Origin of the sequence: Vibrio sp. 1167 (assembly GCF_033340375.1) — a bacterium.
GTDB classification, from domain to species: domain Bacteria; phylum Pseudomonadota; class Gammaproteobacteria; order Enterobacterales; family Vibrionaceae; genus Vibrio; species Vibrio alginolyticus.
Map to the genome: position 1 here is coordinate 529684 of NZ_JAWOWK010000001.1, position 55946 is coordinate 585629.

Annotated in this window: 60 protein-coding genes and 1 pseudogene (1 of these 61 running past the window's edge); 26 read left to right on the plus strand and 35 right to left on the minus strand. The window is 44.3% G+C overall.

Features of this window, described 5'->3' with window-relative positions; genetic code table 11:
• Positions 1-192: the final stretch of an FMN-dependent L-lactate dehydrogenase LldD gene (gene lldD, locus R7Z78_RS02300; protein WP_005383962.1), read on the plus strand. Its footprint begins 948 nt before the window's first position; 192 of the gene's 1140 nt are visible here — the last part of the coding sequence; the start codon falls outside the window, past its left edge; its stop codon occupies positions 190-192.
• A gap of 90 nt (positions 193-282) precedes the next feature.
• On the opposite strand, the gene R7Z78_RS02305 is transcribed toward lldD, so the two are convergent.
• Positions 283-630 (minus strand): helix-turn-helix domain-containing protein, encoded by a 348-nt coding sequence (locus R7Z78_RS02305; RefSeq protein ID WP_005375109.1) that lies wholly within the window; start codon positions 628-630, stop codon positions 283-285.
• A 301-nt stretch (positions 631-931) separates the two neighbouring features.
• Here R7Z78_RS02305 and R7Z78_RS02310 point away from each other — a divergent pair, with 301 nt between their 5' ends.
• Positions 932-2035, plus strand: a complete 1104-nt coding sequence (locus tag R7Z78_RS02310; RefSeq protein WP_005375107.1) for a mechanosensitive ion channel family protein — start codon at positions 932-934, stop codon at positions 2033-2035.
• Positions 2036-2107: 72 nt separating this feature from the next.
• On the opposite strand, the gene R7Z78_RS02315 is transcribed toward R7Z78_RS02310, so the two are convergent.
• The 11 genes and pseudogenes from R7Z78_RS02315 to R7Z78_RS02365 form a co-directional block, all read right to left on the minus strand.
• On the minus strand, positions 2108-2827 hold the full coding sequence (locus R7Z78_RS02315; protein WP_017635489.1) for a carbonic anhydrase: 720 nt from the start codon (positions 2825-2827) through the stop codon (positions 2108-2110).
• Between the two features lie 141 nt (positions 2828-2968).
• On the minus strand, positions 2969-3883 hold the full coding sequence (locus R7Z78_RS02320) for a spore coat U domain-containing protein (protein WP_213895949.1): 915 nt from the start codon (positions 3881-3883) through the stop codon (positions 2969-2971).
• A gap of 50 nt (positions 3884-3933) precedes the next feature.
• Positions 3934-6342, minus strand: a pseudogene (locus R7Z78_RS02325) (fimbria/pilus outer membrane usher protein).
• Between the two features lie 17 nt (positions 6343-6359).
• Entirely contained in the window at positions 6360-7115 is a 756-nt protein-coding gene (locus R7Z78_RS02330) for a molecular chaperone (RefSeq protein ID WP_053303865.1), read from the minus strand.
• A 20-nt stretch (positions 7116-7135) separates the two neighbouring features.
• The gene (locus tag R7Z78_RS02335) at positions 7136-7633 is read right to left on the minus strand and encodes a spore coat U domain-containing protein (protein ID WP_017635493.1); all 498 of its coding nucleotides are present in this window, start codon (positions 7631-7633) and stop codon (positions 7136-7138) included.
• Positions 7634-7672: 39 nt separating this feature from the next.
• Positions 7673-8218 (minus strand): spore coat U domain-containing protein, encoded by a 546-nt coding sequence (locus R7Z78_RS02340; protein ID WP_021035866.1) that lies wholly within the window; start codon positions 8216-8218, stop codon positions 7673-7675.
• 389 nt (positions 8219-8607) lie between these two features.
• Positions 8608-9639 carry an L-threonine 3-dehydrogenase gene (tdh, locus tag R7Z78_RS02345; protein WP_005383983.1) on the minus strand — a complete coding sequence of 344 codons (1032 nt, stop codon included), beginning with the start codon at positions 9637-9639 and terminating at the stop codon, positions 8608-8610.
• A 44-nt stretch (positions 9640-9683) separates the two neighbouring features.
• Complete coding sequence (locus tag R7Z78_RS02350) at positions 9684-10877, minus strand: glycine C-acetyltransferase (RefSeq protein ID WP_005375095.1); 1194 nt, start codon at positions 10875-10877, stop codon at positions 9684-9686.
• Positions 10878-11089: 212 nt separating this feature from the next.
• Positions 11090-13420: a putative bifunctional diguanylate cyclase/phosphodiesterase gene (locus tag R7Z78_RS02355; RefSeq protein ID WP_064354925.1), complete on the minus strand. Its 2331-nt coding sequence runs from the start codon at positions 13418-13420 to the stop codon at positions 11090-11092.
• Entirely contained in the window at positions 13417-14349 is a 933-nt protein-coding gene (locus R7Z78_RS02360; RefSeq protein WP_005375093.1) for a transporter substrate-binding domain-containing protein, read from the minus strand. The genes R7Z78_RS02355 and R7Z78_RS02360 overlap by 4 nt, the downstream gene beginning before the upstream one ends.
• A 62-nt stretch (positions 14350-14411) precedes the next feature.
• Complete coding sequence (locus R7Z78_RS02365) at positions 14412-15821, minus strand: aminotransferase class V-fold PLP-dependent enzyme (protein ID WP_005375092.1); 1410 nt, start codon at positions 15819-15821, stop codon at positions 14412-14414.
• A 541-nt stretch (positions 15822-16362) separates the two neighbouring features.
• On the opposite strand from R7Z78_RS02365, the gene R7Z78_RS02370 reads away from it, so the two are divergent.
• Positions 16363-16878 (plus strand): superoxide dismutase family protein, encoded by a 516-nt coding sequence (locus tag R7Z78_RS02370; RefSeq protein WP_104976434.1) that lies wholly within the window; start codon positions 16363-16365, stop codon positions 16876-16878.
• 27 nt (positions 16879-16905) lie between these two features.
• On the opposite strand, the gene R7Z78_RS02375 is transcribed toward R7Z78_RS02370, so the two are convergent.
• From R7Z78_RS02375 to R7Z78_RS02390, 4 genes are all read right to left on the minus strand, one after another.
• On the minus strand, positions 16906-18279 hold the full coding sequence (locus R7Z78_RS02375; RefSeq protein WP_104976433.1) for a sensor histidine kinase: 1374 nt from the start codon (positions 18277-18279) through the stop codon (positions 16906-16908).
• Between the two features lie 116 nt (positions 18280-18395).
• The gene (locus tag R7Z78_RS02380; RefSeq protein WP_054574909.1) at positions 18396-19127 is read right to left on the minus strand and encodes a response regulator transcription factor; all 732 of its coding nucleotides are present in this window, start codon (positions 19125-19127) and stop codon (positions 18396-18398) included.
• A 146-nt stretch (positions 19128-19273) separates the two neighbouring features.
• Positions 19274-19969 (minus strand): spondin domain-containing protein, encoded by a 696-nt coding sequence (locus R7Z78_RS02385; RefSeq protein WP_033906706.1) that lies wholly within the window; start codon positions 19967-19969, stop codon positions 19274-19276.
• Positions 19970-19978: 9 nt separating this feature from the next.
• The gene (locus R7Z78_RS02390; RefSeq protein WP_104976431.1) at positions 19979-20662 is read right to left on the minus strand and encodes a spondin domain-containing protein; all 684 of its coding nucleotides are present in this window, start codon (positions 20660-20662) and stop codon (positions 19979-19981) included.
• A 288-nt stretch (positions 20663-20950) separates the two neighbouring features.
• On the opposite strand from R7Z78_RS02390, the gene R7Z78_RS02395 reads away from it, so the two are divergent.
• The 3 genes from R7Z78_RS02395 to R7Z78_RS02405 all read left to right on the plus strand — a co-directional run bounded on the left by R7Z78_RS02395 (position 20951) and on the right by R7Z78_RS02405 (position 22845).
• A complete protein-coding gene (locus R7Z78_RS02395) occupies positions 20951-21424 on the plus strand; it encodes a hypothetical protein (RefSeq protein ID WP_033906704.1) in 474 nt (157 codons plus the stop codon).
• A gap of 77 nt (positions 21425-21501) precedes the next feature.
• Positions 21502-22431 (plus strand): LysR family transcriptional regulator, encoded by a 930-nt coding sequence (locus R7Z78_RS02400; protein ID WP_017635503.1) that lies wholly within the window; start codon positions 21502-21504, stop codon positions 22429-22431.
• Between the two features lie 30 nt (positions 22432-22461).
• Positions 22462-22845, plus strand: coding sequence for a VOC family protein (locus R7Z78_RS02405; RefSeq protein WP_009704980.1), 384 nt, complete (start codon positions 22462-22464; stop codon positions 22843-22845).
• 51 nt (positions 22846-22896) lie between these two features.
• On the opposite strand, the gene R7Z78_RS02410 is transcribed toward R7Z78_RS02405, so the two are convergent.
• From R7Z78_RS02410 to R7Z78_RS02435, 6 genes are all read right to left on the minus strand, one after another.
• Entirely contained in the window at positions 22897-24336 is a 1440-nt protein-coding gene (locus R7Z78_RS02410) for a PepSY-associated TM helix domain-containing protein (protein ID WP_104976430.1), read from the minus strand.
• A 415-nt stretch (positions 24337-24751) separates the two neighbouring features.
• The gene (locus R7Z78_RS02415) at positions 24752-25111 is read right to left on the minus strand and encodes a hypothetical protein (protein ID WP_080276971.1); all 360 of its coding nucleotides are present in this window, start codon (positions 25109-25111) and stop codon (positions 24752-24754) included.
• Positions 25112-25329: 218 nt separating this feature from the next.
• Positions 25330-25719, minus strand: a complete 390-nt coding sequence (locus R7Z78_RS02420) for a cytochrome b562 (protein WP_021035869.1) — start codon at positions 25717-25719, stop codon at positions 25330-25332.
• Positions 25720-25875: 156 nt separating this feature from the next.
• Positions 25876-26628 (minus strand): phosphatase, encoded by a 753-nt coding sequence (locus tag R7Z78_RS02425; RefSeq protein ID WP_005375066.1) that lies wholly within the window; start codon positions 26626-26628, stop codon positions 25876-25878.
• 83 nt (positions 26629-26711) lie between these two features.
• On the minus strand, positions 26712-27158 hold the full coding sequence (locus R7Z78_RS02430) for an SRPBCC family protein (protein WP_005375065.1): 447 nt from the start codon (positions 27156-27158) through the stop codon (positions 26712-26714).
• A 99-nt stretch (positions 27159-27257) separates the two neighbouring features.
• Positions 27258-28181 (minus strand): DMT family transporter, encoded by a 924-nt coding sequence (locus R7Z78_RS02435; RefSeq protein ID WP_005375064.1) that lies wholly within the window; start codon positions 28179-28181, stop codon positions 27258-27260.
• A 128-nt stretch (positions 28182-28309) separates the two neighbouring features.
• Between R7Z78_RS02435 and R7Z78_RS02440 the strand changes: the two genes are divergently transcribed.
• Both R7Z78_RS02440 and R7Z78_RS02445 read left to right on the plus strand, forming a co-directional pair.
• Positions 28310-29203, plus strand: a complete 894-nt coding sequence (locus R7Z78_RS02440) for a LysR substrate-binding domain-containing protein (RefSeq protein ID WP_005375063.1) — start codon at positions 28310-28312, stop codon at positions 29201-29203.
• 73 nt (positions 29204-29276) lie between these two features.
• Positions 29277-30335 (plus strand): S1 family peptidase, encoded by a 1059-nt coding sequence (locus tag R7Z78_RS02445; RefSeq protein ID WP_005375061.1) that lies wholly within the window; start codon positions 29277-29279, stop codon positions 30333-30335.
• A gap of 16 nt (positions 30336-30351) precedes the next feature.
• On the opposite strand, the gene fliJ is transcribed toward R7Z78_RS02445, so the two are convergent.
• From fliJ to R7Z78_RS02485, 8 genes are read right to left on the minus strand one after another with little or no spacing between them, the layout of a single operon-like run.
• A complete protein-coding gene (gene fliJ / locus R7Z78_RS02450) occupies positions 30352-30792 on the minus strand; it encodes a flagellar export protein FliJ (protein ID WP_104976429.1) in 441 nt (146 codons plus the stop codon).
• A 24-nt stretch (positions 30793-30816) separates the two neighbouring features.
• Positions 30817-32163 (minus strand): flagellar protein export ATPase FliI, encoded by a 1347-nt coding sequence (fliI, locus tag R7Z78_RS02455; protein ID WP_104976428.1) that lies wholly within the window; start codon positions 32161-32163, stop codon positions 30817-30819.
• Positions 32156-32911, minus strand: a complete 756-nt coding sequence (gene fliH / locus R7Z78_RS02460) for a flagellar assembly protein FliH (RefSeq protein ID WP_017820534.1) — start codon at positions 32909-32911, stop codon at positions 32156-32158. Before fliH ends, fliI begins: the two co-directional genes overlap by 8 nt.
• A gap of 4 nt (positions 32912-32915) precedes the next feature.
• A complete protein-coding gene (locus tag R7Z78_RS02465; protein ID WP_005375048.1) occupies positions 32916-33929 on the minus strand; it encodes a flagellar motor switch protein FliG in 1014 nt (337 codons plus the stop codon).
• Positions 33898-35649, minus strand: a complete 1752-nt coding sequence (gene fliF / locus R7Z78_RS02470; RefSeq protein WP_005384024.1) for a flagellar basal-body MS-ring/collar protein FliF — start codon at positions 35647-35649, stop codon at positions 33898-33900. The genes R7Z78_RS02465 and fliF overlap by 32 nt, the downstream gene beginning before the upstream one ends.
• A gap of 3 nt (positions 35650-35652) precedes the next feature.
• Positions 35653-36009 carry a flagellar hook-basal body complex protein FliE gene (gene fliE, locus R7Z78_RS02475; protein WP_005375045.1) on the minus strand — a complete coding sequence of 119 codons (357 nt, stop codon included), beginning with the start codon at positions 36007-36009 and terminating at the stop codon, positions 35653-35655.
• A gap of 15 nt (positions 36010-36024) precedes the next feature.
• The gene (locus R7Z78_RS02480) at positions 36025-37356 is read right to left on the minus strand and encodes a sigma-54 interaction domain-containing protein (RefSeq protein ID WP_031778880.1); all 1332 of its coding nucleotides are present in this window, start codon (positions 37354-37356) and stop codon (positions 36025-36027) included.
• Positions 37356-38375 carry an OmpA family protein gene (locus tag R7Z78_RS02485; RefSeq protein ID WP_169644581.1) on the minus strand — a complete coding sequence of 340 codons (1020 nt, stop codon included), beginning with the start codon at positions 38373-38375 and terminating at the stop codon, positions 37356-37358. The genes R7Z78_RS02480 and R7Z78_RS02485 overlap by 1 nt, the downstream gene beginning before the upstream one ends.
• A gap of 379 nt (positions 38376-38754) precedes the next feature.
• Here R7Z78_RS02485 and R7Z78_RS02490 point away from each other — a divergent pair, with 379 nt between their 5' ends.
• The 9 genes from R7Z78_RS02490 to lafA all read left to right on the plus strand — a co-directional run bounded on the left by R7Z78_RS02490 (position 38755) and on the right by lafA (position 46964).
• The gene (locus R7Z78_RS02490; protein ID WP_005375039.1) at positions 38755-39573 is read left to right on the plus strand and encodes a FliM/FliN family flagellar motor switch protein; all 819 of its coding nucleotides are present in this window, start codon (positions 38755-38757) and stop codon (positions 39571-39573) included.
• Positions 39570-39941, plus strand: a complete 372-nt coding sequence (gene fliN, locus R7Z78_RS02495) for a flagellar motor switch protein FliN (RefSeq protein WP_005375038.1) — start codon at positions 39570-39572, stop codon at positions 39939-39941. The genes R7Z78_RS02490 and fliN overlap by 4 nt, the downstream gene beginning before the upstream one ends.
• Positions 39942-39959: 18 nt before the next feature.
• Positions 39960-40718, plus strand: coding sequence for a flagellar type III secretion system pore protein FliP (gene fliP / locus R7Z78_RS02500; protein WP_005375037.1), 759 nt, complete (start codon positions 39960-39962; stop codon positions 40716-40718).
• 12 nt (positions 40719-40730) lie between these two features.
• Positions 40731-41000 carry a flagellar biosynthesis protein FliQ gene (gene fliQ, locus R7Z78_RS02505; RefSeq protein ID WP_005375036.1) on the plus strand — a complete coding sequence of 90 codons (270 nt, stop codon included), beginning with the start codon at positions 40731-40733 and terminating at the stop codon, positions 40998-41000.
• Positions 41000-41776, plus strand: coding sequence for a flagellar biosynthetic protein FliR (gene fliR / locus R7Z78_RS02510; protein WP_005375027.1), 777 nt, complete (start codon positions 41000-41002; stop codon positions 41774-41776). Before fliQ ends, fliR begins: the two co-directional genes overlap by 1 nt.
• Complete coding sequence (gene flhB, locus R7Z78_RS02515; protein WP_005375025.1) at positions 41773-42900, plus strand: flagellar biosynthesis protein FlhB; 1128 nt, start codon at positions 41773-41775, stop codon at positions 42898-42900. Before fliR ends, flhB begins: the two co-directional genes overlap by 4 nt.
• 31 nt (positions 42901-42931) lie before the next feature.
• Positions 42932-45022, plus strand: a complete 2091-nt coding sequence (gene flhA, locus R7Z78_RS02520) for a flagellar biosynthesis protein FlhA (RefSeq protein ID WP_005375024.1) — start codon at positions 42932-42934, stop codon at positions 45020-45022.
• A gap of 19 nt (positions 45023-45041) precedes the next feature.
• Entirely contained in the window at positions 45042-45812 is a 771-nt protein-coding gene (locus R7Z78_RS02525) for an EAL domain-containing protein (protein WP_005375023.1), read from the plus strand.
• Positions 45813-46112: 300 nt separating this feature from the next.
• Positions 46113-46964 (plus strand): lateral flagellin LafA, encoded by an 852-nt coding sequence (gene lafA / locus R7Z78_RS02530; RefSeq protein ID WP_005375019.1) that lies wholly within the window; start codon positions 46113-46115, stop codon positions 46962-46964.
• Positions 46965-47034: 70 nt separating this feature from the next.
• On the opposite strand, the gene R7Z78_RS02535 is transcribed toward lafA, so the two are convergent.
• The gene (locus R7Z78_RS02535) at positions 47035-47322 is read right to left on the minus strand and encodes a hypothetical protein (RefSeq protein WP_005375016.1); all 288 of its coding nucleotides are present in this window, start codon (positions 47320-47322) and stop codon (positions 47035-47037) included.
• 416 nt (positions 47323-47738) lie between these two features.
• Between R7Z78_RS02535 and fliD the strand changes: the two genes are divergently transcribed.
• The 9 genes from fliD (at position 47739) to R7Z78_RS02580 (ending at position 54370) form a co-directional block, all read left to right on the plus strand.
• Positions 47739-49085, plus strand: coding sequence for a flagellar filament capping protein FliD (gene fliD, locus R7Z78_RS02540; protein WP_005375015.1), 1347 nt, complete (start codon positions 47739-47741; stop codon positions 49083-49085).
• Positions 49086-49117: 32 nt separating this feature from the next.
• On the plus strand, positions 49118-49504 hold the full coding sequence (fliS, locus tag R7Z78_RS02545; RefSeq protein WP_005375014.1) for a flagellar export chaperone FliS: 387 nt from the start codon (positions 49118-49120) through the stop codon (positions 49502-49504).
• Complete coding sequence (locus tag R7Z78_RS02550) at positions 49488-49808, plus strand: hypothetical protein (RefSeq protein ID WP_005375013.1); 321 nt, start codon at positions 49488-49490, stop codon at positions 49806-49808. The genes fliS and R7Z78_RS02550 overlap by 17 nt, the downstream gene beginning before the upstream one ends.
• Positions 49805-50878: a flagellar hook-length control protein FliK gene (locus R7Z78_RS02555; RefSeq protein ID WP_005375012.1), complete on the plus strand. Its 1074-nt coding sequence runs from the start codon at positions 49805-49807 to the stop codon at positions 50876-50878. The genes R7Z78_RS02550 and R7Z78_RS02555 overlap by 4 nt, the downstream gene beginning before the upstream one ends.
• Positions 50879-50900: 22 nt before the next feature.
• Positions 50901-51401, plus strand: a complete 501-nt coding sequence (fliL, locus tag R7Z78_RS02560; RefSeq protein WP_104976426.1) for a flagellar basal body-associated protein FliL — start codon at positions 50901-50903, stop codon at positions 51399-51401.
• Positions 51402-51413: 12 nt separating this feature from the next.
• Positions 51414-52142, plus strand: a complete 729-nt coding sequence (locus tag R7Z78_RS02565) for a FliA/WhiG family RNA polymerase sigma factor (RefSeq protein ID WP_005375008.1) — start codon at positions 51414-51416, stop codon at positions 52140-52142.
• Between the two features lie 10 nt (positions 52143-52152).
• Positions 52153-53010: a flagellar motor stator protein MotA gene (gene motA, locus R7Z78_RS02570; protein WP_005375006.1), complete on the plus strand. Its 858-nt coding sequence runs from the start codon at positions 52153-52155 to the stop codon at positions 53008-53010.
• Positions 53010-54005, plus strand: coding sequence for a flagellar motor protein MotB (locus tag R7Z78_RS02575; RefSeq protein ID WP_005375003.1), 996 nt, complete (start codon positions 53010-53012; stop codon positions 54003-54005). The genes motA and R7Z78_RS02575 overlap by 1 nt, the downstream gene beginning before the upstream one ends.
• A gap of 77 nt (positions 54006-54082) precedes the next feature.
• A complete protein-coding gene (locus R7Z78_RS02580; RefSeq protein ID WP_005375002.1) occupies positions 54083-54370 on the plus strand; it encodes a hypothetical protein in 288 nt (95 codons plus the stop codon).
• On the opposite strand, the gene R7Z78_RS02585 is transcribed toward R7Z78_RS02580, so the two are convergent.
• The 4 genes from R7Z78_RS02585 to R7Z78_RS02600 all read right to left on the minus strand — a co-directional run bounded on the left by R7Z78_RS02585 (position 54367) and on the right by R7Z78_RS02600 (position 55913).
• Positions 54367-54585, minus strand: a complete 219-nt coding sequence (locus R7Z78_RS02585) for a DUF6500 family protein (protein WP_017634431.1) — start codon at positions 54583-54585, stop codon at positions 54367-54369. The genes R7Z78_RS02580 and R7Z78_RS02585 overlap by 4 nt on opposite strands.
• 10 nt (positions 54586-54595) lie before the next feature.
• On the minus strand, positions 54596-54973 hold the full coding sequence (locus R7Z78_RS02590) for a PH domain-containing protein (protein WP_005386881.1): 378 nt from the start codon (positions 54971-54973) through the stop codon (positions 54596-54598).
• A 112-nt stretch (positions 54974-55085) separates the two neighbouring features.
• Positions 55086-55301 (minus strand): TIGR02450 family Trp-rich protein, encoded by a 216-nt coding sequence (locus tag R7Z78_RS02595; RefSeq protein WP_005374999.1) that lies wholly within the window; start codon positions 55299-55301, stop codon positions 55086-55088.
• A 138-nt stretch (positions 55302-55439) separates the two neighbouring features.
• On the minus strand, positions 55440-55913 hold the full coding sequence (locus R7Z78_RS02600) for an HPP family protein (RefSeq protein WP_064354938.1): 474 nt from the start codon (positions 55911-55913) through the stop codon (positions 55440-55442).
• Positions 55914-55946: the final 33 nt, after the last annotated feature.

The window sequence follows — 55946 nt, forward strand, 5'->3', positions numbered from 1 at the left end:
CGTATGCTCGCACTTGGTGCAGACTGTACGCTTCTTGGCCGTTCATTTGTGTACGCATTGGCAGCACAAGGCGGAGCAGGCGTTGAAAATCTACTGGATCTGTACGATAAAGAAATGCGTGTAGCAATGACGCTGACTGGCGCTAAGTCTATCGCGGATCTTTCACGCGATTCGCTAGTGAAAATCCCATAATCTTTGCAATCGAGCAAAACAGAAACGAAAAAACGAGCCAACAGTGGCTCGTTTTTTATTGCTCTTCAACCCGATAATTTGACGAGCAAGCTAGCTAACTTGGTGAACGTACTCGATCACGACTTGGTTTCCGTCGATAAACACGTTACTGATATCGCCATCCACCGTCACACGATTTTGTAAATAAACGGTACCAGATGCAGATAGGTCACGCTCCGTCAAAGACGGAATCACCTGACCAGGACGTACATGTAGCTGCTCGCATAGCTGTTTTACAAAACCTAGCGTCAGTGGAGAATTACCACGTAACAAGCCAGAAAACTCGTGTAGACTCAAACCAAGGCGCTTCGCCATTTCCATTTGAGTGATGTGCATTTTGGCTTTTTGTGACATCCAGATGTCGTAGAGCGCGTTTCGATCCAGCTCTGTAAATTCCATATCTGCCTCCGCTAATTCAAGAGCCAATACACTCTCACACTTACTTAAGATAAATGTTAGCGATAAGTCAGAGAAGTTATAATTGATCGTCCAAATATCAACCCTCAATCATTGGTAGCGTACCTCTGAACATGCATGAGGCGGTCGCTCAACAGAACATTGAGGTGACTCTCTTGTCATCGGAAGGAAAAGTCCATCTCGGACGGTTTAGACATAAGTAAATGATTTAAAGGAAATCACTGGGGTGAAGGAGTAATATCTGCTACCTTTCCTTCCATGGTTCACTAGAAATAAGTTACATATGCCACAGTGGTTTACCGAATTACAAAGCTACATTGAAACGTCTCATCAAAATTGGAGTGGGAGCGTCCTTTTCATTACGCTCGCTAGCTTTATAGCTTGGATAGCTTGGCGGCTGATTCGCTCTCGCCTCGCTGCGCTCGTAGAGAAAACGCCCTTCCACTGGGATGATATGTTGCTTGATGCGCTAAAAGCGCCAGTCAGTACACTCATTTGGTGTTGGCCAGCAACCGTCTCTATCGGCATCATATTGGAGAGCGAGCTCAACGATAAAATAAACTGGTTAAGTACGCTGAAACTGATTTTAATCATCAGCATCTTCGTATGGACCGTTATGCGGCTCATTACCAATGTTGAAGAGCATGTTCTCGAACAAAAGAACCGAGATGAAACAACAGTACAAGCGATAGCTAAGGTCGCGCGCCTGTTCTTTATTACCGTCGGAATTCTAACCGTAATGCAGGCATTTGGTCTGTCACTATCGGGCCTCCTTACCTTCGGTGGTGTTGGTGGTTTGATCGTCGGTTTAGCGGCGAAGGATTTGCTGTCTAACTTTTTTGGAGGTCTTATGATCTACTTCGATCGTCCATTTAAAGTTGGCGATTGGATCCGTTCTCCAGACCGACAAATAGAGGGGACAGTAGAACGCATTGGCTGGCGCATGACCATTATCCGAACTTTCGATAAGCGTCCACTGTATGTACCAAACTCAGTGTTTAGCAGCATTGTCGTAGAAAACCCATCTCGCATGCTGAACCGACGTATCTACGAAAAAATTGGACTTCGTTACGACGATGCAGAAAAAATGCCGCAAATTATCACCGCGGTAAAAGAAATGCTGAAAAATCACAAAGACATTGATGCACGCCAAACACTTATCGTTAATTTCGATACATTCGGTCCATCATCATTGCACTTCTTTATCTATACCTTTACTAAAACCGTGAATTGGGTGAGATACCATGAGGTTAAGCAGGACATACTGCTTAAGGTAATCAACATCATTAAAGAACACGATGCAGATATCGCGTTCCCTACTCAGACGCTTAAGCTTGATCCTATACAAATGGTAAAAGCGGAAGAGCAAGAAGATCACGGCTTCTAGTTTTCACCAATACCCAAATAATCAAGCCCGCTATGTTTAAGCGGGCTTTTTATTTTTCTTCGCATGAAGTGGTTATTGTTGCGTTAACACCATACGTGCATTCAGCGGTTGGATTGGGCGATTGTTTTTCCCCATTACTTCCGAAAAAGATTTTATCTGCTCAGGAGAAATAGTTTGTGCTTCTTTCATCACCAACCAACGCACACCTTCAGAGCATGGTGGTGTCGTTAGTGAGCCGTTAAAGCGGTAGTAGTCTTTATCACTTGGGATAAGGGCATCCGCATCAAATGGAACCTTGATGGTAACATCTTGATCTTTAGTTGGAATGTTAGCTAGCATCTTAGCTAAATCTGGGTTCGTGTCACCCAGTTTAAAGAACACCGCGACAACAGCTAGATGACCTACTTTGTCGGCATGCACAAAGTGTACTTCTAGTGGGTATTCTTTACCATCCACATGGTTTTCAGATGGCGTATGGAAGTGGAACTGTTTCAACGTAAACTCTTTACCATCAATGGTGAGTGTGTTTTTACCTTCTAAACCAGTCTGTAAAGTGTGACCATTGTTCAGCAGTGAAATTGCCTTTCCTTCGTAGTCGAAATTCAATTTTTCTAGCTTCGCTTCGGTCGCCGATTCAATGTTGATTGGGCTCTGGTTTTGACCTTTCGCGCACTCAGATGCAAACTCACCCCAATGAGCTGGCCCATGGTTTCCCTCGTAGCCCCAGCTTGCTGCATAAGCTGTTCCTGTAAATACCAGTGCCAAACCTAATGTTGTTAGTGACTTCTTCATCATTTTCCTTATTTCTGAAAGTTAAATTCCGTGAGAATAAAGCCATACTAATCTCACAAAATTAAGCAGTGACAGAGTGAAAACTATGATTACAAAAGATTTTTGGAATAGAAGCCTCTAATGATGTAATTGACATGATGCTCAAAATTGAACGTCAACGATTATTGAGTCGGTGTAAGTACCTGCAGGAGGGGTCGTTTGGCTGGTTAGTATCTGCGCGCGATAATTATAATTCTGTGGAGTGATACCATCAGGAATGGAGCCGCCAGTATCGACGTCACTGTGTTCACGACGTTCAGAACTGGTTCCTCCCCAGCGCTCCATCGTTGATGACTTATAGATTTCATACTCCAAATAGTGACCACTAGAAATCATTCGCCGCTGACCGCCGGACGCATTTAGGCCGTCATTCAAGCCAATGGAGAAGGAACTATTCTTGGTACAAGTTAACGATATAACCTGACTGACTGGTTCAAAACCGGCCACTAATGGGGACGAACCAAAATCAATATCTGGCGCTGTGATCATACAATCAGGGGTCACTTCCAACTCAACCGTAATCACGCTTTGAGCGCTGCCATTGGCGCGGCCAATGCATACCCCTAGAACCCCGATACCCTTACAGTAATCCCAAATCCAGGATACGGTGATTTGGTCTTTATAAGTCCCAGCGGAAAGATTACTACCCACTCCCGTCCGAGCATAGAGCGGAAACTCGGCTTGAGTGCCAAACAACCCGAGTAAATCGATTAACCCGATTTCAAAAAAATTGTAAGTTTGGCCGAATACATACTCTTGTGAAAGACCTGGATCGCCAAAAATCTGATAGCTGAGCTCCGAACTCGGATCATCCTCATTTAATAGCAAACCATTATTTATGCTGTTAAACGTTGCTGATACGTAGTCGCCACTTAACAAAGACACAAGTGTAGAAAAGTCACACGTAATCCCCGCATGAGGCTGAGCTGAGCTTTGCTGCTGAGAGCTTGAAACAGTAAACGAAGAAACATTGCCAAACAAGATTAAAGGTGTTGCCGCCGTGAGCTGACAAGCCATTGTCGAGCACGAGAAAAAGAGAAGTAGGCTAGCAAGCCAGCGGCGCAAAATCATAGTGCGGCCTCTTCTTCGGCTTTGATACAAACCTGCTCAGGCAATGTTTGTATTTTTTGACTCTCACGCTGATACAACCCCTCAATAAACACTTTACATGGCGGCTGTCCTTGAGGATAAAACTGAATGTAGCGGCCTGGGTCAACGCCTTCAAAGTAGGTAAAACCATCCCAACCAATTTGGCTTGTTAAGCCCGTTTCTGAGCGGCCATATGTACCAATCGGAAGGAACAAATGATTTTCGTCTACCACCGTCATGCTCAGTGCAACTTGTAGCTCTATTGGGAACTCTAACAGGTAGCCGTAGCCCGAATGTATCGAAGCAAACTGCTCTGTTGCAGAAAACGCAGCATTGGCAGGTAAATTAAGTGGATCGATTTCATATTTGGCGGTGTAATACGCCGTAGCCCAAGGAACAAGTAAGTAACCTTCATCGTCTGTCACTCCGACAATTTGATTTTCATATTTAACCGGAATACCTTCAAAACCACTGGTGCTCACCACTGCGAAGCTGTCATACACTTCATTCGCCGGGAATATTTCTCCATCCAACGTAGAGACCGAACCTGCCATTTCCGCAAAATAATCATAGTCGCCACTGGTGCCATTTAACCCCGCTCTGAACTGCGCCCATGACGCACGGTAGGTCAAATCGGCCTGTTTACGGTTTTCTGGGTGTTCGTTAATATCATGCGCTAAATTGACGCCCCACCCACCTCGTATTGGCGCAAGGCGGCTGTAACCCACTCGCCCTCTAACATCGCCATCATCCTCTCTTTTCAGCGTTAACCCCGAACTTCCCCCCAAAGAACTGAAAGGTAGAGAGAATTGCGCCAGCGTAACACTCTGACCACCAATACTATGGTTGTAAGAAAGGGACATATTGATATTAAAAGGCAGAGCGTAGCTATAAGTAAGATTTAGGGTACGTGAATCTGAGTCGGATTGTTGAATATCAAAGTACCCACCAGAAAGTGAGCCCCAATCTCCCAAACGCACTCCCATATTGATTTGTGATAGATGGCGCGACGCGAGTGAAGCGTCCTTGCCTTCATCGAGCATTTCGTAATTTGGTAAATGAGATAAGGTATAAAAGTCGGCTTGTTCTACTTGAGTTCGAGCAGCGAAGCTAAACAACCGAGACTGATAACTATAACCTAGCGCATATGAGGTAGATTGATCCTGAAAATTACTCACACGAAACGAGGCATCCACCGTACCCAAGTTGAAAGCATTGGTGACAAAGCCCAACCCCGCAACGATCAGGTCATCTTTTGCTTCAGCTTGAGCTTCTAATGTTAACCAATCAGTCATGCCATGACGCAGAGCGGTAACCACGCCACCGTCTCCATAGTCGTTAGATGCATTACCGAAGTTTTCTCTGATCGCACCAATACTCGCACTGTAAGATGTAAATCCGGTCTTGAGTAGATCGGAAGAGAGAAAAAATGGGCTGGTCATGACCGTTTGCTTACCTTGAGCATCCGTTGCAATTACCGTTGCTTCCCCAGCACCAGAGAGCATTGGAATATCGTTAATAATGAAAGGACCGGGCCCAACATTCATTGAGTCAGTTTTAAAGCCATTGATAAACAAATCTAACGTAGTGGGCGCAGTGACCTCACCGTAAAATGCAGGTAACGGCGTCGTCACGACATCCGGACGCATAGAGAAATCATGTGACAACTGAATACCCGCCAGTCTTACTGGTTGGCTCCAAGATAAAGGGCGAACAATATAGTCCCCTACCTCTATACGAATTCGCTTCTCTTGATTGACGTACTCGTAACTCGTATCAAAACGAGTGTACTGGCTGCTTTGCTGGGACTGAACATCGCGATGAAAGTTAGATTTAAATATCCCGGTAGTAGAAAAAACGCCAAACTCAGAAAAGGCTCTGACTTCATGATTTATAGAAACCTCCTTTTGTCGGCTTTCGTTCTCGTACACACCAAATACGTTGTAGTTAAGCAGGCCACCACGCCCAAACTGAGCCGGGGAAAATCGCCCCATATCCTGCGCTGATAAGCTCTGCATCGGTAACCAATTAGGCGGTACGTCAATTGCAAGTTACAATGACGATTGCAAGTAACGCACGTTAACACCTGGGATAGACGTAACCTCAAGTCTCTCTTCGGTTCCAGGCAACGACGTGGCGGTAACCCCAACTGAAATGAGGTCCTCCCGGAGCAAAAAGAACTGATCGCCAACTCGCTCAACTTTCGCAACAAGCCCTGTTGCTCTTTGATTGATCACCAACTCCAGATTGAGGCTAATATTCTCAAACTTTTCTAATGAGAAATTTTCAGGACTCGGTAGCTCAGAGAAGTGGTTTGCTGAATTTGCACAAAGACCAATACTGCTCCACGTTACGCTAAGTAATACCAACCAAAAGAAAGCATTCATTGTATTAAATCTATTCATTATTGCTTCAATGGTATTTGGTAACGTTTACCTCCAATATTCGCGCTCAAACTCAAGGGTCTGACATTACTATGGGGAATAGACCAAACCTTATACTGTTCAGGAAGAATATAGCCAGCTAGTCCATCGGAAATAACGACAGGATCTTTATTTGGTAGATTCAACTGTAAATTCACTAAGCGAACATGGTGTTTTCCTGAATTTTTAATGTGAACAAAACGCTGATTATTTTTCTTAATAAACTGTGCCTGTAAATCACCCCATAATTCACTGTCACGGTTTGGTTTTTGAGTATCAGTCAGCCCTTTCCCGTAAATAAACAAAGGTATCGAGTAACGCATTCGGACTTTTACAGCGAGTTCATTTTCCGTCAATTCTGTTTGAGGGTTTTGAGTTGGCGGTAATTCATCTATGATCACTCGGTATGCATACTCCTTACCCGCAGAGGCCTCATCTTGGTTGATGATGCGGATTAACTGCTTTTCACCTGGTTCAATTTTGACAAACGGAGGAGTTGCAATTAACTGGCTTTGACTTGAATAGCTATCTTCTCCTTCGTTTTGTTCCCACTTAAAAATTCTCACTTGCAAATAAGAATCAGCACTGCCTTTATTCACCATCCAAAGTGACGTTGCATTACTCTCCTCTGATATTTTGGGGTAAATCGGCCAAATTAATAATGAGTTAGCATTGGCATTTGAGAAAAAAACAAAAAGGAAGGTTATTAATAATAGTTTTTTGAGTATGAATTCCATTTCACCCCTCCAAAGTTCACTTACCACTCTAATGTCAGCGTAAGCGTATCCATATAAATTCCAGCCATTTCATTCCCATTTATTGTCGCCTTTGCCCAGATAGGAAACTGAATATTATCTGGGTCTTGGTCGGTATCGACGGAGTATTGCGTGTCAATATCAAGCACCTGCGTATAATTTAGATCTTGAAACAAAAAGTAATCTACCGTTGTCGCTTCTTCACTGTGCTTTAGCTTACGTACACCGTCCAATGCATTCATCCCGCCATTTACGGAAACATTCATCGTAATACCCGGAGTACAACTTAATGTGAGTGATGAACTGTAAGTGATGCTGCCTTGTACTTCCGTCGCGTAAACTGAAGAATGCTCACCAAAATCTAACGTGCCTATTTGCCCGGCTTGGGTTGCGCTTTCTTCTTGTACTGCGCCGTTAATCAAACAACCTGTATCTACGGTGGCAGACACCTGAAAAGTTTGTGTCGCATCAGCCAGCACAGTTAAAGAACACAAACTCATCGCGACAAGTGAAAAGCCCCTAACAACCAGCGTCACGTTTTACCAGCTTAGCGTCACACTGATGGTATCGGAGTATGTGCCGGCAATGCTGCTCGTACCGTAAGCTTTCGCAAAAAGCTCAATAGTTTGCGATGTTGCACTAGTAAATTCAGACAGAGCTACCGTCCCGCCTTGTATAATTTGTGTGCTTCGGTCTGAATCGGTAAACAACGTATAATCAATAAATTGCGCGCCATTTGACATCGCGTAGGTACCAACGGTCGCACTTGCATCATACAATCCGGTGCCCAATGTAAACGTCGGTGTCACACCGTTACTACAAAGCACTTCAATACCCGTCGCACTACCACCATTTACCACACCATCTTGTTCACTGAAGATTGCAGGCACGTCTCCAAAGGCAAGTGAGCCAAAGCCAACGCCAGAAGCTGCATCTACCGCATTATTTCCATTAATCACACAACCTTGTACAAGGTTAATTGAAACATCAATCGTACCGCTCACTGACGCTCCATTCGCTTGCCAACTAAATGAGGTTAAGAGCAGAGGCATCATCAGATAAAATCTTTTCATATAAAGCTCCATTTTTACATTCCACTGTATATCGGTAACCTTTTTATTAGTTATAGCTCAATTATGACAAACCAAATGCATATAAAATGTAAAACAATAAAAAGAAGCAGGATAAGGATAAAGACGAACAGAAAATAAAAACATTAAACTTAAAAATGACGATTTTTAAGCATGTAATGCTAAAAAATAACCACTAAAAACAAATGGTTATTATCTTATTCCAAATACAGAATCGACAATGAGTTAGAAGGTAGGGTGAAGTTGAGTGGAAAAAATCTAAAAAAAGTAGCAGAACGATACGAGAAGTTTAGAAAAGATTGGCGACCATTTCTTCCCGAAACAAAAATCTTCATGAAACAAAAATGCGCCCCAAAAAGGAGCGCATTTCTTACTTGAATAAGTTATTCCCAATCAAGAATAACTTTGCCTGACATACCGCTGCGCATTACATCGAAGCCTTCTTGGAAGTCATCAATCTTGTAGTGGTGCGTGATGATTGGCGATAGATCCAGACCAGATTGGATCAGTGAAGCCATCTTGTACCAAGTTTCGAACATTTCGCGACCGTAGATACCTTTGATCACCAAGCCTTTGAAGATAACTTGGTTCCAGTCGATACCCATGTCTGACGGTGGAATACCTAGTAGTGCAATGCGACCACCGTGGTTCATTGTGGTTAGCATTGAGTTGAATGCTGCTGGGTTACCAGACATTTCTAGACCAACGTCGAAGCCTTCTGTCATGCCTAGCTCAGCCATTACGTCTTCTAGCTTCTCTTCAGCCACGTTTACTGCGCGTGTTACACCCATCTTACGAGCAAGTTCTAGACGGTATTCGTTCACGTCTGTGATCACTACGTGGCGAGCACCAACGTGCTTTGCTACTGCCGCTGCCATGATACCGATTGGGCCAGCACCTGTGATAAGCACGTCTTCGCCTACTAGGTCGAAAGAAAGTGCTGTGTGTACTGCGTTACCAAACGGGTCAAAGATAGACGCTAGATCGTCAGAGATGCCTTCAGGGATCTTGAACGCGTTAAACGCTGGGATCACTAGGTATTCTGCGAATGCACCTTCGCGGTTAACGCCCACACCAATCGTGTTACGACATAGGTGAGTACGGCCGCCACGACAGTTACGACAATGACCACACGTGATGTGACCTTCGCCAGATACGCGGTCACCGATTTCAAAGCCACGAACTTCCTGACCAATCGCAACCACTTCACCCACGTATTCGTGACCGACAACCATAGGCACTGGAATGGTTTTTTGTGACCATTCGTCCCAGTTGTAGATGTGTACGTCTGTACCACAGATAGCGGTTTTCTTAATTTTGATCAGAATGTCGTTATGGCCAACTTCAGGTTTATCAACCTCAGTCATCCAGATGCCTTCTTCAGGCTTTAGCTTTGATAATGCTTTAATTTTCATAATGTAACCTTAATTAAAGGCCCTATTGTCTAAGGCCTAGAATCTTAAATAAGACCCATGTCCTTACCAACTTGGATGAACGCGTCGATTGCACGGTCTAGTTGCTCGCGAGAGTGCGCCGCAGACATTTGAGTACGGATACGTGCTTGACCTTTTGGTACTACAGGGAATGAGAAGCCGATTACGTAGATGCCTTTCTCCAGCGCACGCTCTGCAAATTCTGCTGCTACTTTTGCGTCGCCAAGCATGATTGGGATGATTGCGTGGTCAGCACCACCCATTGTGAAACCCGCGTCTTCCATACGAGTACGGAAGTGTGCTGCGTTTTCCCATAGACGATCACGTAGGTCACCGCTCTCTTCTAGTAGATCTAGAACGCGGATAGAAGCGCTTACGATTGCTGGTGCAACAGAGTTAGAGAATAGGTATGGACGAGAACGCTGACGTAGCCAGTCAATCACTTCCGCTTTACCAGATGTGTAACCGCCTGAAGCGCCGCCCATTGCTTTGCCTAGCGTACCAGTGATGATGTCGATACGGTCAACCACGTTGTGGTGCTCGTGCGTACCTGCACCTGTTTTGCCCATGAAGCCAACAGCGTGAGAGTCATCAACCATAGTCAACGCGCCGTACTTCTCTGCTAGGTCACAGATAGCCGGAAGGTTTGCTACTACGCCGTCCATTGAGAACACACCGTCCGTTACGATAAGAATGTGGCGAGCACCTGCTTCTTTCGCAGCGATCAGTTGTTGCTCTAGCTCTTCCATGTTGTTGTTTGAGTAGCGGAAACGCATTGCTTTACATAGACGAACACCATCGATGATTGACGCGTGGTTTAAAGCGTCAGAGATGATTGCGTCTTCTTTGCCTAGAATAGTTTCAAATAGGCCCGCGTTTGCGTCGAAACATGATGTGTAAAGAATCGTATCTTCTTTACCTAGGAACTTAGAAAGCTTCTGCTCAAGCTCTTTGTGGATGTCTTGCGTACCACAGATAAAACGTACTGAAGCCATACCAAAGCCGTGCTCGTCCATGCCTGCTTTACCCGCTTCGATAAGTGCCGGGTGGTTAGCAAGACCAAGGTAGTTGTTCGCACAGAAGTTTAGTACTTCTTCACCAGTAGAGATTTTAACAGCCGCTTGCTGTTGAGACGTAATGACACGCTCTGATTTGTAAAGGCCTTCCGCCTTTACTTCTTCGATTTGCTGCTGAATCTGTTGGTAGAATGCAGAAGACATTTGAAATTCCTTCCTAGTTATTTTGGCGAGTATTTACTCGTTTAGAATTAGGCTTAGCCTTTATGTGACGGTCGTCACGGGCTATCACTCATCAATTAATTGTAGTGTAATTCAAGGAAGGAGGAAGGATTATACCTTAAGGTGGAAAAGCATTAATGAATCCTAGGCACAAATTCAATTAATGCTTTTCTATGAGGTTGTTATAAAAGGAATTATAGCCAGGTAGGCTTAGCCAAAAGTGCTTCAAAGTCCTTAGCAGGTAATGGTCGGCTATAGTGGAAACCTTGTCCGAACTCACAGTTTAGGTTTTTCAGGTAATCCACATGACGCTGTTCTTCGATGCCTTCTGCGACGATCTTAAGATCCAGCGCTTTCGCCATTGCTATGATTACGTTGACAAGCTCGCGGTCTGAGTCGTTCTCGAACATATTTTGCATAAAGCTACGATCAATTTTTAAGCGGTCGAACGGAAACTTCTGCAAGTAACTCAGCGCAGAATAACCAGTACCAAAATCATCAATAGTAAGTTTGGTGCCTAACGCTCGTAAGTTATTAAGCATGTCTAATAGCTCAGAATCGTGATTGAAGAGGAGACTTTCTGTCACTTCAATATCGAACTTATCTGACGGAAGACCAGACTCCTCAAGGCTGTGTTTAATAAACGTAAGTAAGCGCTCGCAGTACCTAAATTGAACACTAGAAAAGTTTACAGAAACAAACAACGGAGTCAGACTCTGCCATTGTGCCGCTTGTCGACACGCTTGTTGAATAGCAAACTCACCAATTTGATGAATTAAACCATTTTTCTCTGCAATAGAGATAAACTCTTCAGGGTTTACAAATCCGTACTTGTCATCATTCCAACGCATTAGCGCTTCTGCACCTACGATTTTACCACTACTCAGCTCAATAATTGGCTGATAATACAGCTCTAATAACTGATTGGAGATCGCACTTCTCAGACGATTTTCCAGATCCAAATAGCGTTGCAAATCTTGGTTCATATTATGGTTATAAAAACAAAAGCCATCACGCCCATCTTGTTTCGCCCGATACATTGCCATATCAGCACATGCAAGGAGCTGCTCAGCGTTGTCTCCGTCATCCGGGAACACAGACATTCCAACGCTGCTACTCAAGAAGAATTCATGGTTGTTCCAAACAAACGGATCGTTAAACGCCGAAAGCACACTTGAAGCAACTCGCTTTGCAGTATCATTATCAGGCAAGTCTGGGATGACGAGTAAAAACTCATCCCCACCAATTCTCGCCAATAAGTCTGTTTTTCTTGCGACTTGATACAGTCGCTGAGCACTGAGTTTAAGGATTTCATCCCCAACAAAGTGTCCCATTGAATCGTTAATCTGCTTAAAGTGGTCTAAGTCGATGAACATCACCAAAACTTTAGACCCACTACGCGATGCCCTAATTAACTCCAAAGCCAATCGCTCGGAACCATAACTACGATTAGGTAAATTGGTTAATGTGTCATATTTAGCTTGGAAGGCGAGTTCTTTTTCAGACGCTTTTCGACGTTCAATTTCGTTCGTTAATTTTTTATTCTGTTTAGAAAGAATATCTTTACGCTTTTTTTCTTCCTCAAGCTTAATTTTCAATTCAATCCTATTATTGTTCGTGATGAATGCATAACATAAAGCAATGACGATCATAACGGCGAGAATACTCAAACCAATAATAAAGAGCCGTGATGTAAATATATCTCGTTCACTCAAAGGCTCGAACCACGCCATCAATTTGAAGTGATGTTTATCCACAGGCACTTCAAAGTAAATTTTTCCGTCTATAGCCTCAGAAACGAAATAGTTCTCATCCTTATTGTGAGAAGGTGTTTTATTTATGGTATCCCATACAACCATTTCCACGTCTTTTATTTTTAGCACCATTCGGCTATAACTATCTTCGTGTTCTTGGTTAGTAAGTTGGTCAATAACAATATTCTTATTAAGATCGGCAATTAAAAAGGCAACAGGCTTTCCGGAGAACTTAACTTGCTTAATGACTTGAATGCGAACGTCATCATTGTATCGCGTCGCACAAACCTCTTCGGGATGCCCGTGTTGAGTCATTAAGGTTTGTATGTCCATTTTGTGCTCGGCAAGGTTTTCAGATCCAGTGGTGACAATGGTGACTCCATCACTGCCTACCAGCGTGAGCTTCTTATAGATTTGGCTGCTATTAATTAGCTTACTGTCTATCTTCTCATCGAAGCGACGCTTTAAATTAATTAGACTGGCACCTAATCCATACTCCATTGACATGCCAGAAGCTAAATTACCAAAGAATGTTTGTATTGTTTTATCTGTAGCTAGATTATCAACATCTTCACTCGCTATGGTAAATAAATTATCGAGTGTGCTTGCATAACTTTTTACTTTTAAATCTAGTTCTCTGTATTGAGATTCTTTTAATTTATTTTGACCTACGCTAGTCACAGTAATAAGCATAGCTAAGTAAATTGAAACTAATATTGCGCTTATTGTAATAAATCTTTTACTGGAAAATTTTTTAACGGCCTTATTCATCGGACTTTCTTTTTATCTTCTATAAAGTAATCGTTATAAAAGTAGTAAATAGATGGATAGTATTTTTTTACTAGTTTTTCGTATGAACCGTCTTTTTTTATCGAGTCTAAATAACGATCAAATGCTTTGCGTAATTCAGGGGAATTTTTACGGAATGCAACAGCCATTTTTTGATTTTCAGATATAGGGCCAATGACTTTTATTTCACCCGGCCATTTTTCGAGGGCAATTAGCGTATCCGCAACATCTAATAATGTGCTTTCCGCATCATTTTTCATTATCGCTGGAACCATCTCATTAAGGAGACGCGCCCCATCAGGTAATATAACTTTTGCACCTGTGTCATATAAGTCATAAAGGTTAGGATCCAAGCAAGAATGTTCTAAAGCTAACACTTCGCGACCATCGATCAGCTGCTTGACGTTTTTAACATCTTCATCGACCGACCCACTTGGTTTAATCGGGCTCAGACTAGAGTCGGATCTGGAAACCAACCATACACCTGAAGGAAAATAATCTTGTGAAAAATCGACAACCTCAGAGCGCCAATCAAGAATAGTAACGCCATTTGCGATCAAATCGCCTTCAATTGGAACACTTTCTCCGACAACAGCCTGCTTGTTGTGATATTGCACATTTTGCCCTGTCAACTTACCAACCACGTCGCTCCACTGTGCTGGAACATACTGGTACTGAACACCTAACGACTTGGCAAAACCTTTTATTATCTCTACATCCAAGCCAGTCAAAGTTTCCACTTCACCTTGTTCAATATAGGAGACAAAGTTAGCGTACGGGACACCAATGTGACGCAGTACACCGCGTTCACGGATTTGTTGTAAATCGTCTGACCAAGCGGCAGACGACGCAACAGAGGTAACCATGAGCGCCACCGTCGCTAAAGTTCTTTTGAATGTTATGACTGACATAATAATATCCTTACCTTTCACAAAGCGCCCAATAATGGGCGCTTGAGTGATAAACAACGATGTTAGAACGACGAGTAATACAAATTCGTCATCGCCACTACGAGCCCTTCCACATCTTGTTCGTCATGGAACAAATGCGTAGAGATACGCAGCGCGTAAGTATCAAAGTCATCATCCTTATGCAGCTTAAAGCTAGTCGTACGGATGATGTAACCATACTCTTCACGTAAACGATCTCGGAATTCCGTCAGTATCTCTTCATTAGTTACATCGGAGAACGGGTTAACCGTCGTTAAGCCACTGGTTAAGCCTTCCACGTTTGGTGAATACATTTTGGCTTGTGGTAAGTACTCTTGAAGCAAGGTTTTACATAAACTACCAAGGCTTACAACTCGCTCTTCGATACGGTCTCGACCAATCTCATCCCACATTTTGCAACTATCAACTAGTGCTTGTTTCGCAGGATAGTTATCGTTACCAATGTATTGCATTTGCAGCTGTTTACCCAGGTAATCAGCATGAGAAAGTGAGGAGTTGATCAACCATAACGGGTTCTCTCGGTCACTCCAATACTCATTCAACCGGTTACCGTTATCACGAACATACAGAATACCCGTCGCGCCCGGACCACACTGCCACTTATGACCAGATCCTGCATAGAAATCACAATCCATATCGTGGAAATCAAGGTCAAACATACCGACCGTATGCGCGCCATCAACAAGAGTAGGTACACCATACTCTTTTGCTAAAGCACAAATGGCTTTTGCTGGTAGCGCGGTTCCTGTTTTGTATGTGATATGAGAGAAAACAATTAGGCGAACGTTTTGATTCGCATCAAGCGCGTCTCGGAACGCTTGAATGTAATCTTGCTCAGAAACGTTTTCGGTACCAGTAAATACTGGTAGTTGAATTTCTACCACATCCACACCAAAACGATGTTTCGCTACGTTCATAGGTGATGTTGCAGCAATATGTTCATGGTGTGTCGTTAGAATCACATCACCTGGTTCAAAGTGTAAGCCATTAATGATCGAGCATAAGCCATCAGTAGTGTTGCGGCTGAGAATGATCTCTTCTGGGTTAGCACCAAAACCTGGTGCGACGTCTTTAACCATCTCAGAAACATACGGCCAAGAGCCAAATTTGCCTTTCATATCCCAAGGATATTTAGCCACTAGCTTGTTGTTATGCTCGTAATCTTCAAGAACATGTTTTGGCATTGAACCTGTTGTACCAATGTTCATGTAAGTGGTTCGTTTGTCCAAAACGAACTGTCTTCGCACTTTACGCCAGAAGCGCTTATCGTGTTTTCTACCTAGCCCGCGGCTGCTCCAATCAATTTTCTGTTCTCGTGCTTGAGCTACGCCTGAGAAAGCGGAAGCACTCACACCAGCAACAACAGCTCCTGTTGCGCCTTTCAGAAAATTACGGCGGCTGCTATTAGTCTGAATAGATTCCTTGTCTTTCATCTTTTTCAATCCTTGTCGGAAATTAGCCATATTATTAATTTTAAGTGCGTAACTATCTGTTACTAAAACATTATTACCCATTACAATCAGAGTTTAATTTTTTCCTCTGCCATTAAGTGACTTTAGTTCCAATTTTTTATCTTATTTGATGATATAAGCAACAGTTTGACCACAAATCTATAAACAACAATGTTCACATTAATATATTCGTTAATTTGACTATTCTTTATTGCGGACAATTCCACCAAATTCTTTATAAAACAATTATGAGCTTTGTTATAAAGTCATTAAAAATTTAACTTTGCGTTAATTTAAAGATATTCAGGCTATTTTAAGATTGGCGTCTATTCTTTTTATATCTTAACGATCTCAACATGTTAAGACTAAATAAAAGAAAGCTGATTTCGGATCGAGATATCAGTTTAAGACCATAAAGTGATACACATCACTCTATGACATAAACTCACCGCTCAACAGGCATAAGTAAAACAGGTTTTCACTAATATGTGCTTGAGCGTACACCCAAAAAGAAGGAGGTCCCATGTTAAAAGGATTGCTATGCATTTCAGTTGCATCCGCTCTTGTCGCCGCCCCTAACGTGCTAGCAAAAACGGTAGAAATGACTGCTCTCAACACCAATGAGAGTGCGGGTACCATTGAGATTTCACAAAGTGATTATGGCGTTGTTTTTACGCCTCAATTATCAGGTTTGTCAGCAGGTGTGCACGGTTTCCATGTTCACACTAATCCATCTTGCGATAGCATAGAAAAGGATGACAAAACCGTATTAGGCGGCGCAGCAGGTGGCCATTATGATCCTAACAACACAGGGAAGCATGGCTATCCTTGGACCGATGACAATCATTTAGGCGACTTGCCTCCACTCTATGTGGACATGGACGGCAATGCCAATCAGCCCGTTGTCGCGCCTCGCCTAAAATTATCGGATTTAAAAGGTCGAGCGTTAATGATCCATGCAGGTGGTGACAATCACTCCGATCACCCAAGTAAGCTAGGTGGTGGTGGCGCTCGCGTCGTATGTGGTGTTATTGAATAAACATTAACTTATGTCTCACACTTCTCTTTAGATTGCGAGAAGTGTGAACTTCTGTTGATACTGAGAGGAGGTTGCATTGGTCTCAAGATAGCTGTGGTGAAGCATTAAGATCGATTGGACAATCTTCGTCCCGATCCCCAAAGAACCGCCCTCCGCTTCTTCCTCGATGTGATTGACGAAGGTAAAGTGGATACGCGACTTATCCTCACTCAAATGCGCTTGGCAATGCACTTCCGAGCCGATTGGGCTGTGGCGCAATGCATTTTCAAGCAGGTTCAATACCAACCTCTCCAATAGCCCCTTGTCACCCACAGTTTTGATTTCGCTATCGATATCCACTTTCAACACCACTTCTTTACGAGAAAACTGGCTCTGCATCGTTTCGGCACATTCTGCCATCAACACGCCAAGATCTACGGGGCGGTACTCGTAATTTGGCATTGGAGCTTCTTTGCGCGCAGCGTCTAACAAAGAATGTAATTGAGTTGAGAGCTTCTCACAATTTCGGAAAGCAACGTCAATCAAAGGGTCGGATTCCGGATGTTGCAAACGCCACGTTTCCAAATAGCCAAGCACGCTCGATAACGGCGTTTTTAAATCATGACTAAGCTGCAACAAGCTTTGACGACGATGAGACGATTGATATTCCAACTGTAAAAACTGTTGCTGAATGTGCTTCGCCATCATCTGATAAGAGTGCGCAATCGGCACGAGCTCCGGCACTTGGTGAGTAAAATCAGGTTGCAGGCGGAAATCATGTTCAGCTTGCTGTTGAAGTTGCTTGGTCACACGCTCAATCGGGTTCAACAGGCTACGTTTCACCAGCACATAAGCCCCAAGAGCAAAGCCCAAAATGGACACTAAAACCAATCCTGCCAGCGCGATGTAAGGAGTATCGACTTGAGCATTGGCAATAGCGTCATGTCGGGTACTGCCAATCACCACGTAGAGATAACCGACCGTAGAACCTAATTCCTCTATCGCCGCGACAGAAAAGACTTTGTGCTCACCACGATTACGTGGGTCTTCACCCAAAATAGGAAAAGGTTGGTCATTTAAGAATTGCTTAATGGGATTGAGATCCACCTTCCCCATGATCTCTGCCCCTTCCGGTGCTGCATGGGTGGTGATGTTACCTTGGCTATCGAGGAAGTAGATTTCAAAATCAGGGCCGATCAGCATGAGCGTGTGAAAAATCGACTTGAGCGCTTTAGGGTTGTAATCCGTGCCGATCATTAGCGGATTATCGTCACGCATATGGCTAGCTAGCTCTTTATGCAGGCTTTGCTTAGTGCGTAACTCAATGGTTTCTTTTTGCCAATTGTAAGTCAGTGCAATCACCACCGCCGCGAGGCAGAACCACAAGCTAGTAAATACTACCAAGCGAGATTTGAAGCTCATCCTATCGCCTCCTTAAACAGCGATGTTTTAGAAACACCCGTGATGATTGAAAAGTGACGGTGAAAACAACTGCCGACTTACTGTCTTGGCTTGATGTTTTGACTTACTTTCTTGCATTAGTGTCTTGGTTGAAACTTATACCCAACACCCCAAACAGTTTGAATGAAGTGATGATCAGAATCAGACAAAGACAACTTGCTGCGTAAACGGTTTATGGTGCTACACACCGTGTGGTGATAACCAGAATGACTGGTATTCCAAACGTGATCGAGCAATTCATCTTTACTGTAGACTCTGCCCGGACGAGTCGCGAGAAACTGCAGCAAAGTAAACTCTGTCGCGGTAAGAGTGACATCCTTGTCGTTTAAGGATACTTGGTGCAACTCCGGAATGATTCTCAGCGGACCAAAATCCATCGCATCATTGAGGACTTCATTTGCTACTTTGGCTTCTACGGTTTGGCTGACTCTGCGTAGCACGTTTCGCACTCGTGCTTGGAATTCTAATACGCTAAATGGCTTAGTGATGTAGTCATCAACGCCCGCTTCTAAACCGTCAACCTTGTCCATTTCACCGTCTCTGGCTGTCAGCATGAGCACTGGGCTCCAATCTTGTTGCTGACGCAAATAATGGCAGATGTCTAGGCCATCACCATCTGGTAAACCTCGGTCAAGGATCAATAAATCAAAGGGTTGTTGCTGGTATTGCGCTTTAGCATCGGCGACATTTGTGGCTCGCGACACTTGGTGTCCTTGAAACTTGAGATGCATCTGAACCAGTTCTGCCAAATCATCGTCATCTTCCACCAACAAGATGTTCGCGACTAAATTGATTGCCTGTTGTTCCATGGTCCTTTCCTTGCCTTCGAGTATCCTCACTTTGCACATGACCGGAACAAATTAGAAATTCTTTCAAAAAAGGTTCCGATGACGCCATGAGGGATAAAGCGCTCGGCTACAAGCGCTTTGGAAAGGAGACGTCATCGGAGCCTGTGTTACTCGACTCGAGTGATGGTGACTTTCGCACCTGGGTTCAGGAAACGATGGTTCGCAGAAAGTGCTGAGTTTACTAATCCGTCATCTTGGCTAACAACACCCGCATGAAAAGCAACAATGTCATTGCTGTCATTACGTGCGGCATTGAAACCCTCACCGCCACCTGCTGGGCCTGGAATGGTTGCGGCAAGTTCATCGTTCAGTTCCGTGCCAGAATCCCAAACGTTCATGCTCATTTCATAGCTTTCACCCACTGCGAGCGATTTGAGCGATAGCCCCGTTTCGCCAACAAAGGCATCATTGGTATTCACAAACATAGACGCAACAGACAAGTAACCGTAACGACTAGGGTCAACCGTGATGGTGACTTCGTCCGATGCACCCGGCAACACCAATCCATTACCCGAAATACCTTGGTAAACACTGTCATTGCTGTTCATCAACTCAATCAGCTCAGCGTTACTCCCGCCTTCGGCAAGATGCTCAAGTTCAACAGATGCGGCTTGTCCAATTTCAAACAGTTGGTAGTCACCATTGTGAGTGAGTACCGCGAGCGGAGACATAGGTTGATTCGCAGTCAAGTTCGCCACGTTGACGGTGTAGCGGTACGATTTCACTACATCGTTATCATCATCGCTTGGACAACCGGCGAGCAAGCCGACTGAAGCTGCAACTAGTAAGATTCTGTATTTCATACATCCCCCTTACTTCACAACGATTGTGATGGTTGCAACTGGGTTTAACCAACGATGGCTGCTGCTGTCTAGGTCACTGATGCCGCCGGCTGGATCGCTATCACCAAGGTTACCCGGATGCACGTGAACTTTGTCGTTAGTTACCGTTGCTTCAACGCCTGTGCCGCCAGTACCAAAGGTAATGAAAGGTGGGTTTGGCATGCTAGACGCAAGTTCATCGTTCGCTTCTGTACCGGCATCGTAACTTCTTAGCGTTGCTCGGTATGTACCCGCTTCCGTTGGAATCTTCCAACTATCCAGACCGACGAAACCATCATTGGTTGGCAACAACATCGCGCTCAGAGAAAGATAACCGTGGTCGCCACTGTCCAAGGTGAAGGTGGTTGCAACACCCGGATTCAAAATGCCACCAGCAGGATTCTCAACCACCGCACCACCAGCGTTACCAATCACACTAGCAAGACCAGAGATATCACCGCCTTCTGCCATTGCTTCTAGTTCTGGCGTTGCTGCTTGACCCGTTCTGAACATTTGAAGATCAGAATCATGTGCGGCAACAATAAGAGGCGTAAAGTAGATGCCTTTGGTTGCGTTTGTCACGGTGATTTCCAATTCCGCCGCATTCACTGATGCAGAGCCTAGTGCCATAGCGACTGAAGTCATGACGAGTCCGAGTTGGGTACGTTTTTTCATTGTGATTCCATCCTTTAATGAGGGTTGAACTACCCAAGCCCATGTGTACGGCTTTACTTCTTTGTTCGTGACTTGAGTAGGTTAAGCATTACGTTTCGAACGTTTTGCGTTCTTGCCTCTAAGAATGACGAGCAAATCTATCAGCAACTTCATCGAATTCTCATAAAATTCTCACAAGTTCTGTTCGAATTCTGTCAGCAGCACTTTTTTACTCTTAATCAGGTGTTTACACGTCGCGCTTTCCCCTCCTACAATGCGATATTCCCTGTTTAAATCACGATTCTCACCATGATTCATAACGTTCTGTCTGCCTACTATGGCGAAATCTACGGCATCGCTTTTTTCAACCACTACTTGAGCCATTACACCCAAAGTGAACAACAAACACTGTGGCAAACCTTGATTGAAGTGGAAGAGCTAACCGCAGAAAAGCTCAAACCTGTACTGCTAACAAATGGCATGGATATCGAAAGTCGACACCAAGAGATGCTGGATAAAGGCTTGGCAGATGCAACTAAGTGGATTGGTTTACCATGGCAAGAGTTGGTGGCGACTCTTCTGAAGTGGGTAGAACCTTATGAGGTCAAATATCGAGAGTGGCATGAAGAAGTGAACGCTTCACAACAGTATTCAATCGCTGAGCGAGAAGCTATCGAGTTAATTGCAGACCATGAAACGGCCATTTATCACTGTTGGCAGCAATACCATACTGGTGAATCTGGCTTGCCTGCACTCAATGCATTTTTGGCAAAATATCGTTAAAGCGAGACGGTGACACTTGAACCTCGTGAAACCGTACCAGACAATATCGTTATTCCGCTGCGCAGAACTGAACAATTATGGTTAATCCAAAACTCATTGCCCTACTTCCTGATCTTGCTTCGTTTATCTTGGTGGTAAACGAAGGCAGTTTTACCGCTGCAGCCAAACAACTCGGCGTGACGCCATCGGCTTTAAGTAAGTTGATCACACGGTTGGAACAAGCCCTCTCGGTGAAACTGTTTGAGCGCACGACTCGTAAGTTGATCATCACTCAAGCAGGACAAAAGGTTTATGACCAAAGCATTGCAATGGTGAATGCCGCGCAGCAAGCCGTTGAGCTATCTGCGGAAGATCATTCTGAGCCAACAGGCGCACTCACAGTAGCAGCCCCTGAAGCATTTCTTAATTCGGTTCTTCAACCGTTTGTGTTGCCATTCCTAGAACGTTATCCAAATATTCAGCTTAAGCTGCGTGCAGCAGATGGTGAGATTGATCTTTTCCGCCAAGGTATTGATGTCGCCTTTAAGCTCACCGACAAACCCGATGAGAATCTGGTCCTCAAAGAGATCAGCAAGACCAATCTTGTTTTGTGCGCCTCTCCAGATTACCTTACCAAACACGGTATGCCAGAGCATCCGACTGAGCTTGAGCAGCACGATTGTATTTATCTTGCGGAGAACGACAAAGACAACATCTGGTCTTTCTTTAAAGAAGAAGCGTTCCACTCGATTGCCGTGAGTGGACGTTACGCCGTTAACCATTCTCAAATGCGCTTGAATGGCGTTAAGTCAGGCTTAGGAATTGGGATCTTCCATGACTTTGTGATCAAAGACGCGTTAGAGCAAGGAGAAGTGGTGGAAGTATTGCCGGATTGGATGATCAAGAGTAACTACCACGGAGCTATCGCGATGCAGTATGCACAAACCAAATACATGCCTGCTCGTCTGCGCGTGTTTATCGACTTCGTTAAGGAGCATTTAGTCTCCGAGGACACTAACCATGCTTGAGGATACGAGCCATGTTTGAAGAGGCTAACCATGTTTAATGCTATTCATCACGTCGCGATCATTTGCAGCGACTACCCAAGGTCAAAACGCTTTTACACTGAAGTGTTGGGGTTAAAAGTCATTGCCGAGAACTATCGTGAAGCCAGAGACTCCTACAAGCTTGACCTCGCTTTACCTGACGGCAGTCAAGTTGAACTGTTTAGCTTTCCGGGCGCACCAGAGAGACCGAGCTTTCCTGAAGCGCAAGGGCTACGGCATCTCGCTTTTTTGGTTGATGATGTTGAACAGGTGAAAGCCTACCTAGAATCAAATGACGTTGAAGTTGAGCCAATTCGTATTGATGAATTCACAGGCAAAGCCTTTACCTTCTTCCAAGACCCAGATGGCTTGCCATTGGAGATTTACCAGAAATAAAAAGAGCCAGCACGTCGCTGGCTCTTTTACCATTCCATTCTTTGTCTGTTACTAATTCAACGCTGTTTTCAGCTTCTCAACGCGGTTAAACAACAGCCAATCCAGTGCAAGAACCGTAACAATCGCGAAACCGCCCATCGGGAACGCGAGACACAATATCACTAACGTTACTAAGCCAAGCTTCCAAATACTGTCTTGCTGAAACTTAGGTGGCGCCCCTAATGCAGCACTGCGACTTGGTCTACGAATCCACCACATCACCACGCCTGTGATTGAGATTAAGATGAACGCCAAACAGAACACTACGTTGAGTACTTTGTTCAATATACTCACATCACCTTGATGCAATGACACACCTGCCGCCATGAACTTGGCAAATAGGCTGTAATCTTGCCACGTTACATCCACCAACAAGCGACCGGAATACTGGTCAAAGTGGCTGGTGCGATCTTGTCTTGGGTCAGAGATATCGCCACCCATAGAGTTAGCTGCAACGGTGTAAACGCCCGTCTCAGAGCGTGGCAAAAACAGCTTATAGCCAGTGAAGCCCATCATTTCAGCCTTGAGGATGATATCATCAATGGAGAGCGCATCATGACTGCCTGCGTATGCCGTCTCTTCCTTCATATTGGCATGATCATGAGCGGGCTTATCTTTCGACTCTGGCACAGCAGCAAGCTCTAAGTTCCATGGCATCTCTTCTGATGCACCATGGTTAAGATCTTTATGTGTCAGTGTGGATTCCGGTTTCTCACCCCATGTGTAATAGGTTGGGAAGGTATTCCAAGCTTGTACCATTTTCGCACCCCAGATCCCTGCCCACGACAATCCTGAAATCAAAAAGAACAACAGCACAATCGACAGCACACCACCTAAATTCGCATGCAGGTCACGAATCAAAATTCGAGGGCCATTGTTAAAGCGGATTTTCAAAAAGCCGGCGCGGCTGGCATTGTCTCTAGGTAACCAAAGGTACAAACCAGACACCAACAGCAAAATCCCCAAACTTGCGGCGATTTCAATTAAGCGGTCACCTAGGTCGCCGATGAGCAAGGTGCCGTGAATGCTGTTCATCAGTTCATAGATGCTATCACCACGATTAATGGTGCCTTGTACGTCTCCTGTGTAAGGATTTACTGCAACAATCAGAGAGCTGCCTTCTTGGTTTTGAATCGAGAATCGGTTGGCAATATCGGCCGTTTTAGCAGGTACAAATTGAGTGACATTAAAATCGGGATACGCCTGCTTTACGGTTTCTAATTGTGCAGAGACAGGAACCATTTGTTCTTGTGGTGAAACTTGTAATGTCGCTTCGTATCGAGCCAATTCGATTTCGTCATCAAACAACATCACCAACCCCGTGAGGGAAAGCATGAGCATAAATGGAATGACGAACAAACCTGCGTAAAAGTGCCATCGCCACGTCATAAAGTAGATGGATTTTAAGCGTGAGGCTTCCTTGAGTTGAGGCTTTGCCGAGTTTCTCAACATGTGTATTTTCCTTTTTTCATTGTTGAACACCCAAATTGAGCCAAACGCATCCTGCACATACGCATTCGTATGCGGCGCTAATTGACTTAGATTCAGGAGTACCACTGCTCGAAGTGGCAGTGTTGCTGACTATATACCCAAGTGACTTCAAGATGCTGGATTCAGAGCGTTGTCATTGATTCGAGTGCAAAGAAAACAACGCTGTGTAATAGACAACTCTTTCCAAGTTGTTTGAAGCAGCAATCGGAGCAATGACACGCTCCCGAAGGGCGAGTTGCCTTGGCTTGTATACTTTGTTGTCGATATCTTGATTTAGACCCACTAGACCTTTAAATCGCCGCCGCGTCTACAAACCAAGTCATTCTCGCTGAACCAAGCATCTCGAGGTTACTTGGGTATCGTGTAATTGTTTTCGTTATGAGAAAAGGGAAACTGGCGGCGCTCTAGGAACTGGTGTTTCAAATCGCACACTTAGAGCCAAATAAGCGTAGCTGTCAGAAGTCACCAAGCTCTGTCTTGAAAGTATCGGTGTCGTTGGAAGTGTATCGTGATGAAAAGTCGAGAAGTGGCTAAACGGACAAGGCTTGCCTTTGTGGCTGACCGAATTGTCGCCCTCTTCTATTTGGACCAACTCAAAACCGTTAAGCGTACATAACGTCGCCCACACGCCCATGCTGTTACCATGAGCATTGATAACAGGCATCAGCGTCACTAGCACCCAACTGAGAGCACTAGCAAATAACATCGAGCGGTAAAAAGGAATTAATCTACGCATAACGGTGACTTAACAAATTTCACACAGCGTAACCAATTTTGAGTGATAGCTCAAAAACAGGATCAATAAGTGCTTGCTACCTCACAGGTTTTCTTGAATGCATCGATTGACAGTCGCAAAAAAGCCCGCCGAAATGGCAGGCTGATAATGTGTTCATTCATTACTTAGAGATAACGCGTAATCCACTGCCACGAGCAAATGCTCCGCTCAGTAGATAATTAGCCAAACAACTTGCTCCAAATGCTTGGATTGCGCTTGTCGTGGTACTCTTCACGAAGACTATCGATTTCACGCAGTTGAGCTTTTGCTTCTTGTAGCTTGCCCGCATCAAGATCCGCTTCAATCTTATCTAGCGTTACCGTCAGCTTGTTAAAGCCTTCTAAGTAAGTATCAAACTTCTCTGGTGGGTAATTACCACGCTTAGATTGTTCAACAATCGCTTGCAAGCTATCAATCGCAGATTTCATGGTTTCGACATCAGATGCTTCTGCCGCCTGTTTGAATTCCATCTTCATCTGTTTCATGTTTTGTTTTAAATCAACCGCTTCTGCCATTGCGTATGTTGAGCCAAACGCAATCGCACACCCTAGGACTAAAGGACGTAACATTTTTCACTTCTCCATTTATAGTGCCGAATTCTGTGTCGGCTTTATTCACCCAAATAACCTACGCCATAAAAGGCGAAAAACTAGCTTAGTTGAGTATTTCCGGGTCGCAGTGTAAAGCAATCTGGCGTCGGGTGCATACCTTAAATGTAATCAAGTTTATGCGTTGAGAATGCTGTCATATTCTGCAATTGGTTTACGGCCTCTCAAAGCTAAGAAAGACAAAAACTGCTGAGCGGTGTGAGTAATCACTTTCTTGCTATCAATACCCACTTTGTCCATTAACTCTCCAACCAAATCCAGATTACCAACATCGTGACAGAAGTGCGCGTCACTGCCCGTGGTGAAGAAAACACCGAGATCTTTCCCGATTTGTGCAATCTCGTGGCAACGGTCTACGCTGCCTACTCGGCTGTTGCCTTTCAGCGTGGTGTTATTAATTTCAATCGCGACATTGTGCTCTTTCGCGCACGCTAAAACGGTCTGAAAATCAAAGTCGAAATTTGGATTACCAAGATGACCGAGCGCATCAATACGACCACTCTGAATGACATTAACAAGTGCTTCCGTGTGAGTTTGCTTGTTTGCAGGACGAAAAACGGGTTCATGAAAACTCGCAATCACCCAATCTAAGTTGCGGTCCACACTCAGTGGAATATCAATGTCGCCTTCGGTATTCATAATGTTAGATTCAACGCCGCGAATAATCGCAACGCCTTCAAGAAAGCGAGGCAGAATTTTCTGGTTAGAGAAGAACCAGTAATGAGGCGCACCCGGCATTGATTCTGCGTGATCGGTCGTGCAGAACATATCCAGCCCGTTCTCTTTTGCCAACTTTGCATTTTCAATCAAGGTACTGTACGCGTGACCACTTGCGTACGTATGTGTATGGGTATCAACTTTAAATTCCATCATCCACTCTCTAAGGTGCGCTATCTTGCGTGCTATTGTATACCTTCAGGCAACGCATCGTCAGCCCAAGATAAGCAAGAACCCTAAGCTTGCTCTTCACTAATGGCTTTTATCAAGGGTAAGGCTTTTTCCCATCCGTGATTAAACATAGAAACAAAGTCGTTGTGAGTATGAATGGTAACATTGAGTAGTAAACGATCGTTGTTGGTATCGATCTGGTAGATCTCTCGCGATCCGATCCACCTAGATGCTAGGTCAGCATCGAGTTGTTGACGATTATCCGGATTAAAAATGGCAACATGATGAAATTCAAGTTTTTGAAGCGGTAGCACCGTATCTATGATCGCCCTTGTCCCGCCCATATCTGGATCAAAAAAAGTGATGCCACCTCCTTCTTCCCAAGCTCCTTCAAATTGAGACTGCGGTGAAAAGGCTTGTGCCCAACGTTTATACAACTCAACATCGGTTAGCACTTCCCACACTCGTTGCGGTGTCGCCGAAATTTCGACGTAATAATTTAGCGTAAGCATGATTTCTCTCCCTGAACCTTTCTTGACGCTAGCCCATACTCAGGAAAAATCAAACCACACGACCAATTTATCTACCTGCCCCCTTCATTTTCCGACAGACTAAGAAGTTCTCGCTTGTAAACCGCCACTGCGATGCGCCTTAAAGCGAACCCAACATGTGTTCAGTATGATTGCGAGCACTATTAAACTCATCCCAACAATTTGACTTTGACTCATTCGGTCTTCAAAAAACAGGCTCTGCCAAACCGCAGTGAACAATAAGTTAGTAAAAATGAGTGGCGCAAGTTGAGAGCCACTGCTTGCCAGTTTATATGCTTTGGAGCGAAAAACTTGGGTGTTAATGATCATCAGAGACATCATACCGATCCACAGCGTATTTGAAGAAATCTCAGGCGCCATAACACTCATATTAAGTAACACGTCGAAGTCGTTAAACAAAGTTAGCGGCAACAGAAATACGGCAGCAAATCCAAACGCCCAAAAGTTGATTTCTAGCGGCGACATATTTGTTTTACTCACTTTATATAACGTAAGCTGAGAACCAGAATTGAAGAGTCCCCCAGCCAAACCGAGCAATAAATCCGCTCGCCATGTAATCTCACTTCCACCGCCCGCTAACATAACCACACCAGTGAACGCCATTGCTAAAGCCACCAATGTTGAAACACGAATGCGCCCCCTCATGAACAGCTTTTCAACCAAGGGAATAAATAATGGGCCAGTAGCAAACAACACAACCCCTTCTACCAGCGTTAACGTTTGTAATGACGCGATAAAGCAAAGTTGTGACAAACCGATACAAAGAGCACGCAATAAAATAGGCTTTAGCGTGCCCGCTTTAGGAAAGGTAAGGTTTTTCACACGAAGTAAGATAAGCAAGATAAGCGCAGGCACCAAAAAACGTAAGAAGCTAAATAGTGTGACGGAAAGTTCGCCTGACAACTGCTTTGCTAACAGTCCAGTAACAGATAAGCTTAACGTAGACATCAACATGAAAAGGATAGATTTATTTACAGCATTCATTCAATACTCCTTAATATATGGAGCATTTTAAAAGACATCACTTATCGTAAATAGCGAGTAATATTAACCATTGATGTAAGAAAAACTTACAGTTTAACTTATCTATCACCAGCTACGGTTTTTAAATTATGCGGAAACTAGTCCCCTTAAAGTCCATCTACGCATTTGTTGCAGTAGCTGAGTCTGGCAGCATGACAGAAGCAGCACAGATATTAAGTGTGAGCCACTCAGCCGTAAGTCAGGCGATTAAATCGCTGGAGAGTCAAGTCAACAAGCCTTTGTTTGATCGCATAGGCAGACAAGTTCAACTCAATGCGGACGGTAAAAAGTATTACCGAAAGGTGGCACCCGCTTTAGAGCAAATTGTCGATGCAACGGAAGCACTCATCCAAGATCAGAACTTGCAACGTGTTACGCTCAATATGGTGAATTCATTGGCTCTTCACTGGTGGATTCCTCGAATGTCAGATTTACAAGGGTTTGCTCCTCAATTAGACGTTCGTTTATCAAACCTGTCTGGCAGATTCAATTTAGAACAAGAAGGTATCGACGCGGCCTTGGTGCATGGAAATCCCGAAGAATGGCAGGATTACTACTGCGAAAAGCTCAGTGAAGATGAACTGGTTTTGGTGTGCAGCCCTGAATTGTTAGCGACGACAAAGGACTCAAACATCACTCAACTCTTAAAGCAGTATCCCATCATTGAAGTTACTAACGAGCGAAGAAAAAACGACTGGAACGTGTGGCAGGACGCGACGGGTATCCAGCGACCTAAAAATAAAAAACCAATCACTTTTAACATGTCGATACAAGCCGTCCAGGCCACAACTCGTCGTTTGGGGTTATTGGTCACTCATCGCTTGTTTGTGAAGGATGACATCAAATATGGTCAGCTAATCGAGCTGGGTGAACCCGTCATTAATCCTCATCAACAGCTTTACTTTGTATGCCCGCCACACAAGCTAAAGCTTGAATCGTTTCATCTGTTGCGATCTTGGCTACAACAATCATTCAACTATTAGAAACTTTTGTTAAGCACATTCACTGAAAAACTAGTATAAAGTTAGAAGAGCACTTTTCATCCAAGGATGGTTTATGAAGCAGTATCAAATATGGCTAAGCGCACTCTGTTTTGCAGTATCTTTGAGTACGACCGCTGAAGCAGAAAATGATAACCGCCTTTCAGAACAAGGGATCTCCACGGCAATTATTGGGGGTCAGCAGGCTACCCAAAACCAACTTCCTTTTTTTGCACGTCTTATTCTACATAAAACTGGCGCTAATCAGTTTGCCAATATTTGTGGGGGAACCATTGTAAACGACCGCTTCATTTTAACTGCGGCCCACTGCGTAGAACCAAGCGTTTTTACTGATGGCTGGACAATCAACGATCTACGAGTGCTAGTCAAAAACCCTACGATGAATGACGTGTTTGTTGAAGAATTCAAAGATGTTCGCTCTATCACGATTCATCCTGATTATGTGCCTAGCGATTTATGGATTAATGACATCGCTGTCCTTGAATTGACTAGACCTATCACCGATAACGTCCAATCCATCACTTTACCGCAAGACTTTGGAGACTACAGCAGCAAGTCAGTTTATCAGATATTCGGTTTAGGTCAGACCTCAACCAATGATGAAAGCCCCCCTAACTATTTACGCTGGGCAGAAGTAAAACCCCTTACCGACACCCAATGCGCTTCGTTGGTAACAGGGTTTAACGCTCAAGAAAGTTTATGTGCGAATGGATTTCCTGAACGAAGCTACACTGGCATCTGTCGTGGTGACTCAGGCGGTCCTCTCACCTATCAAGACAATAATGGTATGTATCAGCAAATTGGCATTGTGAGCTACGGTTCTTCAGTTTGCGAATCCGCTGCGATTCCAAGTGTGTTTACCGAGATTTTGAACTATGCAACATGGATTGAGACCCAAACCAGCTCAGGTGTAAAAACCAGTTATAACGCCCTCTTAGCAAGTTCGGAAGATTATCATAGCGAAGGGGACTCTGGCTTTGAGCCTGTCGATACCAACACATCTGGCTTTGGTAACAACGGCAGCAGTGGCGGCGGTGCTCTCGGATCAGGGTTGATCATGCTTGGAGGCTGGTTTGGTTGGCTAAGACACCGCAGAAATTATTCGCGCTCCTAGTAGCGTCAACAAGACATCATAATATCTTGCGCTTAACGCGAGAGTTAATGATGTCTTCAATCATCTTTTGCTCTTTTTTCGCTTTTTCATAGTTCTGCTTAGTACGCCAACGTTCAAGCACTTTTTCTAACCCTTGAACGCGTGCGTGCTTGTTTTCTAGCGTTTTCTGTACAGATGCACATTCCGCTTGCATAACGGCTTGCTCTTGCTCGTGGTGACGAAGCATTCTTTGTAGCATTTGGTCAACACGATTAAAGTTCATCAAAGCCGCGCTCGTCAGCGTCGGACCGGTTCGGGTTGATTGTCCAGCGTGGCCTTTCAACGCCGACAACTGTTCCAATTGCATTGAAAGATGGGAGTGACGCTGACGCATGGCATCAAGTTGTTGACCCACACGGTCACGCTGTTTTTCTTCCATTTGCTGTAACTTGCCTACGGCTTTTAACTTGGATTTCATTTCAGCCTTGTCACTCCCATTTGATTAAGCACTTTGAAAAAGCTGCGCGAGCTCGGTCAAACTGGTTGGGTAATCTACAGACTCGTTGGCAGCTTGTTGTAGATATGCACGCAAATTTGGATACATAGCAACAGATTGATCTAACTCAGGATCTTGTCCTGGTTGATAACCCCCTAATGGCAGTAACTCTTTAACCTGAAGGTAGTTGGAGTACATTTGACGGAAGTTATTCGCAATCGTGCTGTGTGCGGACTGCGTACAAGTATTCATACAACGGCTAATAGACGCGTTGATATCTATCGCGGGATAATGCCCTTGCTCAGCCAGTTGACGCGATAAAACGACATGCCCATCTAAGATGGCGCGCGCGGAATCCACGACAGGATCTTGTTGGTCGTCTCCTTCTGCCAATACGGTGTAAATTGCCGTTAAGCTACCATGTTGATTTTCACTGTTACCCGCTCGCTCTAGGAGTTGAGGTAACACGCTGAAGACAGAAGGCGGATAACCACGAGAAGCTGGAGGCTCACCGAGCGAAAGAGCGATTTCGCGCTGTGCCATGGCGTATCGGGTTAGAGAGTCCATCAGAAGTAGAACGTCTTTGCCTTGGTCTCGGAAATACTCTGAAACGCGATGACAAAGTAGTGTCGCTCTTAACCTCATTAGCGGGGATTCATCAGCAGGAGCCGCGATAATAATCGCTTTCTTGCGCGCTTCTGGGGTTAAGTTTCTCTCGATGAACTCACGTACTTCTCTGCCTCGCTCACCGATAAGCCCGACCACAATTACATCGGCCTCCGTGTTTTTGGTGATCATCCCCATTAACACACTTTTACCGACGCCACTGCCAGCCATCAAACCAATACGTTGGCCTTTGCCTACCGTCAATAGTCCATTAATCGCTCGCACGCCTACGTTGAGTGGTGTATCAACTGGGCGTCGCTTCAGTGGGTTAATCGGTTTTGGTTCAAGTGAAACTCGATCCCCCCCCTTAAGCGGTGCCCCATCATCTAACGGCTCACCTAAACCATTCAGTACGCGTCCTAACCACTGAGAGCTTAGCTGCACGGTACTGTCACCATCAAGAGGGATGACTTTTGCACCTGCAAACAGACCGCCTAAACGGCGGATAGGCATGAGGTAAGCAATAGTGTGTTCAAAGCCCACAACTTGCGCTTCGATCATATCGCCTTCCGCGGTTTCTACGAGACAACGCTGCTCAAGCTTAAACCGACACCCTACGGCTTGTAACATTAAGCCGTTTACTTTTATCAATCGCCCTGTTACGCGAGCAACAGGGATTGAATCAAGCGAAGCCAAGGCTTCGCTCAAACGCTCACTTAATAGTTCATGGCTTAGGGTATTACTCATGCTCAGACTCTACCTGTGGAATACTGACTTCATCCAAAAGGTGTTGCTTTACATTGTCCATACAGGCTTCCAAACGAGAGTCGCAGCTCGCATCCGCTTCTGCGTCATCAGTCACTAACTGACAGCCACCAATAGGAAGCTCCGTATTAGGGACCAGTTTCCAAGATTGCGGCAAATCAGCATTGATGTGAGTAATACGCTCTAAATCTTGCGGATTTAAATGCACAGTTACTGTTTCCGCTTTACCAGGCATGGCAGACAATGTCTCGTCCACCAAAGCTAGGATCTGCTGAGGCATTAAAGTGAGCTCGGCACGAATCACTTGCTGAGCTACCTTTTGTACCAGTTCACAAATCATATGGCGTTGTTGCTGTTCTTTTTCATCTTGCCAACGAGAAAGGGCGTGAAAAAGTTCATTGACAGGCTTCGCCGCCTCCAAAAAGCCTTGCTTTCCAGACTGCTCACCGGAAACAAAGCCTTTTTGGAAACCTTCTTTTTGACCTTCCAACAGACCTTGTTGCTTGCCCTGTTCGATACCTTGGCGTAAGCCTTCCTCATGTCCTTGTTGCAAACCTTGTTGAAAACCTTCTTCAAGTTGCTGTTGGATATCAATTTGAGGTTCTTGCCAGCCTTGGTTATCTAGCCCGAATTCGTCTTCGATAGTCTTAGGTTGCGCTAAAGGCGGAAAACGGTGTAAACGATACCCGTTCGGAGGCAATCGCATAGTACTTGATTTTGTCTCTAGCATGACCTTACTCCACCGTTGGCTCTTCATAGAGAAGCAGCTGAACTTCACCAGATTCATCCAGCTCACGTACCATTTGCATGATGTCTTGACGTGCTTTTTGAACTCGACTTAACGCAACAGCACCGCGTGCGTCCATGTCATCTTCTAGCGCTTTCACCATACGTTGCGGCATTGAACGCTTAATAGCTTGTTGTAAGGTAATATCGGAACCTTTTAGCGCAACTGCCCACAACTCTAGCGGGATTTGCTGCACCAACATGTCCATAGTCTCTTCGCGTTGTCGGCCAAGAACCATAAAGTCGAACATGTTTTCTTCAATTGCATTAACAACATCTTCATCATGCAACTTCAGCATTTCCATCAATGAACCACGGTCACCTTCAAAGCGGTTAATGATATCTGCTGCTTGCTTAACACCTGATAACGGCGTGCTTTGACTTGCGGATACTTTTTCGATGCAACGCTCAACGAGTTCATGCAAATCAACGGCAACTTGATGATCGATATCTTGCAATTGAGCAATACGGAACAAGATTTCGTCATGGTAATCTTGTGGCAAGTGCTTCAATACCGCTGAAGAGCTGTCTGCTGGCAAATACGCTAGAAAAATTGCTTGCATTTGTGGGTGCTCGTTCACAATGAAACGAGCGAGAGTTTCTGCTTCCACCCACTGTAAGCGCTGCATATTGTTGCGAATTTCATCGCCATATAAGGTATTTAATAACCCTTTTGCCAAATCGTTACCCAATGCTTTACGCAATGTATTAGATAGGTATTCCTTAGAGGCTCCTCGAATACCGCTGTGCTCACGGAAATCTTCAAAGAAAGTTTGAATAACACCACGAGCAGAATCGCTCTTAATGCCATTTAACTTCGCCATTGCACGAGTCACACGCTGGGTTTCATCACGGCTAAAGTGTTGCAAAACCTTCGCTGCGGCATCCTCGCCCATGCCTAATAGCACGAGCGCGGTTTGTTCAACATAACTAAGCGTCTGCTTTGATAGAACTGTGTTCATTGATGTTTACCCATTGTTTCAGTATTTCGGCTACGCGCTCTGGCTCTTCATTAGCAATAAGCTGTAGGTGTTTCAATTGAATTTCTAATGGCGAACCTGCTGGTGGTAGCATGTCGCTGTTTACATCTAAACCTGAAGAGGCTGAGATGCCTTTTTCAGATAGGCGGCGATCAAGTACTTCTTCATGCTCGCGCTCTTCACGCGTTTGCAAGTTTTCGTAGTCAGGTTCTTCCTGAGGCTCAGCAAAATTTAGCTCAGGCACAGGTTTATCAACGCCAGTTAGGTGCATGATTAATGGACGCAGTACGAAGAAGATCATCGCCAAGCCTAACAAGCCACCAATAACGTAGCGTATTGGCTGCTGTACTGTAGGGTCTTGCCACCACGGCAGTGCAGGAGGAGCATCAATTTCAATTGGGGTGAAGTTGAAACTCATTAAACTTAAGCTGTCACCTCGTGTGGCAGAGATACCAACAGCATCCATGATCATGTTTGAGATTTGCTCTTTATCGGCTTCACTCCACGCCACACCATCTGGCGAAGCTTTCGAGTTCAACAAAACCGAGACACTAAGCTTTTCTATTTGGCCTTGTTGGTATTGAGTACGACGAACACTACTACCTACAGCATATTGACGATTCACTTCAGATCGCGCATTCGTGTTTTGGCTATCGTTCGTTTCCACTTCACCAGATCCTGTCACTGGCGGTTGGTTACTTAGAGAACCTGGAACACCCAACGCAATTTGATCAACCGAGTTGTTATGAATGGTGTGCTCATTACGCACAACCGGCGCGTTATCCAAAATTTCTTGTGTTTCTTCAACTTGGCTAAAATCCAGATCGGCAGCGACTTGTACTCGGAAGTTACTCGGCCCCACAATCGGCGTAAGCATATCTGCTGCGCGTTGGATGATCTGTTTTTCAACACTCTTCTGGTATTCAAGATATTTCGCGTTTACTTTACCGGCTTCCGCAGAAGCGACATCCGCACTAAGAAGACGGCCATACTGGTCAATGACAGAAACAAATTCTGGCTTCATTGCCGTGACACTGCCGACCACTAGGTTAATGATCGCTTCAACTTGTTCAGGCTTTAAGTCTTCACCAGGTTTGAGCTCAAGCATGACAGATGCTGATGGATTCTCACTGTTTTGGCGGACGAATAGAGTTTGACGAGGTATGGCTAAATGAACACGCGCGTTCGCTACTGAGTTCAAAGACATGATAGTACGTACTAACTCACCTTCTAAACCATGACGATAACGCGCCGTTTCCATAAATTGGCTCGTACCAAGAGAGCTATCTTCCTTGAGCGAATCCAAACCTGTCGGCAGCTTAGCTTTAACACCTTTTGATGCAAGCAACATGCGTACCTTCGCAACCTCACCTTCTGGTACAAGAACTTGTCCATTTTGCTCTTGCATGCGGTAGCTTACGCCTTCGCTTTCTAATACCGACACAATTTCGCCGATATCAAAACGCTCTTGCTGGCTATAGAGCGGACGAAAGCTCTGCGAGGAACTCCATAGTGCAACCACAATAATCGCTGCAACAATCGCAGCTAACACCGCAGATAGCACTAAGTTTCTCTGACTGCTAGACCAGATTTGCTTCAGCTTCGTTGTCACATCGTCCATGCCGTTGGCAGTAGAAAATGTCTGTGCTGTGCCGGTAGCCATAGCTGTGTTTCCGGCGACTTGGGGGGTTAGTTCTGACATGAATTACACCGGCATCTTCATAATATCTTCAAATGAGGTCACGACTTTGTTGCGCACTTGCATCAAAGCATTAAAGGACAAGCTGGCTTTTTGGCTCGCGACCATTGCACCAACTAGGTCATCACTTTTTCCTGTTTCTACGGCCGTCATTTTTTGACTAGCCACTGATTGATGTTGATTCACTGTATCCAACACATTTGTCATCGCTTGTGAGAACGATAAAGGTGCGTTTAGTGATTGTTGATCTAAAGGATTTGCACTCACGATAAACTCTGGCGGCTGCACTTGTGCCTGCATCGCCTGCATTTTTGACAACATAAGTTGCTCTGCCGAGACCGCATGAGTAGGTTGACTTGCCATCTATTTTTTCTCCTATTAGGCAGCCGAGCCTAGTGCCGACTGTAAATCAATACCATGTTCTCGCATTGCTGCGAGCTTGTAGCGTAGCGCTCGAGTAGAGACTCCAAGCGCGTTTGCGGTTTTCGTTCGGTTTCCACCAAACTGACGTAACTTTTCCAAAATAAACTGATATTCAGCTTGCTTCTTCGCTTCTACATGACCAAAACTTGAAGTTGGCTCTGCTGTAGGAACTGACGCGACAAGCTCAATAGGCAGCATCAGGTCATGGGCTGTAATGTAATCACCATGACGCATGACCAAAGCGCGTTGAATGACATTTTCCAACTCACGAATATTGCCCGGCCAGTGATACTGACTCAGCGCACTAATCGCATCTTGGGATAAGTGACAGCGGCTGCTATCTTGATACTTTTCAATAAAGAATTGGCTAATCGGTAGAATGTCCTCTTTTCTTTCACGCAAAGGCGGCCAGTGCAGAGGCAGCACATCTAATCGATAATAAAGATCTTCACGGAACGTGCCTTTTTGAACTTCCTCACGTAAGTCTTTGTTGGTTGCCGCAATAACACGAATATCGAGCTGAACGGCTTTATGGCTACCAACACGTTCTACTTCACGCTCTTGAAGGACGCGTAACAATTTAGCTTGAACCGCAGGTGACATTTCACCAATCTCGTCAAGCAGAATCGTCCCGCCATTTGCTTCTTCAAACTTACCGCTTTGAGAATTTGTCGCTCCGGTGAACGCGCCTTTTACATGACCGAATAGCACAGCCTCTAACATTGACTCTGGAATGGCGGCGCAGTTAACCGCCACAAATGGACCATTGATACGCGGAGAGTGCTCATGCACATATCGCGCCAGCACTTCCTTACCCGTTCCCGATTCACCTGTAATAAGCACACTCGCGTTAGTACATGCTGCACGATGCGCCAATTGCAGAACTTGTTTGCTTCTCCAAGACTCCGCAACAATGTTGGCCATTGGCTTACCTAACGCTTCAACACGTTTAAGCAGATTAACCAACTGATTAGATTCAAATGGGCGTAATAGATAATCAGTAGCGCCCGCTTTCATCGTCTCAGCAGCCAAGATGCCTTGTTCTTGGTCGACAATCGCAATAACAACACCCGAATTTCGCTGCTTTTGGTGACACGCGACAAACTCACGAACACACATATCCGGCAGCGTAGAGCTCACTAAAGTGATTTCTGCTCGCTCTTCAAGCAAAGCGCCTCGACCAGTACGAGTGTGTTTCGCGGTGTAACCTGCATTTTGCAACACATCCAATACTGGTTGAGCAAGAGCTTCATTTGGCTCAACCAACAAAATTTTCGTTTTCGTCATCATTGAACCTTAACTTTCGTTTGTTGATTTTGTGATTGTAGATCTGGGTGGTGTTTCGCAGCCGTATACTCGTTGTCCCTCACTAAACGCAGGGTGACACGTCGGTTTTTTGCTTGGCCATTAACCGAGTTATTGCTGGCAATTGGGTAACGTGAACCATGAGCTCGTGTTTCGATCATCGACTCGTCGACCCCAAGCTCAATCAAAGCGTTGGTGACTTGCTCTGCTCGAGTACGTGACACAGAAAGGTTCGTTAAACTTGAACCAACGTTATCGGTGTGACCGTCGATGAGGATTTTGGTCACTCGATCATCCACAGATACATAGCTATACAGCGCTTCTAGTGTTGCTTTCTGTCCACGACTTAACGTCTTCTGACCAAACTCAAATGAGAGCGCCATATCCCTTGCCTCTGAAAAAGACAATTTAGGCAATCGCGCGCGACACGCATTAAATGATTTCAATGGGTTTTGAATTTGAAGAGTAGGAATCACAATCTCTGAAACAGAGGAAGCATTACTTCCTTTAAGTGACAGCGTCACCCAACTGCCCGAAGCAATTGAATCCATGAATTCTTCAGCGCCTTTATTAAAGATGAAACGCTGAGACGGCTTGGTAAATTCAAGGGAGCCAAATTCTTTTCTATAAAGCTCATTACTCCAAGGAGCATTTTGAGTTGTTAAAGCAATCGTTTTCCATTTATTGTTTTCATATTCTATATCGGAAATAAAATAGAATTTATTATTAGGTTCCGCTAGGAAATAAAACTTCCCATAGTCACCATTTGATTGCAACAAGTTGCATTTGAATTTATTTCCCTCATATGTCCATTTAGAGAGGTCCATAGGGATTGTTAAGACTTCTTCTGAATATGACACTTTTGAAAAAATAAAACTGATAACAATAATTGTGTTACAAATTATCAAACGGACATGATTCATGTATATCTTACATTCCCATGACTTAAACCGTTTAATTAAATATGCCACCAAGCCGAGAGAACTGGCATAGCTAATCATTTTAATTACCTATTCTGAATATTAAAATTGGTTACAAAACGCTCAAGAGAGCACGCTTAGCCTCCAATGGAAGCTTTAAGCATAAAAAACAGTATCTTATAATTTATTTATTTGAAGTTGTTGTTACGCCATAAAGGCAATTTAAAAAATCTATAACAACTAAACCGCTCAACATTGTTATTTTATTTATTAAGCGATTTATAAAGAAAACTAACTCTTTTTAAATTTCATTAAAAGATTATGACTATATGAACAAAGCAACATGTGAACTAAAGTCACAATCTTAGAGTTTGGAGCTAAAAGATCATTAAAATTTCTGTGTAGACTACACGCTATTAAGTTAAAACACTTTCGATTGTTAACGCACGGTAAAATATAAATGGAAAATAGAGTTAGCGAGCCTATTTCTGATAGTCAACTACTTGATGTAGAATTATTAGGCAAACCTATTCATATCATTCGTGAGAAGCTCGATAATTTAATTTCAGAATCTTGCTCAAACCTTACGACTGAATTACAAAATTGGCTCAGCACAGGAAAAGTGGAAGCTAGCTTAACCTCAGTAGACTTGCACCGCTTTACATCGGTTGAGATGGACAAAGAGCAAACGTCGACCTATCAACATCAGGAAGGCGGCATGGTATTCATCCATGGTAACCCTCACACGCTAATAAAGTTGGCTGATAGATTTTATGGTGCAAGTGCAGAGCGTTCAGCCGCTACTCTGACGGCCAGTGACTTACGTTTACAAGAGCGCATCAGTCGAATCATCATCGGTTGGCTTGCTCCTGGTGAAATGTGGGACACGGGTGAGTATGAGACCCCTAGAGGTATTGGCATTAACGTTCAATTAAACATTGCGTTTGACGATCATCAAGGCTCAATTCATCTCAAGCTAGATGGTCATCTTATTCAAACGCTAATCGAGCAGCTTGAACTGCAGCCTGATACCGATTTGTTTCAACCTTTCTGTCGTTCTTTAGAGACGACCCCCGTTCGACTGAACGTTGTTCTAAGTAAAAAGAAGATGCCTTTAAGTGATGTGGTTGGCTTACAACCCAACGATATTTTACCTATTGAGCTTCTTAACACGGTTCCAGTAAGCATTGGCAACCAATCTCTATTTACAGGTCGTATTGCCGAGCAAGACGGCCAACTTGTTTTGATCTTTAACCCTGATAAGGAACCGCAGCGATGAGCGAAGCGCTAGAAACTAATGCATTCGACGCAGAAGAACTGAACTTTGATGATTTTCAATTAGAAGACTTTGAAGCCGAAGATACGCTCCAACAAGAACCAGCCACTGCGGAACGTGACCTTAGCTTTTTCAAAAGCATTCCTGTCACAGTCACGCTGGAAGTTGCGAGTAAGGAGATCCCACTTGGGGACTTAATGAAAGCGGGTGAAGGCACGGTTATCGAGTTGGAAAAGCTCAATGGCGAGCCTTTAGACGTGAAAGTAAACGGTTCTCTTATGGGCCACGCTGAAGTTGTCGTTGTCAATGATAAGTATGGGCTTCGTCTGATCGATGTACATGACTCTGCATTGAGTGGCGTTGGTCAATAATCTTAGGTAGGCATCACAATGAAAAATCTGAGCGCTTGGCACCGTTGGTTACCTCTTTTGGTATTGGTGTCACTTTTGTTTGCTTTCCCAACAATGGCGGCTGACAACGGCTTAACTATCTTGTCCGTTTCTGATGGCGACACACAACAAGAATACAGCGTTAAACTGCAAATTCTGTTGTTGATGACGGCGCTCAGTTTTCTTCCAGCATTTATTTTGATGGCGACGAGCTTTACTCGAATTGTCGTTGTCCTTGCGATTTTGCGCCAAGCTCTTGGTCTTCAACAAAGCCCACCTAACAGAGTGTTGGTCGGGATCGCTCTCGCATTGACGTTACTGATTATGCGCCCTGTCTGGAGCGATATTTATGAAAATGCGTTTCAGCCATACGACAACGGCGAAATCACGCTAATACAGGCTTTTTCTGTTGCAGAGAAACCAGTGAGAGAGTTCATGCTGGCACAGACGCACCAAAGCTCTCTTGAACAAATGTTACGTATTGCCAATGAGCCTCTCGACCAAAACGTTGAGGATATTTCATTTGCCGTTGTCTTGCCTGCATTTGTCATTAGTGAACTAAAAACCGCCTTCCAAATTGGTTTTATGCTTTTCATCCCGTTTTTGGTCATCGACTTGGTTGTCGCCAGTGTCCTGATGGCAATGGGTATGATGATGCTATCACCTTTAATTGTCTCACTTCCCTTTAAGTTGGTGGTATTTGTACTCGTGGATGGTTGGGCAATGACAGTTGGCACCTTATCTGCCAGCTTCGGTTAACGAGGAGCAGTTATGACCCCAGAACTAACCGTAACGTTATTTTCCGATGCAGTATGGCTGATCATTTTGATGGTTGCCGTATTGGTTGTTCCAGGCTTAATTGTCGGTTTGTGTATCGCCGTATTTCAGGCTGCCACACAAATCAACGAGCAAACACTCAGCTTTTTGCCACGTTTGCTCGTTACCTTGTTAATGGTGATTTTTGCAGGTCACTGGATGCTCCGTAAGATCATGGAACTGTTTGATTTCTTGTTCCACAACATACCAGGGATGATTGGCTAATGGCCATCACATTTGCAGAGCTCTCGGCGATACTCGGTCAACTCTGGTGGCCGTTTTTTCGTGTGGGAGCCGTATTTATTTCAATGCCTTTCTTTGGTGATGCGATTATTCCTGTTTGGGTTCGTACTTTACTGGCCCTCTCGATCGTTGTCATTACTGGACCGTTAATGCCACCCATGCCACAAGTCGAGTTATTCTCTATGACTTCTCTGTTCCTTGCTTTTGAGCAAGCTATTTGGGGAGTAATGTTTGGGTTAATTTTGCACATGCTCTTTAACGTTTTCACCATGCTTGGTCAGGTGATTTCTCTGCAAATGGGCTTAGGTATGGCGATGATGAATGATCCTATTAACGGGCTTTCTGTCGCCATTTTGGGACGCATATTTCTGATTTTCTCAACCTTGTTGTTTCTTGCGCTAGAAGGACACTTACTCGTCATAGATATCGTGATTCAAAGCTTTGTTGTTTGGCCAGTCGGATCTGGTATCACATCGCTTTCTCTGCAAGGTGTTGTCAATATTTTCGGTTGGATGTTTGCCTCTTCACTCGCTTTGGCTTTGCCCGCTATTGTTTCCATGCTTCTAGCCAACATCAGTTTTGGTGTAATGAACCGAGCCGCACCATCACTTAATGTCTATGCGTTAGGTTTTCCTATGACGATGCTGCTGGGTCTATTCAGCGTATTAATCTCAGTTTCTGGTGTTCCTGGTCGCTACACGGCGCTCGTTCACGACACCATTAGACACTTGAGTAACTTTATGTTGGGGGGAGCATGAGCGATCAATCTTCTCAAGACAAAACTGAAAAAGCCTCACCGCAGAAGGTAAAGAAAGCCCGCCAGGAAGGACAAATTCCTCGCGCGAAAGAGTTTACTACTGCGGTGATATTTCTAGCGGTGGCGCTCTACTTTTACTCTCAGCTTAATAGTATTTGGGAAAGCATGTCGGGGATCTTTCGCTACAACATGATGCTGACGCGAGCCGACCTAGAAAATCCTAAACAACTTGTCGAGCAATTGGGACAAAGTTTGGCGGTCATCATCGACATGCTATTACCATTGTTTACCGTCATTATTATCGTGACCTGTGGTAGTAGCCTTGTGCTAGGCGGCTGGATGTTCCGTCCCGCGAACGTGATGCCAAAGCTCAGCAAAATTAATCCTTTGAGCGGGATAAAGCGCATTTTTTCGACCCGCTCAGTGGTTGAGCTCTTAAAGTCGACGTTCAAAGTAGCCGTGATCTTCGGCATCTTATATGGCTATTTAGACAACCACTTACAGCCATTACTTGGCATGCAAAACCTCCCACTCAGCCAAGGTTTTTCTCTAGTAATGTCCATTCTGTTTGAAGGCTTACTCTTAATGGGCTTCGCCTTGTTGTTATTTGGGGTTATCGACATTCCTTATCAGCGTTGGGAACACCTAAAAGAACTCCGCATGACGAAACAAGAATTGAAAGAGGAATTTAAAAATAATGAAGGTCGTCCGGAAGTAAAGCAACGTATTCGTCAAATACAGCAACAGTTTGCGCGCCGTAAGATCGATAAAATGGTGCCGACGGCTGACGTGATCATCACAAACCCAACGCACTACGCAGTCGCACTGAAGTACGAGCCTTCGCTTTCTGACGCGCCCTTTGTCGTCGCAAAAGGCGTAGACGAAACTGCTATGCACATTCAACGTATCGCCCGAGAAAACAAAGTGGAAATCATTAACTCCCCGCCACTTACCCGTTCGATTTATCACACGACGGCGATTGAACAAGCAATCCCAAGCCAACTGTACATCGCAGTGGCACATATTCTTACTTACGTTTTGCAATTGAAAGCCTTTCGTAAAGGTGAGGGAAAAGAGCCAATTCCTTTACCTCATTTTTCGATTCCAAAACATTTGCAGCACTGATTAACCCGCGTTTATCCAAGGACACGAAAGTATGCTTAACCGGTTAAAACAACTTCAAACATCAACCAAAGGCTACGTTGGCATTCCAATCGTCTTGCTAATGATATTAGCAATGGTGATTCTTCCTTTGCCTCCTCTGCTACTGGATGCGCTGTTTACCTTTAATATCGTCTTAGCAATTCTAGTATTGCTCGTCAGCACAACCGCAAAGCGACCATTAGATTTCTCTGTTTTTCCAACTATTTTGCTGGTCGCAACATTATTACGTCTCACATTGAACGTGGCTTCTACGCGAATTGTACTCCTAGAAGGACATAATGGTGGTGACGCAGCGGGTAAGGTCATTCAAGCATTCGGTGAAGTCGTCATTGGCGGTAACTACGTCGTTGGTATGGTGGTTTTCGTCATCTTGATGATCATCAACTTCGTCGTAATCACCAAAGGTGGTGAACGTATTTCTGAGGTTTCAGCCCGCTTTACGTTGGATGCTTTACCAGGCAAACAAATGGCAATTGATGCCGACTTAAACGCTGGCCTTATCGATCAGGAAACGGCTCGCTTACGCCGTAAAGAAGTCGCCAACGAAGCCGATTTTCATGGTTCGATGGATGGTGCATCAAAGTTTGTGCGTGGCGATGCCATCGCAGGTTTGTTGATTCTGTTTATCAATATCATTGGTGGTATTAGTATTGGTGTCTTCGAGCATGGACTCGCTGCGTCTGACGCCTTTAAAACTTATGCCCTACTCACAATCGGTGATGGTCTAGTTGCTCAAATTCCTTCACTACTATTGGCAACGGCTGCCGCGATTATCGTTACGCGAATTAATGATAGCGATAATGGCATGTCGGAAACCATGCAAAAGCAATTACTGGCAACTCCTGCAACGCTATTTACTGTCGCAGGTATTATGGCGGTAATCGGTATGGTACCGGGTATGCCACACCTAGCCTTTTTTGCGTTTGCTGGCGCATTAGCGTTCGCAGGGTGGCGTCAAACCAAGAAGCCAGTGCAAGACTCCCAGATTGAAGAGGTCGAAGCACTTTCACAAGCGATGCAAGACGATGATACACCGCTGACATGGGATGATATTCCTCACGTCCAAACATTATCACTTGCGCTTGGTTACCGACTCGTCCATCTAGTCAACAAAGAACAAGGGGCTCCTTTATCACAACGTATCCGCGGTGTGCGTCGAAACCTTTCTGAACAAGTTGGCTTTTTATTACCTGAAGTTCGTATTCGTGACAACCTGAGCCTCAAGCCAAACCAATACACAATTTCTCTAAATGGCGAAGTCATTGAGCAAGGCTTTATTGAACCAGAGCGTTTAATGGCGATAGCGGTTGGCGAAACTTACGGTGAGGTAGATGGCATTTTGGGTAGCGATCCTGCTTATCAGTTGCCAGCTGTGTGGATTGAGCATCAAGATAAAGCAAAAGCACTTAATATGGGTTACCAAGTTGTCGATGATGGCACTGTTATTGCCACTCATATTAGTAAAATCATGAAGACAAACCTTGCAGAGTTGTTTACGCACGACGATGTGGAAGCAATAACCCAGCGTTTGACACAACAAGCCCCGAAACTAGCAGAAGCATTAGCAGCAGCACTTAATCCAGCGCAGCAGCTGAAAGTATATCGTCAGCTTTTATTGGACCAAGTGCCACTAAAAGATATTCGCACGATTGCCAACACAATGTTGGAATCCGCGGAAAATACAAAGGACCCGATCCTACTTGCATCTGATGTACGCTGTGCACTAAAGCGTACGCTTGTTAACTTAATTGCAGGACAAAAGAACGAATTAAATGTCTACGCACTGTCTGATGAGTTAGAACAAATGCTACTAACTTCACTGCAACAAGCACAATCTTCTGGTACGGTAACACTAGATAGCTTCCCAATTGAGCCAAACATTCTTGGTCAGTTCCAACAAAACTTGCCATTGATCAGACAACAGCTTAAACAACAGGGGCTACCTCCGATCCTTCTCGTTATGCCACAGCTGCGCCCTCTTCTAGCGCGTTACGCTCGCACATTTACACAAGGGCTAGCAGTATTGTCTTACAACGAAATCCCAGAAAACAAACAAATCAATGTGGTAGGAAACCTTGGTTAATCTTATTTCAACACATGCGATGTACGAACATTTGGTTGGTCTCGCAGTACAACACATCGTCACGGATGACGATCAATTAGTCTTTGATGCTTTAAAACACAATGATGTCCAACACGCATGCCAAGCAATTAGGGAAGCTCAATCAGGGGAAGTAGAATTCCAACACCTGACGTTGAGATTTGGTATGCGTGGAGAACAAAGTGTCTATCAATTCAAACTCTCTGAACAAATGCAGTACTGCCTGGATTTGTTCAGTCTTTACCTTGCACTAAGACAAACACAATTTCAGTTAGAAGCCTTTCATCACGACTTGATTAGTAATGTTGTCGTGCCGATTCGCGTGGATGCATTACTGTGGGAGCCTGGGGTTTATTTTCTCGAACAGACGATTCAATTCCACTCTTCTGCTTTTCAACATGTGATTCCTTCTCTTCAAGCTGATGAAACGTTATGTGATCGTGATAAAGTCGCCACACTCACCAAAAAGTTAAAAGAGAATGCATATTCACTTTGGTTTGAAGTCGCGACATCGCAAGTGAACTTCGAGCGCGTCGCAGACTTTAGTCCCGATATGATCAAATTGTCAGTCACACTAGAAGATAAAGAAGAAAGACACGCTTTCCTACCTATTGCTAAGTTCTTAAGAAAGCATAAATATACTTGGGTTGCCGGACGTGTAGCGAGTCAAACGGAACTTAACCGTTATCGTTTATTGGGTGCCAGTTATTATTTTGGTTATTTCAGCGATATCCCAACCTCTCTCTCCTTTCAGTCTTTTGATGAGGAATAGTTGAAACTCAACCATTTATATTTAAAACAGCACGATTTATTCGTGCTGTTTTTTTATTTATAACGGATAACCACAAGATCATTGGGCAATAGTTTCTTTAACTTAACTAAAAATTTAGGCTTATATGATGATTTTCCCGGTTTTCATGGAATACAAATCACTAAAAATCATCAATTTTTATCTTTTTTAGAAATTTTTTAATTTTCAAATTAATCATTAAAGCCGACCGACCGCCTCTAGTTAGTGACAAGGGAATATCCCGAGGCCTGAAAGATATAGTGACTAACTAAGGAGACTAAGATGGCTTTATCAATGCACACTAACTACGCTTCGCTTGTAACTCAAAACACAATGAACACAACAAGCGGACTTCTAAACACAGCAATGGAACGTCTAAGCACAGGCTACCGTGTGAACTCAGCTGCTGATGACGCTGCTGGTCTTCAAATTGCTAACCGTCTAGAAGCGCAAACACGCGGCATGTCAGTAGCAATGCGTAACGCACAAGACGGCATCTCTATGATGCAAACTGCTGAAGGTGCGATGGATGAAATGACAAACATCGTTTACCGTATGAACGACCTTGCTACACAATCGTTGAACGGTTCAAACAGTGCAACAGACCGTGCGTCTCTTAACAAAGAGTTCACACAGCTTACTGCAGAACTAAACAACATCGTAGACAACACTAAGTTCGGTGGTCAAAACCTTCTTAAAGGCGGCGGCTTCGGTGCAGGTGACGTAACATTCCAAATCGGTGCATCTTCTGCTGAAACATTGACTGTAAGCGCAAGCGCAGGTATCGGTGAAATCACTACTATTCTTGCTGATGCAGCAATTACAGATGGTATCGATGACGCGACTAAAGCAAAAGCAGCACTAGACAAAATCAGCGGCGCTGACGGTCTAGTAGAAAAAATTGGTAGCTCTCGTGCAGACTTCGGTGCGAACATCAACCGTCTTGAGCACACTATGGCTAACCTTGGTAACATGGTAGAAAACGTTACAGCATCTAAAGGTCGTATCATGGATACAGACTTTGCAGTAGAGTCTTCAAACATGACTAAGAACCAAATGTTGATGCAAGCAGGTACAACTGTTCTGTCTCAAACTAACCAGCTTCCAAGCATGGCAATGTCACTACTACGCTAATTACTTAGTTAATAGTGCGCTTAATTTAAATCGTCTTAATTATAAAGCCTTCCTATGGAAGGCTTTATTTTTATCTACGAATATAAATAGAGCTCGTATTATCTTTGTGAGATTCAGGCACTCTGAATCCGAATTTCAACATAATATTAAATAAAACCTTATTAAACAGTTCTAATTCTATCGTCTCTAATTTGCTTCCTATTTTACTATCTCTAAGTTCAGGAAAATTGAACTTAGCCTCCTTTAAGATACTAGCTATCTCATCAGAATTGATGCTCTGTTTACTTAATAGTTTTTTGTTAATGAACTCTTCATATGCACGAGCACATTTCATCAATCGTAACGCAAATTCATTCATAACTGACATTCTTTGAAACGTAAAAAATTTAATTTTTAGTGAGAACACTTGCACATCGCACTATCAAAAATAATATCAGAACGCAATTAATGCACTCTGTAAGAATTATCTGAATCAAGCTGAAGTAAAGGCTGAATATAACGTCTAATTAAAACATCTCTCCTAATTAGAACCGTCAATACAATTAAATATTTTCTTTGTTTAGGTCGCCTTTTCTTATAAGGAAATTACTTTTTCCATGGAGGAAGGCGGAACAAACAAGGTGGAAACACCACTTCCTCCCAAGAAAACAAAATAGCTCTAAACCTTTGTTTTAATTGAATTTAATATACGGCACGCATCTTGCCACTGATAATTAAACTAAGGCGTAGCATTCAAAGTATTCAAGCCAATAAGAGATGAGAGGAGCACACCTCATGAGTTCTTTAGACCCAGTAAAAATGGCAACCCAATTCGCACAATTGGACACAAACCCATTCAAAAACCGTTACCAAGCGCAAGCTAATGTGTACCAGTCACAACTGTCAGCTTTTAATAAAGTTGAAAGCGCACTACGTGATTTTCGTACTGCAATGAAAGAGATGAATAACAGCACAAACAGCATCATCAAAAACAGTGCGACACTCTCTCAAGAAGGTAACTTTACTGCAAACGCGGATGCTAAAGCGCTAACGGGTAACTATCAGATTTTTGTAGAAAAAGTGGCAACGGCGCATCAAGTATCTACAGGTATGCCTGCAGACCTTGAGGCAACGACAGAAGTACCAACAACTGGATCTTTAGAATTCACCATCAACGGTGAAACAATGACTCTAGACTTGTCCTCCGTTGATGTTAATGGTGACGGCACTGCAACGATCAGCGATTTAGCCAGTGCGATTAACAATCACACGGATAACCCTGGCGTTAACGCCACTCTAGTTCGCTCGAATGGTCAAACACACTTTATGCTATCGAGCACTGAGACTGGTGTCGAAAATAAGATCAACGTATCTGCATCGGGTACTGGCCAAGCGTGGTTTGAAGACGCCTTCACCAACCTCAAGCAAATTAACGCTCCGCAAGATGCGGTTATGTGGCTAGGTGCAAAAGACTCAGGCCTGAAACTAACCAACGCAAGTAATACTTTTGAAGGTGTCATCGACGGTGTTGACATTACCGTATCTAAACCGCAAGCCGCGGGAGATTCGCCAATCGGTTTAAAAATTGGAGCTGATAGCGAAGGCACTAAAGAACAACTAGATAAGTTTGTGGAAACCTACAATGCCCTTGTTTCGACTATCGATCAGTACACCCAAATTGGCGGTGAAGATCAGAAACGCGGCGTGCTCGCTAGCGACTCGACATTGCGTTCTATTGAGAGTCAGTTAACGGGGTTAATCCGAGGTGAACACAATGGTATGCGCCTAAGCGAAATCGGCGTGAGCCTAGACCGCAACGGTAAAATGAAAGTTGATCAAGAAAAGTTCAAAGAAGCTCAACAAACAAACAGCGCAGGCTTAGAGGCGTTGTTTAATGGGGATGACGCTTTGCTAGATTCTCTTGACGCGATGGTAGAGCCTTTCTTGAAGTTCTCATCAGGAACCTTCAGCACGCGTAAAGACGCAATACAGTCAAGCTTAGACCGAATCAAAGATAAACAAACCAATTTAGAGCGTAAGTACGAAATGTCGTACAACCGCTATCTCAAACAATTCACTCAAATGAATTCAATTATGACCCAAATGAACCAAACCATGTCCATGTTTAATGCTCAAAAATAAGACATTTGGTTCCAAATTTAGGAGAAATATTCATGCTTATGGATTCTGGTTACGATTCGTACCAACAAGTCGATCTCGACGCTCAAGCGGCAGCAGCAAATCCACACCAATTGGTCATCATGTTAATCGATGGCCTACTCGATGAAGTTGAACGTATTCGCGGCCACCTAGCCGCAAATCGTTTGGCCGAGAAAGGGAATGGAATCAACAAATGCATGAACATCTTGATTGGACTAACAAGTGCTTTAGATGATGAAAACGGCGGTGAAATTGCGGAAAACCTACGCCAGCTGTATGACTTCTGCCAAGTCGAACTTTATTACGCTAGCGTGCAAAACGATGCAAATCGCTTGGTTAACGTTGAGCGTGTAATGGGTAACATTCGTGAAGGTTGGATGAATTTTGGACAACAAGCATAAAGTATCGCCAGAGCGATTCCGTCATTTATCTCAGCTCATCCAGTTCGCCGCAAAAACGGCCGATTGGCATGCGCTCAAGCGGTACGACTTGCAGTTGCGAGAGCTTTTGATCAGTCACAAGCCTTTTTTGAAAGATCCTAAGCTTGCACCTGAAATCCAGCGAGCGAAAACAGTGCACGCTAATGCCTTCGCAGTATTAGAGAAGTCGACCAACGAGTTGAAAAAAGAGATGAACATGGTCAATGACCATCAAGAACGCGCTATGGCCTATCAATTAGCAATGACCATGGAGCTAACTCAATGATCATACCTTCTTCAACTCAGCACTCGGGTAATTCGCCAGCTAACAATGAGGGTCACATCAAGCAAGCGAACTCGGTACACGGCTTTTCTCATGGTTTTAAATCAGGGAACAAGCAGAATGGTGAGCAAGACTTTAACTCTGCGTCAGCGGTACCGAGTTTTCACCTTACGGCCTCTACTTTGAACAGCGCAAACAAAGTACAAAGTCATGGTTTTGATACTGATGACCGCTCAGCTTCAGATCCGGATGCCAACTTGACCAGTACACTAGGGTTAACAGAATCGACTGATCTTGCAGCGCAAGCTCAAGCTTTAACCCAGGGTATGATTACCATGGCAGAGAAGCAGGCTGAGAAACTAGGAAAAGCGTCATCTTTAATGACTGCGAGCGAAGTTAAGTCTGTTACTCAAGATTCGTCTAACGCTATGTTAAACACATCATCAAAACAAGATGTGAAGCAAAGTCTGCCGACTTCATCGAGTTCGCGTTTGCCTATCTCCGGTGCTGAGTTTCAAACTCTTTTGAATCAACCTGTTCAAGGGCAACCAACCGCATCTCTACTTCAAGCACAAGCTCCTACAACACAACCTGCACATTCACCGGTTGCGACGAGTCATGTTCAAGCTCAAGGCTCTGAGTGGGCAGCGGTGCGTGTTGATACCACTGCAGGAAAGTGGGGGGAGCAAATGATGCAAGTATTACATGATCGCGTGACGCTCCAAGCTCAACAAAATGTACAAGAAGCAAAAATCCGCCTAGACCCACCAGACTTAGGGAAATTGGATTTACTTGTACGTGTTGAAGGTGACCGATTGAGTGTCCACATCAACGCCAATGCCGCAGCAACACGAGAAGCTTTAATGCAAGTTTCGGAACGATTGCGTACTGAGTTACAAGAGCAAAACTTCGTTCATGTCGATGTCAATGTTGGCTCTGATCAAAACCAAGGTCGAAATGACCCACATGCAAACGAAGAAGACGCCAATATTTTCGCCGCACGAGAATCTGGTGCATTCCAAACCACGACAACAACTAACTATTCAGAACACTGGCTAAGCACTCAAGCTTAGTAAATCTTCGAGGAAAAAGGTTATGACCAAACAACAAATGATCGCCCTGTTTATCGCCATGATCATCACCAGTGCCCTCGTTTCGGCCGTCACAATTATTGGCGGAATCTGGTACTTAAACAAACACGCTCAAGAGTCACCTGACTCTGGTTCACTGATCGAAGACTCTCCACTGTCTTTTTTGGTCACAGAACAACCGACAAGCAAAGGTCCTAGCTTCCATCCTTTGGACAAAGTCGTTTTGACCGTTAAAGGCAAGAAACAGACTCACTTTGTGATGCTAGAACTGGCAATTGAGACACGCCGCCCAGAGCGTATCAAAGAGATCGATGAATACATGCCTATGGTACAAAACTCTCTATTAAAACTGTTTAGCGACAAAACGTTTGATCAGTTACAGCAAGCGGGTGCCATCGATATTCTGCAAGACGAAGTGAAGCAAACGCTTCTACTCGCTTTTGCTAAAACAGACATCGTCCGAGAAATCGACGATGTTTTGTTGACTAAATATGTTGTGCAATAACGGAGCACAACCATGTTAGACATGAATGTACAAGACACTTACACCACAGAAGAGGAAGTGACAACACCGTCACGACCAATTGATGAAAACGCATTGCTACAACGTCATCAGGTCATGGTAAAACGCGTAGTTAACCAGCTGCGCGTTCATGCCACTTCTCACTGTAGTATTGAAGATATGCAGCAGATAGGCCTTATCGCTCTAGTCGAGGCTGGACGCCGATATGGCGATGTTGACGATCCTCACTTTCCTGCTTTCGCCGTTTGTCGAGTTCGGGGAGCTATTTTAGACGAATTACGCCGACTAGATTGGCGTTCACGTAAGACTCGTCAACAAGCCCACGAGCTCAACGACGTGACTCGAGATCTCACTCGAACGTTAGGTCGAATGCCAACGGATGCCGAAATCATCCAGGCTTTAGGGACGAATGAGCAAGATTATTACAACCGTCAAAATGCCGCTCTCGCAGGCGAGATGCAAAGCCTTGATCAACTGATGGAGAGCAGCGGTGATAGCTACATTGGCGGACAATACGATGGCATGGAACATGAACATATTCGTCGTAGTTTAGACAGTGCTTTGGGTAAGTTACCTAAGCGTGATCAACTGCTCCTGACTCTGTTCTATCAACATGAACTCAACTTACACGAAATAGCTCTGGTATTGGATCTGACACCACCTCGTATATGTCAGCTTCACAAACAAGCGCTGAAACAACTCAACCAATTAATGTCCTCTTAGGAGTCACAAGATGCAAAAGTTTTTTGGAGTGCTCACTATCCTGGTGTGCGTCTTCGGTGGATATATGTGGGCCGGTGGTAGCTTAGGTGCTATCTGGCAGCCAGCCGAATTCCTTATCATTATTGGCGCCGCTGCTGGTTCTCTGATCATCGGTAATCCGCCTCATGTACTGAAAGAAATGCGTCGCCAAGTGCCAGCGACCATTAAAGGTCCAACAGAAGAGCATGAGTACTACATGGAATTAATGGCACTACTCAACAACTTGCTAGAGACAGCGAGAAACCGCGGATACAAGTTTCTGGATTCTCATATTGAGGCTCCGGAGCAAAGCTCTATGTTCCTCGCTTACCCGACGATCGCAGAAGATCATCGCCTAATTTCTTTCATTACTGACAATTTACGTTTAATGGCAATGGGACAGATGTCGCCTCATGAATTAGAGGGACTGCTAGAGCAAGAAATCGAAGCAATACAGAACGAAATGCTTTTACCTTCACGCTCACTACAGCGTACAGCAGAAGCACTACCTGGCTTCGGTATTCTTGCAGCAGTTGGTGGCATCATTATCACCATGCAAGCTATTGATGGCTCAATCGCTATGATTGGTTATCACGTTGCGGCAGCTCTCGTTGGTACATTCATTGGTATTTTCGGTTGTTACTGTGGCTTAGATCCACTAAGTAACGCCATGGCTCAGCGAGTAAAACGTAATATGACTGCTTTTGAGTGCGTTCGTGCAACCTTGGTTGCCTACGTAGCGAAAAAGCCGACATTGCTCGCCATTGACGCTGGTCGTAAACATATTCAGCTAGACATCAAACCAACATTCAACCAAATGGAGAAGTGGTTAGCTGAACAGGAGGGATAATGCAAAAACAAGAGCATGTAGTGTTCAAACGTGCCAAAGTATACAGCCATGATGAGTCGTCTCATGGCGGCGCGTGGAAAGTCGCGTTTGCTGACTTCATGATCGCCCTAATGGCGCTGTTTCTTGTACTTTGGGTTATGCAGGTGGTAGACAAAGAAGAGCGTAAAGCGATTGTTGCCCACTTGCATAGTTCAAGCGTATTCGACAAGAGTTACGGCAACCCATTTGATACGTCACAAAGTATTTCTCCTATCGACTTGGCACAGGACTCTTCTGTGCCAAGTAAACACAACTCCAACCATGTGGTAAGCTCCTACTTCAAAGGTGATGGGGATGGACCAGAAATTGATTCTTTGATTCCTGGTAACTTCGATACTCAAGAGCAACTTGCCGCACTAGCGAAAGTAATTGAGCAAATGACTGCCCAAATTAATGCGCAGGGAAATGTAAACGTCACGGTGACACCACAAGGTTTGCGTATCGTCCTTCAAGATGATTACAAACAGCACATGTTCAGCCGTGGTGGTGCAGAACTTACTCCTTTTTTTGAAGATTTACTGCTCGCACTAGCACCTGTATTTCATCGTGTTAACAACCCTCTGATCATCAGCGGACACACAGATGCAATTCCATTTAAAAAGCGTTTTGGTCGTCAATCTAACTGGGCGTTATCAGCCTCTCGAGCAGACGTAGCAAGAAATACGTTAGTTGAAGGCGGTATGCCGGATGATAGAGTAATGCAGGTAACGGGTATGTCAGATAGAGCGCTGCTTAATCCTGATGAGCCAGATTCTAGCGAAAACCGTCGTATTGAGCTGTTTGTTTTAACGACTCCTGCCGCTAAAGTGCTTGAGACCCTTTTTGGCAACCACCAAGAAAGCGAACTGCAAAAAGCGAAAGATAAGGCTGAATTCAACCAACCAGTCATTCGTCAAGAAGTCATCAATTACTCCGGCGATACCGCCACCAGCGAAGTAAAAATTCAAGAATTATAATCTTAAAAGGTCACCACTCTTTTGGTGACCTCTCTAACCAAAGCCTCTGTTACTGTGACTTTTTAGTTGAGTTCTATATGCACATAACATCATCCGAAAAAAGAAAAAGCGACTTACTAAAGAAAGCCTTTTTATGGCTCATTGTCTTCGATTACCTTTTATTGGCGTTTTTCTTAACTCAGCTATCAAGTATGACACTAAACAGCGGAACCATGATCAGCTTGTTACTTGTAGTTTATAACGTCTTACTTGTTTCGCTATGTTTTCAACGAACCAACAAGCAGGACTCTTACATTATCTACCCTGTTTTATCCGCAACGTTATTAGCATTTGTCTGCTTTCTTTACTTCTTTTTTTTAATTTAGCTCCCCGACTCGACCATTGATTTTATTTTTACTGCTTTTTCGAAGTGGTCGAGCTGATGAGTCTGAATCCACCACGTAGCCGCTTCCATCAACAGCTCTGGGTCGTCATTTTTATTAGCGAAAAACGCATAAAATGAGAGACCAACCAATTCACCTTTACTCGCGATCTTTTTGTCACAGACCTCTATAATTTTGTCTCTCAGCGAAGCTCTCATTTCTAATCCCTTAACCTAGTACATACTCACTAACCATACGGTTGAAAGAAATCAAATCAAACGAGCCTTTAATTTCAAAACGCACTCTTCCCACCTCACTCATGAAGAACTCGATTTCACAATCCAAATCAAAAGTACCAGAGGTCTCGATAGAAAATGCATTGATCTTACTGTAAGGCAAAGAAGTGTAATCCACTTTTGAGCCGGTAATCCCTTGCACATTTGCCGCTATCACTCGCTTGTTCGTAAACACCACTTGGTCACGAACTGTTTTAAAAGCAGCGAAAATAGTCTCACCATCAATCAAGAACTTAAGGAAGTCTTCTCTGGCATTAGAAACGTCAATCGGCTTAAGCTTAAATACAGAGGAATTGTCGAAATCAATCATAATTAATCCTTTGAGTGGGCGTTAGAACGAATTATCAACGTATCAGATAGCACCACTTTTGCCTACTCGCAACGCACGTTTCTGCTTGATTCGCCCAACAACAAAGCGTCACTCACTTCCACCCTTGCATCCATTGCTCAGAGTCTTTTAGGTCTTGCCAGTTCATCTCTCGGTCGCGTTTACTCATGACTGCCTCGATGACACATCTCACAACGTTACCATCTTCATCTAGTTCCATTTCTGTCACGACAAAATGCTTCTCTTTGTTTTTAGGTGAAATTGCCGTCCATTTACTGTGCAATAGTTTCTTAGGGTGGATTCTGTTCATCGCATTGTACCAATTTAACTACCATGTTGATGTATACGACTGAATACCAAGAGAGAATCAGATTTTGTTTTTGCAAACCGACAAAAGATAAAACCGCAAAAGAGATCACTCCCTTTCGCGGCTCTAACTACAATCCGACTAGGTCTTCTGACCATTCAGTCGAGGGTTTAGGTACTGATTTTGTAGCAACTGTAACCCTTTACCGACCAGAACAATCACTACCGCGCCAATCAGGACAGGCGTGAAGAGAAAACTCCATCCCTGCCCAGACGCCATGATCAAAATTGGATTTGCACCCGCAGGTGGATGAGTGGTCTTCGTAATCAGCATCGCAGACACACCTAGCCCCGTCGCAATCGCGAGCGTGACCGGCGTGACGTCAACATACTGGCTAAACGCAATACCGATAGAGGCCGTGATGAAGTGACCAATGATCACGTTTTTGGGTTGAGCGAGAGGGCTGCTAGGCACCCCAAACACCAACACCGCCGTAGCACCAAATGGCGCCATGAGAAGTACTACCTCAGTAAGAGATACCTCGGCGTAAGACAACACACCAATAGCCAACGTAGCGCCAAGCCCGGCAACCAACGATAAAATTAAATTATTCATAAACACCTCAAAGTAGACCGAATTGTCTACAAA

What these genes read in the sequence shown, in the direction of transcription:
- R7Z78_RS02595 (WP_005374999.1), bottom strand. Translation starts at nt 55,301, where the DNA reads ATGAACAGAATCCACCCTAAGAAACTATTGCACAGTAAATGGACGGCA.
- R7Z78_RS02425 (WP_005375066.1), bottom strand. Translation starts at nt 26,628, where the DNA reads ATGGAATTTAAAGTTGATACCCATACACATACGTACGCAAGTGGTCAC.
- R7Z78_RS02315 (WP_017635489.1), bottom strand. Translation starts at nt 2,827, where the DNA reads ATGAAGAAGTCACTAACAACATTAGGTTTGGCACTGGTATTTACAGGA.
- R7Z78_RS02430 (WP_005375065.1), bottom strand. Translation starts at nt 27,158, where the DNA reads ATGCTTACGCTAAATTATTACGTCGAAATTTCGGCGACACCGCAACGA.
- R7Z78_RS02525 (WP_005375023.1), top strand. Translation starts at nt 45,042, where the DNA reads ATGTACGAACATTTGGTTGGTCTCGCAGTACAACACATCGTCACGGAT.
- fliH (WP_017820534.1), bottom strand. Translation starts at nt 32,911, where the DNA reads ATGCTAGAGACAAAATCAAGTACTATGCGATTGCCTCCGAACGGGTAT.
- fliD (WP_005375015.1), top strand. Translation starts at nt 47,739, where the DNA reads ATGAGTTCTTTAGACCCAGTAAAAATGGCAACCCAATTCGCACAATTG.
- R7Z78_RS02565 (WP_005375008.1), top strand. Translation starts at nt 51,414, where the DNA reads ATGTTAGACATGAATGTACAAGACACTTACACCACAGAAGAGGAAGTG.
- R7Z78_RS02400 (WP_017635503.1), top strand. Translation starts at nt 21,502, where the DNA reads ATGGTTAATCCAAAACTCATTGCCCTACTTCCTGATCTTGCTTCGTTT.
- fliN (WP_005375038.1), top strand. Translation starts at nt 39,570, where the DNA reads ATGAGCGAAGCGCTAGAAACTAATGCATTCGACGCAGAAGAACTGAAC.
- R7Z78_RS02360 (WP_005375093.1), bottom strand. Translation starts at nt 14,349, where the DNA reads ATGTCAGTCATAACATTCAAAAGAACTTTAGCGACGGTGGCGCTCATG.
- fliF (WP_005384024.1), bottom strand. Translation starts at nt 35,649, where the DNA reads ATGTCAGAACTAACCCCCCAAGTCGCCGGAAACACAGCTATGGCTACC.
- fliQ (WP_005375036.1), top strand. Translation starts at nt 40,731, where the DNA reads ATGACCCCAGAACTAACCGTAACGTTATTTTCCGATGCAGTATGGCTG.
- R7Z78_RS02385 (WP_033906706.1), bottom strand. Translation starts at nt 19,969, where the DNA reads ATGAAATACAGAATCTTACTAGTTGCAGCTTCAGTCGGCTTGCTCGCC.
- fliR (WP_005375027.1), top strand. Translation starts at nt 41,000, where the DNA reads ATGGCCATCACATTTGCAGAGCTCTCGGCGATACTCGGTCAACTCTGG.
- fliE (WP_005375045.1), bottom strand. Translation starts at nt 36,009, where the DNA reads ATGGCAAGTCAACCTACTCATGCGGTCTCGGCAGAGCAACTTATGTTG.
- R7Z78_RS02555 (WP_005375012.1), top strand. Translation starts at nt 49,805, where the DNA reads ATGATCATACCTTCTTCAACTCAGCACTCGGGTAATTCGCCAGCTAAC.
- R7Z78_RS02575 (WP_005375003.1), top strand. Translation starts at nt 53,010, where the DNA reads ATGCAAAAACAAGAGCATGTAGTGTTCAAACGTGCCAAAGTATACAGC.
- R7Z78_RS02580 (WP_005375002.1), top strand. Translation starts at nt 54,083, where the DNA reads ATGCACATAACATCATCCGAAAAAAGAAAAAGCGACTTACTAAAGAAA.
- R7Z78_RS02485 (WP_169644581.1), bottom strand. Translation starts at nt 38,375, where the DNA reads ATGATTAGCTATGCCAGTTCTCTCGGCTTGGTGGCATATTTAATTAAA.
- R7Z78_RS02310 (WP_005375107.1), top strand. Translation starts at nt 932, where the DNA reads ATGCCACAGTGGTTTACCGAATTACAAAGCTACATTGAAACGTCTCAT.
- R7Z78_RS02490 (WP_005375039.1), top strand. Translation starts at nt 38,755, where the DNA reads ATGGAAAATAGAGTTAGCGAGCCTATTTCTGATAGTCAACTACTTGAT.
- R7Z78_RS02365 (WP_005375092.1), bottom strand. Translation starts at nt 15,821, where the DNA reads ATGAAAGACAAGGAATCTATTCAGACTAATAGCAGCCGCCGTAATTTT.
- R7Z78_RS02340 (WP_021035866.1), bottom strand. Translation starts at nt 8,218, where the DNA reads ATGGAGCTTTATATGAAAAGATTTTATCTGATGATGCCTCTGCTCTTA.
- R7Z78_RS02435 (WP_005375064.1), bottom strand. Translation starts at nt 28,181, where the DNA reads ATGAATGCTGTAAATAAATCTATCCTTTTCATGTTGATGTCTACGTTA.
- R7Z78_RS02440 (WP_005375063.1), top strand. Translation starts at nt 28,310, where the DNA reads ATGCGGAAACTAGTCCCCTTAAAGTCCATCTACGCATTTGTTGCAGTA.
- fliI (WP_104976428.1), bottom strand. Translation starts at nt 32,163, where the DNA reads ATGAGTAATACCCTAAGCCATGAACTATTAAGTGAGCGTTTGAGCGAA.
- R7Z78_RS02350 (WP_005375095.1), bottom strand. Translation starts at nt 10,877, where the DNA reads ATGTCTTCTGCATTCTACCAACAGATTCAGCAGCAAATCGAAGAAGTA.
- R7Z78_RS02600 (WP_064354938.1), bottom strand. Translation starts at nt 55,913, where the DNA reads ATGAATAATTTAATTTTATCGTTGGTTGCCGGGCTTGGCGCTACGTTG.
- R7Z78_RS02480 (WP_031778880.1), bottom strand. Translation starts at nt 37,356, where the DNA reads ATGACGAAAACGAAAATTTTGTTGGTTGAGCCAAATGAAGCTCTTGCT.
- R7Z78_RS02410 (WP_104976430.1), bottom strand. Translation starts at nt 24,336, where the DNA reads ATGTTGAGAAACTCGGCAAAGCCTCAACTCAAGGAAGCCTCACGCTTA.
- lafA (WP_005375019.1), top strand. Translation starts at nt 46,113, where the DNA reads ATGGCTTTATCAATGCACACTAACTACGCTTCGCTTGTAACTCAAAAC.
- R7Z78_RS02370 (WP_104976434.1), top strand. Translation starts at nt 16,363, where the DNA reads ATGTTAAAAGGATTGCTATGCATTTCAGTTGCATCCGCTCTTGTCGCC.
- R7Z78_RS02445 (WP_005375061.1), top strand. Translation starts at nt 29,277, where the DNA reads ATGAAGCAGTATCAAATATGGCTAAGCGCACTCTGTTTTGCAGTATCT.
- fliL (WP_104976426.1), top strand. Translation starts at nt 50,901, where the DNA reads ATGACCAAACAACAAATGATCGCCCTGTTTATCGCCATGATCATCACC.
- R7Z78_RS02330 (WP_053303865.1), bottom strand. Translation starts at nt 7,115, where the DNA reads ATGGAATTCATACTCAAAAAACTATTATTAATAACCTTCCTTTTTGTT.
- fliJ (WP_104976429.1), bottom strand. Translation starts at nt 30,792, where the DNA reads ATGAAATCCAAGTTAAAAGCCGTAGGCAAGTTACAGCAAATGGAAGAA.
- tdh (WP_005383983.1), bottom strand. Translation starts at nt 9,639, where the DNA reads ATGAAAATTAAAGCATTATCAAAGCTAAAGCCTGAAGAAGGCATCTGG.
- R7Z78_RS02535 (WP_005375016.1), bottom strand. Translation starts at nt 47,322, where the DNA reads ATGAATGAATTTGCGTTACGATTGATGAAATGTGCTCGTGCATATGAA.
- R7Z78_RS02380 (WP_054574909.1), bottom strand. Translation starts at nt 19,127, where the DNA reads ATGGAACAACAGGCAATCAATTTAGTCGCGAACATCTTGTTGGTGGAA.
- R7Z78_RS02335 (WP_017635493.1), bottom strand. Translation starts at nt 7,633, where the DNA reads ATGAGTTTGTGTTCTTTAACTGTGCTGGCTGATGCGACACAAACTTTT.
- R7Z78_RS02355 (WP_064354925.1), bottom strand. Translation starts at nt 13,420, where the DNA reads ATGAATAAGGCCGTTAAAAAATTTTCCAGTAAAAGATTTATTACAATA.
- motA (WP_005375006.1), top strand. Translation starts at nt 52,153, where the DNA reads ATGCAAAAGTTTTTTGGAGTGCTCACTATCCTGGTGTGCGTCTTCGGT.
- R7Z78_RS02585 (WP_017634431.1), bottom strand. Translation starts at nt 54,585, where the DNA reads ATGAGAGCTTCGCTGAGAGACAAAATTATAGAGGTCTGTGACAAAAAG.
- R7Z78_RS02465 (WP_005375048.1), bottom strand. Translation starts at nt 33,929, where the DNA reads ATGAACACAGTTCTATCAAAGCAGACGCTTAGTTATGTTGAACAAACC.
- R7Z78_RS02390 (WP_104976431.1), bottom strand. Translation starts at nt 20,662, where the DNA reads ATGAAAAAACGTACCCAACTCGGACTCGTCATGACTTCAGTCGCTATG.
- R7Z78_RS02375 (WP_104976433.1), bottom strand. Translation starts at nt 18,279, where the DNA reads ATGAGCTTCAAATCTCGCTTGGTAGTATTTACTAGCTTGTGGTTCTGC.
- R7Z78_RS02415 (WP_080276971.1), bottom strand. Translation starts at nt 25,111, where the DNA reads ATGCGTAGATTAATTCCTTTTTACCGCTCGATGTTATTTGCTAGTGCT.
- fliP (WP_005375037.1), top strand. Translation starts at nt 39,960, where the DNA reads ATGAAAAATCTGAGCGCTTGGCACCGTTGGTTACCTCTTTTGGTATTG.
- flhA (WP_005375024.1), top strand. Translation starts at nt 42,932, where the DNA reads ATGCTTAACCGGTTAAAACAACTTCAAACATCAACCAAAGGCTACGTT.
- R7Z78_RS02395 (WP_033906704.1), top strand. Translation starts at nt 20,951, where the DNA reads ATGATTCATAACGTTCTGTCTGCCTACTATGGCGAAATCTACGGCATC.
- R7Z78_RS02320 (WP_213895949.1), bottom strand. Translation starts at nt 3,883, where the DNA reads ATGGCTTGTCAGCTCACGGCGGCAACACCTTTAATCTTGTTTGGCAAT.
- R7Z78_RS02405 (WP_009704980.1), top strand. Translation starts at nt 22,462, where the DNA reads ATGTTTAATGCTATTCATCACGTCGCGATCATTTGCAGCGACTACCCA.
- fliS (WP_005375014.1), top strand. Translation starts at nt 49,118, where the DNA reads ATGCTTATGGATTCTGGTTACGATTCGTACCAACAAGTCGATCTCGAC.
- R7Z78_RS02590 (WP_005386881.1), bottom strand. Translation starts at nt 54,973, where the DNA reads ATGATTGATTTCGACAATTCCTCTGTATTTAAGCTTAAGCCGATTGAC.
- R7Z78_RS02305 (WP_005375109.1), bottom strand. Translation starts at nt 630, where the DNA reads ATGGAATTTACAGAGCTGGATCGAAACGCGCTCTACGACATCTGGATG.
- R7Z78_RS02420 (WP_021035869.1), bottom strand. Translation starts at nt 25,719, where the DNA reads ATGTTACGTCCTTTAGTCCTAGGGTGTGCGATTGCGTTTGGCTCAACA.
- flhB (WP_005375025.1), top strand. Translation starts at nt 41,773, where the DNA reads ATGAGCGATCAATCTTCTCAAGACAAAACTGAAAAAGCCTCACCGCAG.